Annotated in this window: 52 protein-coding genes (1 of these 52 only partly in view); 37 read left to right on the forward strand and 15 right to left on the reverse strand. The window is 64.8% G+C overall.

What is annotated here, in order from left to right:
- Positions 1 to 554: 554 nt before the first annotated feature.
- The 7 genes from deoC (at position 555) to ACE191_RS17450 (ending at position 6,630) form a co-directional block, all read left to right on the forward strand.
- Positions 555 to 1,256, forward strand: a complete 702-nt coding sequence (gene deoC / locus ACE191_RS17420; RefSeq protein WP_400193511.1) for a deoxyribose-phosphate aldolase — start codon at positions 555 to 557, stop codon at positions 1,254 to 1,256.
- On the forward strand, positions 1,237 to 1,785 hold the full coding sequence (locus ACE191_RS17425; protein WP_400193512.1) for a sporulation protein: 549 nt from the start codon (positions 1,237 to 1,239) through the stop codon (positions 1,783 to 1,785). The genes deoC and ACE191_RS17425 overlap by 20 nt, the downstream gene beginning before the upstream one ends.
- 2 nt (positions 1,786 to 1,787) lie before the next feature.
- Positions 1,788 to 2,183, forward strand: coding sequence for a hypothetical protein (locus ACE191_RS17430; RefSeq protein ID WP_400193513.1), 396 nt, complete (start codon positions 1,788 to 1,790; stop codon positions 2,181 to 2,183).
- Between the two features lie 27 nt (positions 2,184 to 2,210).
- Positions 2,211 to 3,401 (forward strand): M20 family metallopeptidase, encoded by a 1,191-nt coding sequence (locus tag ACE191_RS17435; RefSeq protein WP_400193514.1) that lies wholly within the window; start codon positions 2,211 to 2,213, stop codon positions 3,399 to 3,401.
- A gap of 32 nt (positions 3,402 to 3,433) precedes the next feature.
- Positions 3,434 to 4,249 carry a hypothetical protein gene (locus ACE191_RS17440; protein WP_400193515.1) on the forward strand — a complete coding sequence of 272 codons (816 nt, stop codon included), beginning with the start codon at positions 3,434 to 3,436 and terminating at the stop codon, positions 4,247 to 4,249.
- 231 nt (positions 4,250 to 4,480) lie between these two features.
- The gene (locus ACE191_RS17445) at positions 4,481 to 4,927 is read left to right on the forward strand and encodes an Hsp20/alpha crystallin family protein (protein ID WP_400193516.1); all 447 of its coding nucleotides are present in this window, start codon (positions 4,481 to 4,483) and stop codon (positions 4,925 to 4,927) included.
- 203 nt (positions 4,928 to 5,130) lie between these two features.
- Positions 5,131 to 6,630 carry a Do family serine endopeptidase gene (locus ACE191_RS17450; protein WP_400193517.1) on the forward strand — a complete coding sequence of 500 codons (1,500 nt, stop codon included), beginning with the start codon at positions 5,131 to 5,133 and terminating at the stop codon, positions 6,628 to 6,630.
- Between the two features lie 109 nt (positions 6,631 to 6,739).
- On the opposite strand, the gene ACE191_RS17455 is transcribed toward ACE191_RS17450, so the two are convergent.
- Entirely contained in the window at positions 6,740 to 7,165 is a 426-nt protein-coding gene (locus ACE191_RS17455) for a hypothetical protein (RefSeq protein WP_400193518.1), read from the reverse strand.
- Positions 7,166 to 7,318: 153 nt separating this feature from the next.
- Between ACE191_RS17455 and ACE191_RS17460 the strand changes: the two genes are divergently transcribed.
- The 10 genes from ACE191_RS17460 (at position 7,319) to ACE191_RS17505 (ending at position 21,309) form a co-directional block, all read left to right on the forward strand.
- On the forward strand, positions 7,319 to 8,917 hold the full coding sequence (locus ACE191_RS17460; RefSeq protein ID WP_400193519.1) for an aldehyde dehydrogenase family protein: 1,599 nt from the start codon (positions 7,319 to 7,321) through the stop codon (positions 8,915 to 8,917).
- A 212-nt stretch (positions 8,918 to 9,129) separates the two neighbouring features.
- Complete coding sequence (locus ACE191_RS17465; protein ID WP_400193520.1) at positions 9,130 to 9,693, forward strand: RNA polymerase sigma factor; 564 nt, start codon at positions 9,130 to 9,132, stop codon at positions 9,691 to 9,693.
- 100 nt (positions 9,694 to 9,793) lie between these two features.
- A complete protein-coding gene (locus ACE191_RS17470; protein ID WP_400193521.1) occupies positions 9,794 to 10,519 on the forward strand; it encodes a hypothetical protein in 726 nt (241 codons plus the stop codon).
- A gap of 13 nt (positions 10,520 to 10,532) precedes the next feature.
- Positions 10,533 to 11,792 carry a hypothetical protein gene (locus ACE191_RS17475; protein WP_400193522.1) on the forward strand — a complete coding sequence of 420 codons (1,260 nt, stop codon included), beginning with the start codon at positions 10,533 to 10,535 and terminating at the stop codon, positions 11,790 to 11,792.
- 195 nt (positions 11,793 to 11,987) lie between these two features.
- Positions 11,988 to 12,461: a PPC domain-containing DNA-binding protein gene (locus ACE191_RS17480; RefSeq protein WP_400193523.1), complete on the forward strand. Its 474-nt coding sequence runs from the start codon at positions 11,988 to 11,990 to the stop codon at positions 12,459 to 12,461.
- A gap of 113 nt (positions 12,462 to 12,574) precedes the next feature.
- Entirely contained in the window at positions 12,575 to 15,922 is a 3,348-nt protein-coding gene (locus ACE191_RS17485; RefSeq protein WP_400193524.1) for a tetratricopeptide repeat protein, read from the forward strand.
- Positions 15,909 to 17,858, forward strand: a complete 1,950-nt coding sequence (locus ACE191_RS17490; RefSeq protein WP_400193525.1) for a DUF3857 domain-containing protein — start codon at positions 15,909 to 15,911, stop codon at positions 17,856 to 17,858. Before ACE191_RS17485 ends, ACE191_RS17490 begins: the two co-directional genes overlap by 14 nt.
- A gap of 40 nt (positions 17,859 to 17,898) precedes the next feature.
- The gene (locus ACE191_RS17495; RefSeq protein ID WP_400193526.1) at positions 17,899 to 19,893 is read left to right on the forward strand and encodes a DUF3857 domain-containing protein; all 1,995 of its coding nucleotides are present in this window, start codon (positions 17,899 to 17,901) and stop codon (positions 19,891 to 19,893) included.
- Positions 19,894 to 19,960: 67 nt separating this feature from the next.
- Entirely contained in the window at positions 19,961 to 20,482 is a 522-nt protein-coding gene (locus ACE191_RS17500; RefSeq protein ID WP_400193527.1) for a PaaI family thioesterase, read from the forward strand.
- Positions 20,483 to 20,694: 212 nt separating this feature from the next.
- On the forward strand, positions 20,695 to 21,309 hold the full coding sequence (locus tag ACE191_RS17505; RefSeq protein ID WP_400193528.1) for a trimeric intracellular cation channel family protein: 615 nt from the start codon (positions 20,695 to 20,697) through the stop codon (positions 21,307 to 21,309).
- A gap of 66 nt (positions 21,310 to 21,375) precedes the next feature.
- Here ACE191_RS17505 and ACE191_RS17510 read toward each other — a convergent pair whose 3' ends face one another.
- Together ACE191_RS17510 and ACE191_RS17515 are read right to left on the reverse strand one after the other, a co-directional pair.
- Positions 21,376 to 22,899 carry a diadenylate cyclase gene (locus ACE191_RS17510; protein WP_400193529.1) on the reverse strand — a complete coding sequence of 508 codons (1,524 nt, stop codon included), beginning with the start codon at positions 22,897 to 22,899 and terminating at the stop codon, positions 21,376 to 21,378.
- Positions 22,900 to 22,992: 93 nt separating this feature from the next.
- A complete protein-coding gene (locus tag ACE191_RS17515; protein ID WP_400193530.1) occupies positions 22,993 to 23,805 on the reverse strand; it encodes an energy transducer TonB in 813 nt (270 codons plus the stop codon).
- Positions 23,806 to 23,917: 112 nt separating this feature from the next.
- On the opposite strand from ACE191_RS17515, the gene ACE191_RS17520 reads away from it, so the two are divergent.
- A complete protein-coding gene (locus ACE191_RS17520; protein ID WP_400193531.1) occupies positions 23,918 to 24,361 on the forward strand; it encodes a RidA family protein in 444 nt (147 codons plus the stop codon).
- Between the two features lie 39 nt (positions 24,362 to 24,400).
- On the opposite strand, the gene ACE191_RS17525 is transcribed toward ACE191_RS17520, so the two are convergent.
- On the reverse strand, positions 24,401 to 24,805 hold the full coding sequence (locus ACE191_RS17525) for a hypothetical protein (protein WP_400193532.1): 405 nt from the start codon (positions 24,803 to 24,805) through the stop codon (positions 24,401 to 24,403).
- A 324-nt stretch (positions 24,806 to 25,129) separates the two neighbouring features.
- Between ACE191_RS17525 and ACE191_RS17530 the strand changes: the two genes are divergently transcribed.
- A complete protein-coding gene (locus tag ACE191_RS17530; protein ID WP_400193533.1) occupies positions 25,130 to 26,005 on the forward strand; it encodes a cyanophycinase in 876 nt (291 codons plus the stop codon).
- Positions 26,006 to 26,089: 84 nt separating this feature from the next.
- Here the strand turns inward: ACE191_RS17530 and ACE191_RS17535 are convergent, their stop codons facing one another.
- Positions 26,090 to 26,416, reverse strand: coding sequence for a KGG domain-containing protein (locus tag ACE191_RS17535; RefSeq protein WP_400193534.1), 327 nt, complete (start codon positions 26,414 to 26,416; stop codon positions 26,090 to 26,092).
- Positions 26,417 to 26,574: 158 nt separating this feature from the next.
- The gene (locus tag ACE191_RS17540; protein WP_400193535.1) at positions 26,575 to 26,931 is read right to left on the reverse strand and encodes a hypothetical protein; all 357 of its coding nucleotides are present in this window, start codon (positions 26,929 to 26,931) and stop codon (positions 26,575 to 26,577) included.
- 280 nt (positions 26,932 to 27,211) lie between these two features.
- On the opposite strand from ACE191_RS17540, the gene ACE191_RS17545 reads away from it, so the two are divergent.
- From ACE191_RS17545 to ACE191_RS17570, 6 genes are all read left to right on the forward strand, one after another.
- Positions 27,212 to 27,865, forward strand: a complete 654-nt coding sequence (locus tag ACE191_RS17545) for a response regulator (RefSeq protein ID WP_400193536.1) — start codon at positions 27,212 to 27,214, stop codon at positions 27,863 to 27,865.
- Between the two features lie 184 nt (positions 27,866 to 28,049).
- The gene (locus ACE191_RS17550) at positions 28,050 to 31,130 is read left to right on the forward strand and encodes a PAS domain S-box protein (RefSeq protein WP_400193537.1); all 3,081 of its coding nucleotides are present in this window, start codon (positions 28,050 to 28,052) and stop codon (positions 31,128 to 31,130) included.
- Between the two features lie 234 nt (positions 31,131 to 31,364).
- A complete protein-coding gene (locus ACE191_RS17555; RefSeq protein ID WP_400193538.1) occupies positions 31,365 to 32,924 on the forward strand; it encodes an FAD-dependent oxidoreductase in 1,560 nt (519 codons plus the stop codon).
- Between the two features lie 385 nt (positions 32,925 to 33,309).
- Positions 33,310 to 35,136 carry a DNA mismatch repair protein MutS gene (locus tag ACE191_RS17560; RefSeq protein WP_400193539.1) on the forward strand — a complete coding sequence of 609 codons (1,827 nt, stop codon included), beginning with the start codon at positions 33,310 to 33,312 and terminating at the stop codon, positions 35,134 to 35,136.
- A 342-nt stretch (positions 35,137 to 35,478) separates the two neighbouring features.
- A complete protein-coding gene (locus ACE191_RS17565; protein WP_400193540.1) occupies positions 35,479 to 36,453 on the forward strand; it encodes a bestrophin family protein in 975 nt (324 codons plus the stop codon).
- 369 nt (positions 36,454 to 36,822) lie between these two features.
- Positions 36,823 to 37,188, forward strand: coding sequence for an STAS domain-containing protein (locus ACE191_RS17570; RefSeq protein ID WP_400193541.1), 366 nt, complete (start codon positions 36,823 to 36,825; stop codon positions 37,186 to 37,188).
- 86 nt (positions 37,189 to 37,274) lie between these two features.
- On the opposite strand, the gene ACE191_RS17575 is transcribed toward ACE191_RS17570, so the two are convergent.
- The gene (locus ACE191_RS17575) at positions 37,275 to 39,413 is read right to left on the reverse strand and encodes an alpha/beta fold hydrolase (RefSeq protein ID WP_400193542.1); all 2,139 of its coding nucleotides are present in this window, start codon (positions 39,411 to 39,413) and stop codon (positions 37,275 to 37,277) included.
- A 112-nt stretch (positions 39,414 to 39,525) separates the two neighbouring features.
- On the opposite strand from ACE191_RS17575, the gene ACE191_RS17580 reads away from it, so the two are divergent.
- The 10 genes from ACE191_RS17580 (at position 39,526) to ACE191_RS17625 (ending at position 47,236) form a co-directional block, all read left to right on the forward strand.
- Positions 39,526 to 40,431, forward strand: coding sequence for a LysR substrate-binding domain-containing protein (locus tag ACE191_RS17580; protein ID WP_400193543.1), 906 nt, complete (start codon positions 39,526 to 39,528; stop codon positions 40,429 to 40,431).
- 88 nt (positions 40,432 to 40,519) lie between these two features.
- Entirely contained in the window at positions 40,520 to 41,548 is a 1,029-nt protein-coding gene (locus tag ACE191_RS17585) for a YeiH family protein (protein WP_400193544.1), read from the forward strand.
- A 51-nt stretch (positions 41,549 to 41,599) separates the two neighbouring features.
- On the forward strand, positions 41,600 to 42,313 hold the full coding sequence (locus tag ACE191_RS17590; protein ID WP_400193545.1) for an RluA family pseudouridine synthase: 714 nt from the start codon (positions 41,600 to 41,602) through the stop codon (positions 42,311 to 42,313).
- 198 nt (positions 42,314 to 42,511) lie between these two features.
- Positions 42,512 to 42,964, forward strand: coding sequence for a 50S ribosomal protein L13 (gene rplM / locus ACE191_RS17595; RefSeq protein ID WP_400193546.1), 453 nt, complete (start codon positions 42,512 to 42,514; stop codon positions 42,962 to 42,964).
- A 48-nt stretch (positions 42,965 to 43,012) separates the two neighbouring features.
- On the forward strand, positions 43,013 to 43,399 hold the full coding sequence (rpsI, locus tag ACE191_RS17600) for a 30S ribosomal protein S9 (RefSeq protein ID WP_400193547.1): 387 nt from the start codon (positions 43,013 to 43,015) through the stop codon (positions 43,397 to 43,399).
- Positions 43,400 to 43,417: 18 nt separating this feature from the next.
- Complete coding sequence (rpsB, locus tag ACE191_RS17605) at positions 43,418 to 44,185, forward strand: 30S ribosomal protein S2 (RefSeq protein WP_400193548.1); 768 nt, start codon at positions 43,418 to 43,420, stop codon at positions 44,183 to 44,185.
- Between the two features lie 151 nt (positions 44,186 to 44,336).
- A complete protein-coding gene (gene tsf, locus ACE191_RS17610) occupies positions 44,337 to 45,176 on the forward strand; it encodes a translation elongation factor Ts (protein ID WP_400193549.1) in 840 nt (279 codons plus the stop codon).
- Between the two features lie 368 nt (positions 45,177 to 45,544).
- A complete protein-coding gene (locus tag ACE191_RS17615; protein WP_400193550.1) occupies positions 45,545 to 46,234 on the forward strand; it encodes a carboxypeptidase-like regulatory domain-containing protein in 690 nt (229 codons plus the stop codon).
- Between the two features lie 196 nt (positions 46,235 to 46,430).
- A complete protein-coding gene (locus ACE191_RS17620) occupies positions 46,431 to 46,823 on the forward strand; it encodes a hypothetical protein (RefSeq protein WP_400193551.1) in 393 nt (130 codons plus the stop codon).
- A 44-nt stretch (positions 46,824 to 46,867) separates the two neighbouring features.
- The gene (locus ACE191_RS17625) at positions 46,868 to 47,236 is read left to right on the forward strand and encodes a hypothetical protein (RefSeq protein WP_400193552.1); all 369 of its coding nucleotides are present in this window, start codon (positions 46,868 to 46,870) and stop codon (positions 47,234 to 47,236) included.
- A gap of 598 nt (positions 47,237 to 47,834) precedes the next feature.
- On the opposite strand, the gene ACE191_RS17630 is transcribed toward ACE191_RS17625, so the two are convergent.
- From ACE191_RS17630 to ACE191_RS17645, 4 genes are read right to left on the reverse strand one after another with little or no spacing between them, the layout of a single operon-like run.
- Positions 47,835 to 48,887: a DUF3089 domain-containing protein gene (locus ACE191_RS17630; protein ID WP_400193553.1), complete on the reverse strand. Its 1,053-nt coding sequence runs from the start codon at positions 48,885 to 48,887 to the stop codon at positions 47,835 to 47,837.
- 9 nt (positions 48,888 to 48,896) lie between these two features.
- On the reverse strand, positions 48,897 to 49,982 hold the full coding sequence (locus tag ACE191_RS17635) for a hypothetical protein (RefSeq protein ID WP_400193554.1): 1,086 nt from the start codon (positions 49,980 to 49,982) through the stop codon (positions 48,897 to 48,899).
- A gap of 38 nt (positions 49,983 to 50,020) precedes the next feature.
- A complete protein-coding gene (locus ACE191_RS17640) occupies positions 50,021 to 50,761 on the reverse strand; it encodes a hypothetical protein (RefSeq protein ID WP_400193555.1) in 741 nt (246 codons plus the stop codon).
- Positions 50,762 to 50,795: 34 nt separating this feature from the next.
- Positions 50,796 to 51,047, reverse strand: coding sequence for a hypothetical protein (locus ACE191_RS17645; RefSeq protein ID WP_400193556.1), 252 nt, complete (start codon positions 51,045 to 51,047; stop codon positions 50,796 to 50,798).
- 135 nt (positions 51,048 to 51,182) lie between these two features.
- Between ACE191_RS17645 and ACE191_RS17650 the strand changes: the two genes are divergently transcribed.
- A complete protein-coding gene (locus ACE191_RS17650; RefSeq protein ID WP_400193557.1) occupies positions 51,183 to 51,365 on the forward strand; it encodes a hypothetical protein in 183 nt (60 codons plus the stop codon).
- Between the two features lie 83 nt (positions 51,366 to 51,448).
- On the opposite strand, the gene ACE191_RS17655 is transcribed toward ACE191_RS17650, so the two are convergent.
- The 4 genes from ACE191_RS17655 to recA form a co-directional block, all read right to left on the reverse strand.
- Positions 51,449 to 52,513: a sensor histidine kinase gene (locus ACE191_RS17655; RefSeq protein ID WP_400193558.1), complete on the reverse strand. Its 1,065-nt coding sequence runs from the start codon at positions 52,511 to 52,513 to the stop codon at positions 51,449 to 51,451.
- A 112-nt stretch (positions 52,514 to 52,625) separates the two neighbouring features.
- Positions 52,626 to 53,330 (reverse strand): response regulator transcription factor, encoded by a 705-nt coding sequence (locus tag ACE191_RS17660; RefSeq protein ID WP_400193559.1) that lies wholly within the window; start codon positions 53,328 to 53,330, stop codon positions 52,626 to 52,628.
- Positions 53,331 to 53,615: 285 nt separating this feature from the next.
- Positions 53,616 to 54,455, reverse strand: coding sequence for a DUF3108 domain-containing protein (locus ACE191_RS17665; protein ID WP_400193560.1), 840 nt, complete (start codon positions 54,453 to 54,455; stop codon positions 53,616 to 53,618).
- Positions 54,456 to 54,692: 237 nt separating this feature from the next.
- Entirely contained in the window at positions 54,693 to 55,781 is a 1,089-nt protein-coding gene (gene recA / locus ACE191_RS17670; RefSeq protein WP_400193561.1) for a recombinase RecA, read from the reverse strand.
- Positions 55,782 to 55,984: 203 nt separating this feature from the next.
- On the opposite strand from recA, the gene ACE191_RS17675 reads away from it, so the two are divergent.
- A protein-coding gene (locus ACE191_RS17675) for a hypothetical protein (RefSeq protein ID WP_400193562.1) crosses the window boundary here: on the forward strand, positions 55,985 to 56,934 show its 5' portion. The gene runs 154 nt beyond the window's last position; only the first 950 of its 1,104 coding nucleotides appear in the window; it begins with the start codon at positions 55,985 to 55,987; its stop codon lies beyond the right edge, outside the window.

The following is a 56,934-nucleotide window of genomic DNA, read 5'->3' on the forward strand; positions in this document are numbered from 1 at the left end:
AAGTGGTGCCACGGCTTTGAGCCGTGGCACCACTTTTTTTACGCCGCGCCGCCGCTTCTGCCGCGCCCGGAAATATTGGTAGCAAGACTCGGCAACTCCTGCCGGAGTTTCCTACAATGGTTTTCGGGCCCGGCAGTTTCTCCGGAGGGCAGCAACCATTGTAGGAAGAGGCTGGAACTTCCCCAGAAGGCAGCAACCATTGTAGGAAACCTCTGGAACTTCTCCAGAAGCCGGAAACCATTGTAGGAAGACACTGGAACTTTCCCAGAAGGCAAAAACCATTGTAGGAAGCCTCGGGGGCTTCCCCAGAGGCCGGAAATTTTGCGCGGAGGCTTCGGGGGCTTCCCCCGGGCACGAAAACCATTGTAGGAAGACCCGGGGGAAGCCCCCGGGGGCAGAAACAATCGTGGGAAGCCCCGGGGGAAGCCCCCGGGCACGAAAACCATTGCGGGAGTGCCCGGAGGAATTCCCTTTGGGGCCGGGAGAGTGGTCGGGAGCCGGGACGTGCGCGGCCCCGCGAAAGTGCGCGTACCTTTGCCGTTCTTCCCCCCGTTATGTTTGACCCGCAGAACCTGGCCCCGCGCATCGATCATACCCTGCTTAAGCCCGAGGCCACCCAGCCGCACATTGAGCAGCTCTGCGCCGAGGCCCGCGCGGCCGGCTTTGCCAGCGTGTGCGTGCCGCCCTGCTACGTGACCTCGGCGGTCAACGCCCTGTATGATTCGGGCGTGGCGGTGTGCACGGTGGTGGGCTTTCCGCTGGGCTACCAGCTCACCAAGGTGAAGTTTTTCGAGGCCCACCAGGCCCTGGCCGACGGCGCCACCGAAATCGACGTGGTGATGAACGTGGCCGCGTTTAAGTCGGGGCGGCTGGCCGAGGTGGAAGACGAGCTGAGCCAGCTGGCCGAGCTCTGCCACTTCCGCGGCGGCCTGCTGAAAGTCATCATCGAAACCGCCCTGCTCGCGCCCGAGGAAATCGTATTGGCCTGCGAGCTGTGCGCCGAGGCCGGCGCCGACTTCGTGAAAACCTCCACCGGCTTTGCCAGCCGCGGCGCCTCGGTGGAAGATGTGCAGCTGATGCGCCGCCACCTGCCGGCCCACATCCGTATCAAGGCCGCCGGCGGCATTCGCACCCACGCCCAGGCCCTGGCCCTGGTGCAGGCCGGGGCCGACCGCCTCGGGGCCTCTGCCGGCCTGGCCCTGCTCACTCCCCCCGACGCTGACCAAGCCGCTGCCCATGAACCGTCTGCTTACTAAGGTGCTCGCGCTGCCCGCCCTGCTCACCCTGGCCGCCTGCGCCGCCTCGGCCCCGGCCGCTTCCCCGGCGGCTTCCACGCCCGACACCACGCGCCCGGCCGCGGCCGCCCGCCCCGCCGTGACCGACGACCTGAGCAAGTACCGCCCGGTGTTCAGCCCGCCCGCCGCGCCGCGCCCGGCCGCCGCCAAGCCCAGCGTAACGCCCACGGCCCACGTCAACGCCCAGGTGGAGCAGCGCCTGCGCGATTTGGCCTACACCAACCAGAACGTGAAGTACACCAACGGCTACCGCATCCTGGTGTACATCGGGCTGGAGCGGCAGGATGCCATGAACGTGCGCCGGGCCGTCATCAGCCGCTACCCCCAGGAAACCGACTACCTCACCTTCAAGCAGCCGGTGTACCGCCTCTTCATTGGCGACTACGTGAGCCGCCTCGAAGCCGAGCAGGCCTTGCTGCGCCTGCGGCCCCTGGCCCCCAAGGCCGAGTTGCAGGCCACCCAGGTGCTCATCAACAAAACCCGGTTCTAGCCATGCCCCTCATCCGTGAGCTGCAGTGGGATGAGCTGGACTTGCTGCAGGGCCTCGACGGCGTGCCCACTGAAGGCGCCGACGGCAGCTGGCACTACCGCGTGCGCCGCGACGGGCTGCTGCTGCTCGTGGCCCTGTGGCCCCGCCACGGTTTGGTCGACGTGACTTTGCAGCAGCAGACCACCGGGGCCGTGCTGCTCGACGTGCGCGTGGCCGTGCGCGGGCGCATTCGCTACAACAACGACAAGCGCGGCGAGTACCTGGCCTTTGCCGACTGCGTGCTGGTGCAGCGGGTGTTTTGCAGCGACGAAGACCACGACGCGGCCTTCAGCCCCAACGTGCGCGGCCGCACCCTGCTGGTGGCTTCCCAGCCCCACGTCAGCATCCTGTTTGAGTAAGCCGCGGCCACCTAACCCGAGAAACCCGTGATTGAGAAAGTAAAGCAACTGGCCGCGGCCCAGGCCGCCGATGTGGTGGCCCTGCGCCGCCACCTGCACGCCCACCCCGAGCTGTCGTTTGAAGAGTACCAGACCTCGGCTTTCGTACGCCGGCAGCTCGAAGCCCTGGGTTTGCAGCCCCAGGCCATTGCCGGCACCGGGCTGGTGGCCCTCATCGAAGGCCGCAACCCCGGCCGCCGCACCGTGGCCCTGCGCGCCGACATGGACGCGCTGCCCATTCAGGAGCAGAACGAGGTAGAATACCGCTCGCAGAACCCCGGGGTGATGCACGCCTGCGGCCACGATGTGCACACCTCCTCCTTGCTGGGAGCGGCCCGCATTCTGGTGCAGCTGCGCGACGAGTTCGAGGGCACCGTGAAGCTGATGTTTCAGCCGGGCGAGGAAAAGATTCCCGGCGGCGCTTCCATCATGATCCGGGAAGGCGTGCTCGAAAACCCCGCGCCGCAGAGCGTGCTGGGCCAGCACGTATTTCCCATGCTGCCGGCCGGCACCATCGGCATCCGCCCGGGCCGCTACATGGCCAGCACCGACGAGCTGTACCTGACCGTGCGCGGCAAGGGCGGCCACGGCGCCATGCCCGAGCAGAACCTCGACCCGGTGCTGGTGGCCGCTCACATCATCGTAGCGGCCCAGCAGATCGTGAGCCGGCGCGCCAATCCCAAGCTTCCCTCGGTGCTGTCGTTTGGCAAGGTGGTGGCCAACGGCGCCACCAACGTCATTCCCAACGAGGTGTATATCGAGGGCACCTTCCGCACCATGAACGAGGAGTGGCGGCAGCAGGCGCACCGCCACCTGCGCCAGCTCTGCGAGGGGCTGGCCGAGGCTATGGGGGCGAACTGCGAGCTGGAAATCCGCGGCGGCTACCCCTGCCTGGAAAACGACCCCGCCACCACCGAGCGGGTGCGCGCCGCGGCCGAGGCCTACCTGGGCGCCGAAAACGTGATTGAAATCGACCAGTGGATGGCCGCCGAGGACTTTGCCTACTTCTCGCAGGCCGCGCCCTCGTGTTTCTACCGCCTGGGCACCCGCGCCGCCGACGGCCGCTTTGCCGCCTCGGTGCACACGCCCACCTTCGACGTGGACGACCACGCCCTGCAAACCGGCCCCGGCCTAATGGCCTGGCTGGCCTTGCAAGAACTGGCCGCCCCCGCGCGTTGAGACTCGTTATTCGCCCGCTTTCCCGTATTCCGATGACCTCTACCGCTGTACTCCGCTGCCTGCTGACTGGGCTGGTGCTCACCCTGGCCGCCGGCTCGGCCTCGGCCCAGCGCCGCCTGCGCAGCGGCCTGGAAACCCTGACCGACCTGCAGGTAGACTACGCCCTGCGCAGCGGCGACTACGTGTGGGGCCGCTTTGCCTCGCAGCACGCCATCGGCCGCAGCTACGGCAGCTCCTACTTCGTGTACAACCAGGCTTTGGTGGGTTACGAGCATTTCTGGTCGGACAGCTGGAGTGGGGGCCTCAACGCGGCAGCCTTCGTTTACGAGGAAGTCTTTAACAACCGCCTGCGCGCTACGCTAGCGCCCGAAGTGCTGCTGCGCCACCGCAGCCAGGCCCTGGGTTTAACCTGGGGCCAGCGCCTGGGCCTGTCGTATTCGCTGCTGCCCGAGCCCCAGCGCAATACCGGCGTAGCCAGCCTGCGCCTCGACGTGGAGCGCCTGCTGCCGGTGGGGCCGCGCCTGAAGCTGCGCCCGCGCCTGGCGTTCGAGGCCGGCACCGCCCTGCGCATTCAGCCGCCCGACGACGCGCCCGACGAGCGCACCATCGACTACACCCAGCTGCGCGCCGAAGTGGGTATCCGCCTGTCCGACCGCCTGGACCTGACGCCCTACTTCGCCCGGCAAACGCAGTACATCCTGGCCCTTGAGCAGTTCAGTCCCACCGGCGAGCCGCTACCCGCCGGCCGCACCAACATCGTGACGCCCGCCGTGGGCCTCGACCTGCGCCTGACCTTGTTCCAGGGCGGCCAGCCGTTCGAGCGGCGGCAGCTGCCGACCCAGCACTAATCGAGTGTATTGACAAAAAGGCAGTTTGAATATGGTCGATAAAGTGGCTTTGGTTGGTTGAAAGGGTGATTTGTCCGGAGCGGCGCAGCAAGCCTGGCAGCGGTAGCAGGAGGTTTTAAGACATTGTGGCAGTAAAAATTGGTTGGTACAGAATTTAAAGTGAGGTGTGCGTGTCGCAGTCAGCGGCACCTTGGTTCTGACTTCTACTCCAACCCACTTTTTCCTACCACAATGGCAACGCTGATGTATAACTCGCTTCCGGCCCTGGGTCCGTCGCGGGCCCTCGACGCCATGTTCAACCAACTGCTGGGCGACACCCTGCCCGGCACCCACCGCCCCGCCGCAGGCTTCGTGCCGGCCGCCGACGTGCTGGAAACCGCCGCCGGCTACGAGCTGCAGCTCACCCTGCCCGGCGTACCCAAGGATGCCTTGACCATCGACGTGCAGCAAGGCACGCTCACGGTGAGCGGCGAGCGGAAAGCTCCGGCCACCGAGGGCGAAGACGCGCCCAAGGTGCGCCGTCGCGAGTCTTCCTACGGCACGTTCTCGCGCCAGTTCCGCCTGCCCGACAACGTCAATGCCCAGGCCATTGAAGCCGAGCTCACCGACGGCGTGCTGCGTCTGACTCTGCCTTACGACACCGATAAGACGACCAAGCGCCTGATTGAGGTGCGCTAAACCGCTCGGGCTACCCAAAAAAGGCACCACGCAATGGTGCCTTTTTTGGGCCGTTCGCGGTTATACCTGTGCAACCCTATACCGAAGCCGGGGTATCTGGCGTTAGGGTCGCACTACGGCCGGTTCCGGACTCTTGACCACAAGGGCGGGCTTGTCGTATTTTCGGTTCCGAACTACTCAACCACATTACCGTTCTCCTACCCATGCAAGCTAAACAGATGATGCTCGGCCTGATGGCCTCGGCCGTTCTCGGTGGCAGCGTCGCCGTTGGGGGGTACAAGCTGCTGGAGCCCGAGCGTAGCACCGAGCCCCAGGCCGTGGCCGCCGACCCAAACGTGCGCTATACCAGCGCGCTGCGCAGCTCCACCTACGCGGTGCCCGAAGGCCTGAACTTCGTAGCGGCCGCCTCGGCCGTAACGCCGGCCGTGGTGCACGTCATGACCGAGTACGCGCCCAAGATGTCGCAGAATGACGCCATCCGGATGGACCCGTTCCTGCGCCAGTTTTTCGGCGACGACATGGACCGCTACCACTCGCAGCGCGGCCCGCAGCAAGGGTCGGGTTCGGGCGTTATCATCGCGGCCAACGGCTACATCGTCACCAACAACCACGTCATCGACAAGGCCGACAAAATTGAGGTGGTGCTCGACGACAAGCGCAAGTACAGCGCGACCCTGGTGGGTGCCGACCCCAACACCGACCTGGCTTTGCTGAAGGTGGAGGCCGATAACCTGCCCTATGTGCGTTACGGCAACTCCGACCAGGTGAAAGTAGGGGAGTGGGTGCTGGCCGTGGGCAACCCCTTCAACCTGAACTCAACCGTGACGGCCGGCATTATCTCGGCCAAGGGGCGCAACATCAATATCCTGCGCGACCGGGAAGGCATGGGCATCGAGTCGTTCCTGCAGACTGATGCCGTGGTGAACCCCGGCAACTCGGGCGGGGCGCTGGTGAACCTGAATGGTGACTTGGTGGGCATCAACTCGGCCATTGCCTCGCGCTCGGGGGCCTTCGAGGGCTACTCGTTTGCCGTGCCCAGTTCCATCGTGAGCAAGGTCATCGACGATTTGCTGAAGTACAAAGTGGTGCAGCGCGCCCTGCTGGGCGTGAGCATCCGCGAAGTCGACGCCACCCTGGCTTCGGAGAAAAAGCTCAAGTCGCTGAACGGCGTGTACGTGATGGGCCTGGGTAAAACCAGCGCCGCCGCCGACGCCGGCCTGAAGGAGGGCGACGTCATCACCGAAATCAACGGCGTGAAGGTGAACACCTCCTCGCAGCTGCAGGAGCAGGTGGCCCGCTTCCGCCCCGGCGACAAAATCAAGGTGAGCTACCTGCGCGACGGCAACGAGCGGACGGCTACGGCCACCCTGCGCAACTCCACGGGCACTACCGAAATCGTGCGCGAGGAAACCGGGGCCACGGTGGAGTACGAGGGCGCCAAGTTCTCGCCCCTGAGCCGCCAGGAGCTCAACAAGCTTGACCTGGAAGGCGGCGCCAAAATCAGCGGCGTGCGCAGCTCCAACTTCCGCGAAACCGGCATCGGCGACGGGTTCATCATCACCCGCATCGACAAAAACAAAGTGACCAAACCCCAGGACGTGAAGCGCTACCTCGAAGCCGCCAAGCAGGGGCAGGGTGCCCTGGTTGAGGGCGTGTACCCCGATGGTCGCAAAGCCTACTACCCCATTGGGCAGGTAGATTAAGCGCCTGGCTCAACTCGTGAAAAAGCCCCTGAACTCGCGTTCAGGGGCTTTTTTATGCTGTAGGGGAATCAATTGGTGAAAGCCGGGCGGCTCAGAGCACTTCGGGCAATTACACGATTTCCTGGGTTAGCCAGTTTACGGCCTCGGCTTCCTGGTCGAATAACGCCAGCTGAAAGGGCTGCTCGGGGTCGGTGAGCGTGCGGGCGTTGGCGGTGCTGACGGGGTCGTACCACACGGCGGCCAGCTGCTCGGGACTCATCAGGCAGGCCAGGCGCAGGGGCTCGGCAAAAAAGCGGTACGACTCGGGCAGAAACAGCTCGTGGAGCCAGTGGCCCTGCTCCACCGGTCGCGGCAGACCAGGACTGCGCAGGTCGACCAGCCAGAGCGGGGCCCGAAAGCGCACCGCCGCCGCCCGTACCTGCTCGTAGCCCTGCTGCAACTCCGCCAGGGACACGGGGCGCCGCCACATGATGCGCAGCATGTCGGCGCTGGGGCCGTGGGAAAGCAGCAGGTACTCGGTGCTAAGAATAGGCATGGTTTAACCAACGGCGCGGCGGCCACGGAACGGCAAGTTACACCGCGGCCGCCAAGTACGCCGGCCACCGGGTTGCTTCGGGAGCAAGTATGTCACCCTACGCCGCTAATCTTACCTTTGCAGGACTCGACACTACTCACTTTTCGCTTCCCCATGAAACTAGCCATCGAAGAAGCCACCGCCACCGGGACCGACGTTCAGGAACACGACCACCACGGCATTCGCCAGGTGCTGCGCCAGCTGGGCATTCAGGATATCAACGCTGCCTACAGCACCGGCCTGCAGTGGGGCGGCGAAAGCAACGAGCAGGTGCGCAGCATCGCCTCGCCCGCCGACGGCAAGCTGATTGCCCAGGTGCGCATGGCCACCGTCGCCGACTACGAGCAGGTGGTGCTGAAGGCCGAAGAGGCCTTTAAGACCTGGCGCCTGGTGCCGGCCCCCAAGCGCGGCGAAATCGTGCGCCAGATCGGTAACAAGCTGCGGGAGCACAAGGAAGACCTGGGCAAGCTGGTGAGCTACGAGATGGGCAAGATCCTGCAGGAAGGCTTGGGCGAAGTGCAGGAAATGATTGACATCTGCGACTTCGCGGTGGGCCTCTCGCGCCAGCTGCACGGCCTGACCATGCACTCGGAGCGCCCGGCGCACCGCATGTACGAGCAGTACCACCCGCTGGGCCTAGTGGGCATCATCTCGGCCTTCAACTTCCCGGTGGCCGTGTGGAGCTGGAACGCCATGCTGGCCGCCGTGTGCGGCGACGTGAGCATCTGGAAACCCTCGGAGAAAACCCCGCTGGTAGCCGTGGCCGTGCAGCATATCATCCGCGACGTGCTGGCCGAAAACGAGCTGCCCGAGGGCATTTTCAACGTCATCATCGGCGACGCCGAAATCGGGGCGGCCATGTCGGCCGATACCCGCGTGCCGCTTGTGTCGGCTACCGGCTCGACGCGCATGGGCAAGAAAGTAGGCGAAGTGGTAGGCGCCCGCCTGGGCAAGGCCCTGCTGGAGCTGGGCGGCAACAACGCCATCATCCTCACCGAGCACGCCGACCTCGACATTGCCATTCGCGCCGTGCTGTTTGGCGCCGTGGGCACTGCCGGCCAGCGCTGCACCACCACCCGCCGCCTCATCATCCACGACTCGATCTACGACGACGTGAAGCAGCGCCTGCTCAACGCCTACCCCAAGCTGCCCATCGGCCACCCGCTGCAGGAAGGCACGCTGGTGGGCCCGCTCATCGACCAGGACGCGGTACAGATGTTCACCAAGGCCCTGGAGGCCGTGCAGGCCGAAGGCGGTAAGCTGCTCACCGGCGGCGCGGTGCTCAGCGGCGCCGGCTACGAAACCGGTACCTACGTGCAGCCTGCGTTGGTGGAAGCCCGCAACGAGTACCACACCGTGCAGGAAGAAACCTTCGCGCCCATCCTGTACCTGATCAACTACTCGGGCGCGGTGGAAAACGCCATCGACCTGCAGAACGGCGTGAAGCAGGGCCTGTCCTCGTCCATCTTCACCCTGAACATGCGCGAGGCCGAAGCCTTCCTGGCCGCTACCGGCTCCGACTGCGGCATTGCCAACGTGAACATCGGTACCTCGGGCGCTGAAATCGGCGGCGCCTTCGGGGGCGAGAAGGAAACCGGCGGCGGCCGCGAGTCGGGCTCCGACGCGTGGAAGATTTACATGCGCCGCCAAACCAATACCATCAACTACTCCACCCAGCTGCCGCTGGCGCAGGGCATCAAGTTCGATATCTAAGCCTGCAGCGCGAGCTTGATATGTTTCCGAAAAGGGCCCGCTACGCAGCGGGCCCTTTTCCGTGCTACTTTAGAGGCAGGTGCAACCCCGCGCCGGGCACTGGGGTCTTTCTCGCGCTGATGACCAGGAACGTGGCAAATGTGCAGCCGATGTCCGAACTTTATCCACCACCTGCTCTTAGTACTGACAGCCAGACCCAACCCGCTGCGCCTATGGAAGCCGTTGCCTACGTTGATATAAATGCTCCCTTGGTTGAGCGCTGCCGCCTGGGCGACCGGCGGGCGCAGGCCGAGATTTACAAGCGCTACGCCAAGGCCATGTTCAACGCGTCGTTGCGCATCACCGGCGACTACGCCGAGGCCGAGGATGTACTGCAGGAGTCGTTTCTGAGTGCCTTCCGCGAGCTGCATACCTACAAGGGCGACTCGTCCTTCGGCTCCTGGCTGAAGCGCATCGTCATCAACAAAAGCATCAACTGCCTGCGCAACCGCCGTCTGCAGCTGGTGCCCCTGGCCGAGCAGCACGACGGCGCCGGGGCCGACGAGCCGGTAACCCCCGGCGAGGCCGACGACGTACAGTGGCGGGCCGACGTGCTGCGCCGCTGCATTCAGGACCTGCCCGACGGCTACCGCGTGGTGCTCACGCTCTACCTGCTCGAGGGCTACGACCACGGCGAAATTGCCACCATCATGAATATCACCGAGTCCACCTCCAAGTCGCAATACAGCCGCGCCCGCAAGAAATTGCTGGAGCTGGCTCGCCAGCACGGACTCTAAGCACGTAAAATCAAGTTTCACTGACGAGGACCGATCGGCGCTAGCCACCCAACCCGCGCCCCGGTCCTGGGGAGCCTTTGTGCGAAAGATTATGACTGCCATGAAACCCAATTCCGGACTTGAGGCCTTCGTCGAGCGGCACAGCGCCGACCTCGACGCCTTCGAGCCGCGCCCCGATCTGTGGGACGCCATCGAAGCGCGGCTCGATGAGCCGGCCGCGGATGATGAGACGCCCACCCACGTCCTGCCGCTGAACCCGGCCGCTCCGGCCCTGCCGGCCGGCACCTCGCCCGCCAAGCGCATCATCAACTGGTACCAATACAGCGCCGCCGCCGCCGTGGCCTTACTGCTGCTGGCCGGTGGCTACGGCCTGCAGCGCGCCGACCAGCCCGCTACCTCCGCCGTGGCAGCTACCACGCTCACCTCGGCCCAACCCGAGGCCGTGACCCAGGTTATCGGTTCGCCCGAGCCGATGGCCGTGGCCGCCAGCAGCCCGGCCCAGCGCCTGGCCTCGTCGGTGCGCAGCATGGAAGCCTACTACGCCACCCAGATTCTGGAAAAGCAGCACGAGTTGCGTCAGCTCGACGCCGAGGCCAAACCCGGCGCCACGCCCGCCGCCAACGACTGGCAGCAGGAACTGGTAGCGCTGGATTCGACTTACCGCCAGCTGCGCACCGAACTCTACCGCAACCCCGACCCGGAAGTGGTGCTCGAGGCCATGAGCCGCAACCTGCAGATCCGACTCGACATTCTGAACCAGCAGCTGCGCACCCGCGAGCAGATTCAGCAGTACCACGACGATGCCTACCTCGTCGTCAACAAGTAACCCAGCTACCGGCATGACCACGCTCCTGCTTCGCTACGCACCCGCCCGGCTGCTGTCGTGGGCCACGGCGCTGGTGCTGGTTGCTGCCCCGGTGCTGGCGCAGAACGCGGCTCCCAATCGGGCGGTGCCCAGCCAGCCCGCCGGTCTGCTGCTGCCCACCGCTCTCGCCGACCAGTACTGGAACAGCCCCGAATCGGCCCTGCAAAATGGGCAGAACGGCGGGCAGCCCAGCCCCGGCGTGGCCCCCGAGCCCGGCGCGGCCCCGGCCGTGGAGAAAAGTCGCAAGCTTAGCCGCACCTTCAAGGCCACTGGTGGCCGGCCGCTGACGGTGGACACCCGCTACGGCCGCGTACAGATCAACACCTGGTCGCGCTCCGAAGTGAAAGCCGAGGTAGACGTCATCTCGCGGGCGGATACCGAGGAAAAAGCCCAGCAGCTGCTCGACATGATTCAGGTGCTGATGCAGGAGCACGGCACCGCCGACGGAGGCATTGCACTGCGCACGAGCTTCGGCGAGATGCCGCGGGAGTGCTGGAGCCGGCAGCGCCTCTACGAAGTCAACTACACGATCTGGCTGCCCAAGAGCACGCCGCTGAAAGTGCGCAACAGCTTCGGCGACGTGAGCATTAGCGGCGACCTGAGCGCTCCTGCTGAACTCACGGTGTCGTACGGCAGTCTGCGCACCGCCCGCCTCGACGGGCCGCGCAGCGTGGTACGCGTGAGCAACAGCGCCGCCACCGTGCTCTATGCCCGGCAGGCGACGGTAGACGCCGCCTACTCCCGCCTGCGGCTCGATGCCGGTCACACCGTGGATTTGCGCAACAACGGCTCCGACATCGACATGGGTACCGTCCAGGAGCTGGTGGTGCACAGCAAGTACGGCGACGTGAACCTGGGCACGGTCCGCTCCCTGCAGGGCTCTACGGGCTACTCGCGCTTCAGCGTGGACAAGGTTTCGGAGCAGCTCGACATGAAAGTGCAGCACTGCCCCGCGTTTGAGGTGCGCACCACCGGCCGCAACTTCCGTAGCATCAACGTCGACGGCGGCTACAGCACCATCCTGCTGAACTTTCCCGACGATGCGGGCTTCCTGTTCGATGTGAATGCCGAGAACGGCAAGCTGCTCATCGACAAGCGCCTGGTGAAAGTGCGGGCCGAAGAAAGCAGCCCGTCGTCGAGCGAGATGCAGGGGCAGTACGGCGGACCCCAGGCCAAACCGGCCGGCAACGTGAACATCAAAACCCGCTACAGCAGCGTGAGCTTCAACCGCTGAGCCACTCCGCCCGATGCTGCCACTCAGCTGCCGGGCAAATCGGGAGCAAAAAAACGAAAAAGCCGGCCGCCGCCGGCTTTTTCGTTTTCGGGGTCAGGCCGCGCCTATCTTTAGGCCATGAGCCGCTTTGTTCTGGGCGCCGCGCTGGTTGCCGCGCTGACCCCCGCCGGGCTGCGGGCTCAGCCCTCTTCGCCTATGTCCGCATCTGTACCCCCGGCGGCCCAGTCCGCCACCATGCGCACGCTCGCTCTGCGCCTGCGCCCCGGCGACGACCTGCGCCAGCAGCTGACCAGCCTGGCGCGTACCCAGCAAATCAAGGCCGGCACCCTGGTGACCTGCGTGGGCAGCCTCACCCAGGTAACGCTGCGCCTGGCCAACCAGCCGGGCCCGACCGTGTACCGGGGGCACTTTGAAATCGTGTCGTTGGTGGGTACGCTGGCCGAAAGCGGCAGTCACCTGCACTTGGCCGTCGCCGACTCGACCGGCCGCACCCTGGGCGGGCACCTGCTCGACGGCAATCTGGTATACACCACGGCCGAGTTGGTGGTGGGCGTGCTGGAAGGGGTAGAATTCCGCCGCGAGCCCGACCCTGCTTTTGGCTATAATGAGCTGAGTATTTACCCCGCGCCAACCGCCAAGCCCGGGCGGAAGCCGCGCAGTCAGCGCTAGTTTCCCGGCGCAAAATGATGCCGGACGCGCAGTAAATCTGTATTATTGTAAGAATATACCCGCGGCTACGGAGGCCGCAGCCGGGTATCTTGACGTGTATTTCCGCCTATTTTATGTTGCACCGCTACTGCAGCGCGACGCTTGCCCTGGGCCTGCTGGCCACGCTGGCGCAGGCCCAACCCTCGGCCCCGGCCCCTTCGAAGTCCACCACCGCGGCTACCCGCCCGGAGGCCCCGCTGCTGGGCCGCGAGGCGCTGCGCTCGGCTGTGGAGCTTCATGACCAGGGCAACTACTCAGCCGCCATTGCCCAGTACCTGCGCGTGCCCGCCAGCGACTCGGCCTACGCCCAGATTCAGGCCGAACTGGCACTGTCCTACTGGAGCAACAAGCAGCACGCCGAAGCCGTGGCAGCCGCCCAGCGCGCCATCGACCTGGGCATGGCCAGCCCCATGCCCTACGTGGCCCTGGCCAACGCCCAGGAAGATCTGGGCCAGATCGACCAGTCGCTGCTCACGTTTCAGGCCGGCCTGAAGCGCTACCCGCGCTACCCCATGCTGTGGTTCAACCAGGGCATTACCCAAAGCAACCAGAAGGGCCAGACCGTGGCCGCCGTCAACAGCTTTCAGCGGAGCCTGGAGCTGTATCCCGGCCACCCCGGCAGCCAGTTTCAGCTGGCGCGGGTAGAGCTGCACCAGGGCCACCTGAGTCACGCCCTGCTGGGCATGCTCATGTACCTGCTGATTTCGCCCGATGAGCCGGGCAGCCAGGAAGTGCTGGTGGTAGCCGAGCAGACCGCCGCCAACTCGCTGCGGCTCGACGCCGACACCAAGCGGCCTGCTACCTCGCCCAACGAGCCTTTCGCCGAGCTGGACCAACTGCTGGGCGCGGGCGTGGCCCTGCGGGCCGACTACCGCAGCAAGGTGAAGTTTCCGGCCGCCATCGTGAAGCAGACCCAGCTGCTGGTGGAGAAATTTCCGGTCGACGCCAAGTCCACCGACTTCTGGCAGCGCGCCTACGGGCCGGTCATCGAGGAGCTGCGCCGCAACGACCACCTGACGGCCTTCACCTACCTCATCCTGAGCTCGGCCGACGACAAGCAGGCGGCCAAGTGGGTGAAAAGCAACGCTGCCAAGGTGAAGCAGATGCAGGACGCGGTGTACCCCAAGCTGATGGCCCTGCGCGATTTTCAGACCGTGGTGCGCAACGGCAAACCCGAGCGCGTAGAAGCCTGGTTCTACGACTCCGGCCGCATCAGCGGGCTGGGCGACGCCCGCCGCGATGCCACCGGCCGCGCCTTCTACGAGGGTCCCTGGCAGCTGTTTGACGAGGACGGCAACCTGACCGCCGAGGGCCGCCACCAGAACAACGAGCCCGTGGGGCCATGGCGCTACTACCATTCCGCGGGTGGCCTGCTGCGCGAGGTCAGCTACAACGAGCAGGGCAAGCGCGAGGGCGCCTTCCGCGAGTACCACGCCAACGGCCAGCTGTCCATTGAAGCCACCTACCGCAACGGCGAGCCGGTGGGCAAGGCCCGGCTGTTTCACCCCTGCGGCAGTCTGCGCGAGGAGCGCACCTACTCCGAAGCCGGGGAAATGGAAGGCGCCTTTGTGAAGTACTACCCCAACGGGCAGGTGGAAAGCCGCGGCAGCTACCAGCGCAGCCAGAACCACGGTCCGCAGACGGATTTCTACTCCGACGGTACTCCCGAGGCCGAAGCCAATATGCTGGCCGGCGAAGGGCAGGGGCCGCTGGTGACTTACTTCCCCGGCCCCGGCAAGCGCGTGGCCCTGCGCGGCGCCCTCGACAAGGGCCTGCGCCACGGAGCCTTCACCAGCTACTTTATCAGCGGCAAGGAGCAGGAAACCGGCACCTACACCCGCGGCAAGCGCACCGGGCCCTGGCGCGAGTACCACGCCAACGGCAAGCCGCACATCGAGCAATCCTTCGACGAGGCCGGCCTGCTGCACGGCACCTACCGCGAGTTCGACGCAGACGGCGTGCTGTTCAATGAGGTCAGCTACGACCACAACCGGGTGCGCAAGTACCAGTACTTCGACAAGAGCGGCAAGGTGCGCGAGCAGGGTACCGCCGGCAAGGGCGACACTCCCGTGCGCGGGCTACGCGCCGACGGCACTCCCAACTTCAGCGGCCGCTACCGCAACGGGCTAATGACGGGCGAGTGGACCTACGTGTACCGCCACGGCACGCCCTCGGCCACCCGCCGCTTCAGCGACGACCAGCTCGACGGGGTACAGGAGACATTTCACCCGAACGGGGCCGTGTTCAAGCGCACTACCTACGTGCAGGGCGAGCGGCACGGACGCCACGAGCAGTACGCGGCCGACGGCGTCCTGCGCCAGGAAGGCTGGTACGACCACGGCCAGCAAACCGGCCCGTGGCGCGACTACTACGCCGACGGCCGCCTGAGCGAGGAATACGGCTTCTACGGCGGCGCCGAAAACGGCCTGCACCGCAGCTACACACCCACCGGCAAGCTGTGGTCGGAGATGGTGCTGGCAGCCGGCGTGCGCCAGCGCATCACCGAGTACGACTCCACCGGCCGCGTCATCACCAGCGTGAAGCTGACGCCCGATGCCACCGGCTACGTGCTGAACTTCCCCTCGGGCAAGCCGCGGGTGCGCTTCAGCCAAACCTGCCAGCAGCTCTCGGGTAGTGAGTGGTTCTGGCCCAACGGCAAGGTGGCCGCCACGGCCGCCATGCGCGACGACCAGCGCGACGGCGCCTACCGCAGCTACCACCTCAACGGTCAGCTGGCCGTGGAGGGGCGCTACGAGCGCGGGCAGCCGGTGGGCGAGTGGAAGTACTATACCGAAGTCGGGAAGCTGCGCCGCGCGGGCCGCTTCGAGGAAGGACAGAAGGAAGGCGACTGGACCGACTACCACGCCAACGGGCAGGTGGCCAGCGTGGACGCCTACCACGAAAACCAGCAGGAGGGCCTGAGCCGCCGCTTCGACCCCGCGGGCCAGCTGATTTACGAGAAGCGCTACGCCGCCGACGACATCATGGCCTGGCGCCACGTGCAGCCCAACGGCCAGCCCGGCGCCTGGCAGGACCTGAGCAGCCAGCAGGGCACCTTGCGCAGCTACTACGCCAACGGCAAGCCGGCCGCCGAGGAAGCCTACCGCAACGGCCTGCTCGACGGCAAAAACCGCCTCTACCACAGCAACGGCCAGCTGTACCGCGAAACCGAGCAGCGCGAGGGCCTCACCACCGGTCCGCAGCGCACTTACTCGGCCGAGGGCAAGCTGCTGGAGGAAGTGCACTACCTGCACGGCGAGCAGCACGGCCGCAGCCGCTACTTCCGCCCCGATGGTACCCTGGAGCGCGAAGAGTCCTGGCGCAGCGGCGAGCAGGCCGGCCCCACCGTGTACTACGACGCCAAAGGCCGCCCCACCCGCACCGATACGTACTGGAACAACTACGTTTATGACAGCCATTAACCGTTGCCTGGCGGTGCTGCTGGCCTGGGCCGCGCTGGCCGCACCGGCCCGCGCCCAGCAGCCGGCCCAATTGCTGGCCCAAATGCAGCAGCAGTTTCCCGGCCAGCCCGCCGTGGTGCTCGACTACCGCCAGGACGTAACCCTGGAGCCCCGCGGCGACTCGCTGGTGGTGCTGGCCCGGCACCACCACGATTTGCTGCACGTGGCCGAGCAGTCGGCGCCCTACGCCCTCGACCGGGTGTACAGCTCGCACTTTTCCCGCCTGCAGAAGATCGAAGCCAAGACCCTGGTGCCCAACGGCGGCAGCTACCGCACCCTCAAGGTCCAGCAGTTCAAGGACCAGTTTGAGGTGCGCCCGGGAATTTTCTTCGACGACGCGCGCATGGTGACCTACACCTTCCCGGCCATTGGCCCCGGCGCCCGCACCGTGAGCGACTACACCGTGCGCTACCCCGACGCGCGCTTTCTGCTGCCGTTTTACTTCGCCAGCGGCGTGCCCGTGCGCCACACCGAGCTGACGGTGACGGCCCCGCGCAACGTACGCCTCAACTACCGCCTGTTCGGCGGCGAGCAGGCGCGGGTGCAGTTCAGCAAAACCGAAAAGGGCAACACCGTGGTGTACCGCTGGAGCGCCGACAACCTGCCGGCCGCGCCCCGGGAAGACGACGCCCCCGAAGACGCCTGGTACCTGCCCCACATCGTGTTTTACGTGGAGGAGGCTACCCTGAACGGCAAGCCGCAGAAGCTGCTGGCCGGCGTGCCCGAGCTATACGCGCTCTACAGCACCTTCGTGCGCGATTTGAAGAGCCAGCCACCAGCCCCGGCTTTGCGCCACCTCGTCGACTCGCTCACGGCGGCGGCCCCCAGCCCCGACGAAAAGGCCCGCCGCATTTACCACTGGGTGCAGAACCACGTGCGCTACGTGGCCTTCGAGCAGGGCATGCGCGGCTTCGTGCCCCTGCCGGCCAGCGCCGTGTACGCCCGCCGCTACGGCGACTGTAAGGACATGGCCAGCCTCACCCACGGCATGCTGCAGCTGGCTGGGCTGCCCTCGTACCTGGCCTGGATTGGCACCCGTGATTTGCCCTACCGCTACTCCGAGCTGGCCACGCCCGGCGTCGACAACCACATGATTGCGGTGTATGAGCGGCCCGACGGCGAGCTGGTGTACCTCGACGCCACCGACTCCTACAACCCCTTTGGTCTGCCCACGGCCATGATTCAGGGCAAGGAAGTGCTCATTGGCCTCGATGCCCAACGCAGTCGCGTGGCCACCGTGCCCGTGGTAGCCCGCGAGCAGAACGCCCGCACCGACGTGTCGCGCCTGCGCCTCGACGGCACCACCCTGCACGGCAGCGGCCGCCTCGATTTGGCCGGCTACTCCCGCGGCCGCGCCGCCATGGCCCTGAGCAGCGCCGACAAGCTCAGCCAGGACCGCACGGTGCGGGGCCTGCTGGAGCGCGGCAACAACAAGTTTTTCGTGGACCGCTACGCCGTGGCGGGCCTGGCCACGCCCGAGGAAGCCTTGAGCGTGGACTACAGCTTCCACCTCGAAGACTACGTGCAGCGCGCCGGCGACGAGGTGTACGTGAACCTGAACCTCGACCGGGAGCTGTTCAACGACCAGGTGGACGTGGCCAAGCGCCAGCTGCCGCGAATCAACAACTACTGCCGCCGCACCCGCCAGCAAACCGAGTTTGAAATTCCGGCCGACTACGAGCTGACCCACCTGCCCGCCAACGTGCGGGCCGACGACGCCGTGGCCGGCTTTAGCATCAGCTACCGCCGCGAGGGCAACAAGGTGGTGCAGGAAAAGGAGGTGCACGTGAACTACCTGCTGCTCGAGCCCAAGCAGTTCGCCGCCTACAACGCCGTGGTCGACAAGCTCAGCGACGCCTACCGCGACGCCCTCATTTTAAAGCGCAAAACCCGCTAGCGGCCGTTGCCGCTGCCATTCCCGCCCTCATTCGCTTACTATGACTCCCGCCATTCCACGCCGGGCGCTGCTGACCTGGCTGCTCGGCGCGCTGCCGCTGCTGCCGCTGCTGGCCCAGAAACAGCCGGCCCCGGCCCCCAGCCTCGTGTACGCCGACTATAAGTGGCAGGACCGCCGCGCCCGCCTGCCCCTGAAAGCCGCCGAGGAAGCCCAGCCCGCGGTGGTGCTGCGCGACTTCACGGCCCACGAGTACGCCTTCGACCCGCAGTCCCGCCAGCCGGTGGTGTACTCGGTAGAGCACCGCATCGTGCGCGTGAACTCCGACGAGGGCATTGAGCGCTACAACAAGATTTACCTGCCCTTGAGCGAGGCCGGGCGGGTAGTGCAGCTGCGCGCCCGCACCATCAGCGCCCGCGGGCAGGTGGTGGAAGTCGACCAAAGCAGCATGAAGGAGCTGCGCGACGGCGAGGGCGGCAACCGCAGCTACAAGATCTTCGCCCTCGAAGGCGTGGAGAAAGGCAGCGAAATCGAGTACGTGTACGCCCGCATCCGCGACATGGAGTACTTCGGCCGCGAGCGGCTGCAAAGCGAGATTCCCGCCCATGACGTGAGCCTGGAGCTGATTTCGCCCCGCAACATCACCTTGGAAGCGCGCACCTACGGCGGCCCGGCCGTGACGACCGATACCACTGCCGAGGGCAAAAACCGCCTGCACCTGCGCCTGGCCGACGTGGCGGCCCTGCGCGACGAGGAGTTTGCCCATCCCAAGGCCCGGCAGATGCGCGTGGAGTACAAGGTGGCCTACGCCGGCGAAGGCAAGCGCCTCTTCACCTGGGCCGACGCCGGCCAGTTCGTGTACGAGCGGGTGTGGCAGCCGCTGAAAACCGACGCCAAGGCCGTGCAGAAGCTCGACAAGCAGTTCAACGTGCCCACCAGCCTGCCCCAGGAAGAGCAGATTCGCGCCCTGGAACTGGCCCTCAAAACGCAGATCAACGTGGACCCGGGCGCCGGCGCCGACCTGGCCCAGATTGCCACCACCCGCACGGCCTCCGACCTGGGCATGGTGCGCCTGATGGCGGCTCTGCTCAAGGCCCGCAAGATTCCCCACGAAGTGGTGGTGGTGGCCGACCGCAGCGAGGCCCCGCTCGACGCCGACTTCGACTCCTGGAACTTCCTCGACCACTTCGTGCTGTATTTCCCCGCCACCAAGCAGTTTGCCGCGCCCAGCCGCCCCGACTACCGCTACGGCGTGATTCCACCCGAGTGGACCGCGGCCAAGGGCCTGTTTGTGCGCCTGGTGCAGCTGGGCCAGGCCGAGTCGGCCGTGGGCACGGTGCGCGAGGTGCCCACCCTGAGCGCCGACCAGAGCCCCTACGATATGACCGTGGGCGTGCAGTTTGCCCCGGCCCTCGACAAGGTGACAGTGAATCTGCAGCAGGTGCTGGGGGGCTACCAGGCCGAGCCCCTGCAGGCCATCTACCCGCAGATTCCGGCCGACAAGCGCACCGAAGCCATGCAGGGCATGGTGAAGGGTGTGCTGGCCGATGCCGTATTCAAGTCGCTGAAGGTGACCAACGCCGAGCCGGCCAGCAACCCGCTGCTGCACCCCTTCACCATCGACGCCACCGTGGAGTCGGCCGCCGTACTCGACCGCGCCGGGCCCCGGTACCTGTTCAAGATAGGGGAGCTGATCGGCTCCCAGTCGCAGCTCTACCAGGAGCAGGAGCGCCAGCTCGACGTGGAAAACGACTACAACCGCCGCTACAACCGCACCATCACCTTCGATATTCCGGCCGGCTACGTGGTACGCAACCTGGCCGACCTGAACATCAACGCCGAAACCGGCCCCGCGGGCAGCCCGGCGTTTTGGTTCCGCTCCAGCTTTCAGCAGCAGGGCCAGCAGGTGACGGTGCGCATTCTGGAGTCGTACACCCAGATTCACTGGCCCAAGCAGGACTTCGAGGCCTTCCGCAAAGTGGTGAATGCCGCTGCCAACTTCAACAAGGTGGTGCTGGTGCTCGAGAAGAAGTCGTAGCCGCCGCGCCCCGGCGCTCGGGCCGCGGGAAACCCTTACCTTGGGGTTTCCCGCGGCTTTTTGCGTTATGTCAGCACCTTCCTCGTTCACCGTCGCCGATACGCCCCGCCTCGCGGCATTCCGGCGCAACCTGCTCAACCCCGTCAAGCTGCGCCTGTTTGCCCTGCAGCGGCTGCCCATGGCGGCGCTGGCCGGGCTGCGCGTCACGGAGCTGACCAACGAGCACGCCACCGTTACGGTACCGTTCAAGTACCTGACCAAAAACCCGTTCCGCAGCATCTACTTTGCCTGCCTGAGCATGGCCGCCGAAATGGCCTCGGGCACTCTGGCCTTGATGTACACCAGCACCAGCGAGCAGGCCGTGTCGATGCTGGTAGTGGGCATGCAGGCCGAATTCACCAAGAAAGCCACTTCGCGCATCGCCTTCACCAGCCCCGATGGCGCGGCCATTGCCCAGGCCATTGCCGAAAGCTGCGCCACCGGCGAAGGCCGCACCGTGGTGTGCACCAGCACCGGCCGCGACGAAGCCGGCGAAGTGGTGGCCGTTTTCCGCATCACCTGGTCGTTTCGGGCCAAGCAAAAACGCTAGCCGAAAGTTCGGAAATGCGCTTGGCTGTGGCCATACCCGGCCCGGTTTGCCTAGTCAGTTGAGCTCTGCTTTCCCGCGGGGAGAATACTTCTACCGCACCACTTGGGTGGCGCCAGGCGCGGGCCGGGCCAGCAAACGACTAGCAGCCAGCCGTGAGGTAACGGTGCAGTGAATAGCTGGCCGGGTGGGCCAGACGTTTAGCAAGGTAACCAATGAGCGTAATCTACCTGACGGATTTAATCGGCACCGGCGTATTCGCCATATCGGGTTCCTTGGCGGCTTTGCACAAGAAGAAGGACCACGACGTTCTGGCGCTCTTCATCTTCGCCTTCGTTACCGCGGTAGGGGGCGGCACGCTGCGCGACGTGGTCATCCAGGCCTACCCCGTGGCCTGGATCAGCGACGTCAATTACCTGATGGTCGTCACCGCCGGCGTGCTCATTGCCATTGGCTGCCGCCGCTGGTGGCTGGGCATTCTGCGGCGCCCCCTGCTGGTGTTCGACACGCTGGGTATCGGCATCTTTACCATTCTGGGGCTGGAAAAAGCGCTGAACGCGGGCGTAAACGCCTGGGCCGCCGTTCTGCTGGGCATTGTTTCGGCGCTGTTCGGGGGCGTTATCCGCGATACCCTGGCCAACGAGGTACCCCTGGTGTTCGAGCGGCAGCTGTACGCTACCCCCTGCCTGACCGGCGCGGTCTGCTATGTGCTGGCCCTGGCCCTGGGGCTGCACCCCACGGTCAATTTCCTGCTGGCGGTGGGAGTAATCACCGTCTTCCGGCTGCTGGCCGTGAAAAAAGGCTGGGCTTTGCCGCCCATTCGGGTGTAAGGTTTTTCCCGGGAAGGGAGGGTAGTACAACTGAGCGCGCCGGCTACCGACCAGCAGCCCGAAAGCTCAGTCGCGCTCGGGCAGGTTGTCCTTGGTGAGAATGTCGACCAGGCCGTCTTCGCTCACCACAATGGCCACGCAGGGGTGGGGGCTGCTTTCGACGTAGCGCAGGGCCGAGTTGTAGCGCGCCCCGCGGGTGCTGGAGCCCCGGCCGGTAGCTTTGCCATCGAGGATGACGCCAATGGAGTAGCAGTAAGCCTCGGGGTCGATAAGCACCGCGCCGTCGATGGCCGTGACAAGGCGGGTGATGAGCGGGGTAAGCTGCACCGGGTCGATGAGGGTGCACTGCAGCTTGAGGCGGTCAGCCTCGGCCAGCGCCTCGGGCGTGATGACCACCAGTGTGCCCCGGGACTGGCGGCTGGCTTCGAGCAGCACTTCCCACAGGCGCTCCACCTTGGCCGGCTTGACGATGCCGAAGGTCTGGCGCAGGCTGCGGCTGAACTGGCTCCGGTTCAGGCGGGTGTGCGGCAGGCTGGGCAGGCCATAGGCGGCGCGCATCAGCACCCGGCCCGCGTGGCGGAACTCCCACACGTAGTGGTTCACGAAGCCGATGGTGAACAGGTCCTCGCGCGCCGGATCGTACTCGCCCGTCAGGCGGCCCAGGGCATACACGTTTTCGCCGTCGGAAAGCAGGCACACGTCGCTCGAAGTCATCTGCAGCAGCTTGCGCACGGCCCGGTAGTCGGTGAGGGGTGCGGGGCAGGTGAGGGCAAACAGCTCCTCGATGTTGGGGTGGTAGCGGCGGGCCAGCAGCAGTTGGCCCACGCCGGCCGTGCCCTCGTAACGCAAGGAAGAAATGGTGTTGAGGGTGGCAAACAGCTTAGCGTTCGAGGGGTCGGTGCTCAGGGCCTGGGCGGGCGTGTCCATCAGCAGCTTGCCGGCGGCGCGCAGTACCTCGTCGGCGTCGCGGGGGCGCAGCACCATGCTCAGGCCCGGCGTGGGCTCAACCAGCGACTTGACGCACTCCTCGTTGAAGCGCAACATGGCCGCCTGCACCAGCGAGTTGGCCAGGGGCTTGCCGTCGGTGTAGTAGCGGCCGGGCTGCAGGGCCGGCTGGGTGCGCAGGGCCTTACGGGCTACCCGCAGCACCGTCACCACGAAGAACGAGTCGATGCGCACCGGCATGCTGGCAAACGACTGCTGGCCGCCGTCCTTATCCACCGCGTCGAGCACTTCCTGCACGGCCAGGCGCAAACTGAACTGCTCCCGGCGGCGGCGGGCGGCCTCACGCCCGTACAGCGCGTGCTCCTGGGGCGTGTGGGGTTGGTGCACCTGGGTGGCCCGGGCCAGTACGCCCTGAAAGGCGGCGGCGGGCAGCCCGCACTCGGCCGGCTCCAGGCACACCGGCTCCCCCCCGTCGCAGGGGATGCCCAGCAGGACTACCCCGGCCTGCAGGTCCTCATCCAGATCCTCAAAAATGTGGGTGGCGCTGGCCTGGGCCGCCTGGCGAAACTGCGCCTGGTAAGGCCAGATAGTGAATTCGTCGGCGGGCGCGAGGGGGGAAGGAATGACCGGCAGGTAGGAGAGCATGGAGCGGCAGAAGGATAAATGTAGTACCCCGAAGCAGACGATTTGTTCGGCCCGATATTTTACCTGCGGGATAAAATAACTGTTACCAACGCCTCAGAGCTGGAACAGAATGGGCAGCACCATCTTCTGGCGCACCGGCTGGCCCTGGTAGCGAGCGGGCTCCCACTTCGGGCTGGCCTTGATCAGGCGGATAGCTTCCTCGTCGAGGCCCGAGCCCAGGCGCTTGACGGGCTTGATGTTAGTGAGCGAGCCGTCTTTTTCGATCATGAACTCCATCATCACCTTGCCCTGAATCTTGCGCTGCCGGGCCAGGGCGGGGTAATGCTGGTTTTGCTGCACCCACTCGAAGAACTTCTCGACGCCGCCCACCGGTCGGGCCGGCTGCTCGGGCGTGACCACCTGCGGTCCGCCGGCCGCGGGAGCCGGGGTGCTGGCGGTAGCCTGGACCCCCGCCACGGGGGCGCTGCCGGCGGCTTCGTCGCCGCCCGCGGGGCGGCGGAAGGAGATGGGCACGGTCACGCGCTGGCGCACCACGCCGCCGCGGTGCTGGGCCGGCTGCCAGCGCGGCCCGACCTTGATGAGGCGCAGTGCCTCGGCGTCGCACTCGGGCGAAAGCGGCTTAGCCACCGCCCAGTTGGAGGTAGCGCCGGTTTTTTCCACCACGAAGCTGACTTCCACGGTACCCTCCACGCCGGCCTGCAGGGCCGCGGTGGGGTAGTTGAGCTTGTCGGCCAGGTAATTACTGTAGGCTTCCACGCCCCCCAGCGGCTGGGCGGGTTGCTCCACCGCGTCGTAGATGTCGGCGGCGGTGGTTTTGGGGTACTTGAGCTTTTGCTGGGCCTGGGCAGTGGGGGCGCCGAGCAGCAGCAGGCCACTCAGTACGCACGCGGAAAAGAGTCGGATCATAGCTCGGGAAATACGGGAAGAGCGGGGCCAAGGGCCAGCTTGCAGGCAACAACCGCACCAGCCGCGGCCGGGCTGCTACTTAAGCTACCGAAAACCGCCTTATTTTCGGGCCATGAGTTACCCTGCCCCCGCCCCCGATTCGTCGGCCCTGAACTCTTCGCGCGCCCCCGAGCCGGTGGGCCTCTACCCGCACGCCCGGCGGGTGGGCAACCTGCTGTTTCTCTCGGGCGTGGGCCCGCGCCAGCGCGGCGAAAAGCAGGTGCCCGGCGTGGAGCTTGACGAAGCCGGCAACATCCGGAGCTACGACTTCGAGCGGCAGTGCCACGCCGTGTTTCAGAACGTGCGCTATATCGTGGAGGAAGCCGGGGCGCGCTGGGAAGATCTGGTTGACGTGACTGTGTTCCTGACCAACATGCGCGACGACTTTGCCACCTACAACCGCCTCTACGCCGAGTATTTCGCCGGGGCCCAGCCCTGCCGCACTACCGTCGAAATCAACTGCCTGCCCACGCCCATTGCCATCGAGCTGAAGTGCATTGCCTGGGTGGGCGGGTAGAGCATCGGCCCCGGCAAATAAGGTAAGCCTGGTCCCGGGTTACTGCGCGGCCGCCGACGGCACCAGGTGCGCGGCCTTGTTCAGCAGCCAGCTCTGGCCCTCGGGGCGCAGCCGTACCAGCGAATACGGCCCGCGCAGCAGCAGGCCATAGTATTCCAGGCACAGCCGGCCCTGGCGTAGCGCGGCGGAAACGGCCTCGACATCGGCCAGCGCCTGCGGGGCCGGCAAACATACCATGCCCTCGTCGAGAGCCAGCGAATCCGACGGCACCTGCTCCATCGTTTCGACCACCAACGACTGCGTTTGCAGGTGCAGCGGCACGTGGTCGTTGCCGGCAAATATCCAATGCATGAGCACCCGCTCGCCGGCCGACAGCACCAGGTGGTGGTAGGAAGCGGAGTGGGGACTGCGGTAAAGGGCGAATCGGGGAGTAGGAGCTGGCATCAAATCGGGGGCGGTAAGCTGGGCGAACGGGAATAAAGTCCCGGCCGGGCGCGGGGCCCGGCTTCGGCCCCACAACACCAGAGCGGCCCCGCGGCATTGCAGAATTTCTACGGAAACTACCGGGGGTAAACACCTAATTTTTATATTGATGATGTAGTTGAACGGCATTAAAGCGCCGTGAGCGGATGGGTTAAATAGCTGAGTGCAAAATAGCAAAAGACGCGGGCGTGGGCCGCAGACCCCGGCCGTGCGGGCAGCAGCAGCTACATCCCGGACGGGGTAGGGTGCGTACTAAGGCTGCCGCGTAATCTTGCTCTGCTCCCTATGCCAACCCGGAAGAAAACTGCTGCACGCCCCTCAACTCCCAGCAACTGCCCGCACCCTAAGGGCACGCTCATCGCCATTGGCGGCCACGAGCAAAAAGACCTCAAGGCCAAGGACAACGAAATGGCCGACGACAGCATTCTGCAGCACTTCGTGGCGGCCTTGCACGGCGATGGGCCGGTGGTAATCCTGCCCACCGCTTCGGAAGAGCCCGAAAACGCCGCCAAGGACTACGTGCGCGCCTTCGGTGAGCTGGGCGTGAAGCGGGTGGAAGTGCTCAACATCGTCAGTCGCGAAGAGGCCGACAACCCCGACTGCCTGCAGCTGCTCGACGAAGCGGCCGGCGTGATGTTTACCGGCGGCGACCAGCTGCGGCTCACGGCTATTCTGGGGGGCACCGAGATGCTACGCCGCCTCAAGGAACGCTACGCCTACTCGCACTTCGTCATTGCCGGTACCTCGGCCGGCGCCGCGGCCATGTCGACGCCCATGATTTACCAGGGCCGCAACGACGCCGGCTTCGTCAAGGACGAGATTCACGTCACCACCGGCCTGCAGTTCATGCACGACGTGGCCATCGACACCCACTTCGTAGCCCGGGGGCGCATCGTGCGCATGGCCCAGATCATTGCCACCAACCCGGGCTGCATCGGCCTGGGGCTAGAGGAAGACACCGCCGTAATCGTCACCGAGGGCTGCGAGATGCAGGTCATCGGCAACGGCCTGGTGGTGATTGTGGACGGTCGCGACTGCGCCGGCAACACCATCCACGAGGTTCGCCCCGGCGAGGTATTCTCCATTCGCGACCTGCGGGTGCATTTGCTGGCCAAGGGGCAGCGCTACAGCATTCCGGTGCAGCAGCAGCTCTACGTGTAGCCAAAGACCACCACTGTACCCCACGAAAAAGCCCCCGGATACGCTCCGGGGGCTTTCTGCATAGCTCAGAAGGGCAGCGGCGGGTTATTGCTGGGAACTGCGGCCCGCGCTGCTCTGCCGGCCCGGGGCCGACTTCTGCTGGGCGCTGGCCTGGGCGTTGCTGCGGCTGGCTTGCCCACCCTTGCGGCCCGCTTCGCGGGCTTCCTGGGAGGTCCACTCGTGGCCGCGGCCGCTGGCGTGCGAGGCCCGGCCGCCCTCGGAAGCAATGCGCCGCTGGGCTTCGGGGTCCATGGAGGCAAAGCCGCGGTTGCTGGTGCGCGAGGTGCCTGCCACGCTGCTGCGCGAATCGGTGCCCGTTTTGCCGGTGCCGGCCTGGGCGCTGCCGCGCGGAGTTTGATTGTTGGTTGCCATGATGTTGGTTGTGGTAAGTGGGATGGGACTGAAAACTGGGCTTTTAACGGTTTTGCAGTTGCAATGGGCATGAGAGCCCGCCGAAAAAAGCCTGCGGAAGTTGGTTTTACTGGTTTCTACGGAGGAGCTGCTACGCGTTTACCGCAGACTCGCCAGATCTAGGCTGCCGGGGGCAGGGGCTGGGAGCGTAGCGACGCCTGCGAAGGCCACGTGACTTCAAACAGCGACTCCAGGCGCAGCACCCGCAGCAGGCGCCGCAGTAGGGGACTCACGTTGTGAAGCACAATGCGCACGCCGGCCTGGCGAATGAGCAGCAGCTGGTTGAGGAAATGACACACGCCGTAGTCGCGCACGCTGCGCAGCTGCTGGCAGTCGACGAGCACGTGCACGGCTTTGCGGCGGATGTCGGGGTCCTGGGCCAGGGTTTGGGCCAGCAGGCCGGCATCGAGCACGTCGAGGTTGATGGGCACGAGGCGGGCTTCGGGGTGGGGCTGGGAAAGTGAAAGGGCGGTCATCGGGGGGCGGGATGAAACAGCGGGACGAATACGCTGCCAGGGGCAGTACTACTCAGTAAGGAGCACGACCGGATGGCTGATGGTAGATGGGATTTGGTGGATTATCAGCAAGTTAACTTGTCTGAGTAAACCCGGGCAGCGTGTTTACCCTCAATTTAGCCCTCCGTAAAAATTCGGCCGCGACCCGGATAAGTGCTGAATCTTGGCCGGCCGCTACCCGCCCGCCGGTATTTGGCGTTTACCTTGTACCCGCAGGTTGGCTTACTCTTTTCCTACTGCTATGCCTACTACCATTCGCCTTATCCTGGTCGACGACCACACCATCATTCGCGACGGTATTCAGGCCCTGCTGGCCGACGTGCCCGACCTGGAGGTAGTGGGCCAGGCCCGCAACGGCCGCGAGCTGCTGGAGCTGCTGGCCGATACCCCCGCCGACGTGGTGCTGATGGATCTGAACATGCCCGAGCTGAACGGCTTCGAGACGGTGCCGCTGCTGCGCCAGCAGTTTCCCGAGGTGCGCGTGCTCATCCTGAGTATGCTCGACCACGAGAAGTACGTGCACCAGGTACTCACGGCCGGCGCCCTGGGCTACGTGCTCAAGAATGCCGGCAAGGAGGAAATCACCTTCGCCATTCGTACCGTAGCCGCGGGCCGCCCCTTTCTGTGTACCGAGCTCGGCCTGGCCCTGCTCCACAAAGCCATTGAAGGGCCGGTAGCGACCAGCGGTGGCAAAAAAGTCAACGACCTCTCCAACCGTGAAACCGAGGTGCTGCGCCTGATTGCCGAGGGCCTGACCAACGCTGAAATTGCCGACAAGCTCTTCACCAGCAAGCGTACCATCGAAACCCACCGCCAGAACATCATCGAGAAAACCCAGGCCAAGAACACCGCCGCCCTCATCAAGTACGCCATGGAAACCGGCCTGCTCACCTAGCGCCTCCTAATGTTCGAGTATCGGCTCAAACATTAGGAGGCGCTAAGCCGCCCCGCCCCCAAACGCAAGCCGCCGTGCCGCGCCCCCAGGCGTAGCTCGGCGGCTTGCGTTTGGGGCTGGGGGCATCGAAGCCCTGTTTTTGTGCGTATTTTGCTTGTGCCGCCTACTTCTGCTTCCCCGAGCTATGAACGATACCCCTGATGACCAGGCGGCGCGTGCCCACCAACACCCGGACGAGCCGCCCCGCCGCTCGGAAACCGAAACCCTGGGCCAGAAAACCCCGGCGGAGATTGAGCGCCTGATGGAAGAGTTGCAGGTGCACCAGATCAGGCTGGAAATGCAGCACGAGGAACTGCGCCTGGCCCAGGCCGAGGCCCTGGCCGCCAAGGCACGCTACGTGGACCTCTACGACTTTGCCCCCCTGGGCTACTGCACCATCGACGCGCTGGGGCAGATTGAGCAGCTCAACCTGCGCGCCAGCCAGCTGCTGGGTTCCGGGCGTAACGACTTGCTGGGGCGCCGCTTGGGGTTGTTTGTGAGTCCCGAGTGCCGCGACGAGTTCTACCGCTTTCTGCACCGGGTGCTGGGCAGCGAGGAGCGCCAGCTGCAGGAGCTGACTATGCTGCGCGGCGAAAACATACCCTTTTACGTGCAGCTCGAGGGCGTGCGCGAAGCGGGCCAGCCCCCCCGGGCGCGCCTGACCCTCACCGACGTCACCAAGTCGCGCAAGGAAACCCTGGCCCTGGCCGCCAGCGAGGCCCGCTTCCGCACCCTGTTCGAAGAGTCGAAAGACGCGGTGGTGCTGGTGCAGAACCAACGCTACATCGACTGCAACCAGGCCGCGCTGGACCTCATTGGGGCCCGCCACAAAAGCCAGTTAGTAGGCCAGCCCATTCACTGGCTGGTGCCCGAGCGCCAGCCCGACGGCCGCCCCTCCCTGGCCGTCATCCGCGAAGTCATCGAGCAGCTGCGCCGGCACAAGGCCCACCGCTTGGAGTGGTACCGCCAGCGCTGCACCGGCGAGTTTATCTGGCTGGAAGTGGTGCTCACCACCATCGAGGTAGAAGGCGAGATGCTGGTGCACGCGGTATGGCGCGACATCACCGAGGCCAAGCGCGCCGCCGAGGGCCTGGCCGAAAGCGAAGCCCGCTTCCGCACCATCTTCGAGGAAAGCAACGACGGCATGCTGCTGCTGCAGCAGGGGCGCTACACGGCCTGCAACGCCGCGGCCCTGCGCATCATCGGGGCCGAACGGCCCGAGCAGATCGTGGGCCAGCCGGTGGCCGTGTGCACCCCCGAGTACCAGCCCGACGGCAACCACTCGGCTCAGTGGCTGGCGGCCAACGTGGAGAAGGCCATCGAGCACGGCTCTTTGCGCTGCGAGGTGCTCATGCAGCGCTTCAGCGGCGAGGAAATCTGGCTGGAAGCCGTGCTGACTCCCGTGGAGCTGCCCGGTCACCCCACCCTGGTGCACATTGTGTGGCGCGAAACCACCGACCGCCGCCGCGCCGAGCAGCAGCTGCTGGAAAACGAGCAGCGCCTGCGCATGGCCCTGCAGGTCAGCCGCAGCGGGTTGTGGGAGTGGAGCTTCGCCGACAACGCCCTGTTTTGGGACGAGCGCGCCCAGCACATCTTCGGCCGACCACCGGGGGAGGCGCCCGCTACCTTCGACGACCTGCTGGCTGCCATTCACCCCGACGACCAGGCCAGCCTGGACGAGGCCATTCGCCAAGCCGTGCACCAGCAGGCCCCCCTGCGCCTGGAGCACCGCGTGCGCCACCCCGACGGCTCCGACCACTACGTGGCCCTGCTGGCCCAGGCCAGCTACGACGAGCAGGGCCAGCCCCAGCGCCTGACCGGGCTGGTGCGCGACATTACCCAGCGCCGCCAGGTGCAGGACGAGCTGCGGCTCAAAAACCGCCTGCTCGACCACATCATGCGCAACGTGCCCGTGGTGCTCACCCGGCTGCGCCCCGATGGCGAGCTGCTGGAAGTCAGCGGCGCCGGGCTGCGCCGCCTCGGCGTGGCCGACAATCAGCTGGTGGGCCTGAACGCCTTCGAAGCCTATCCCATGCTCCACGAGCACCTGCACAAGCTGCTCGCGGGCCAGGAAGTGAGTTTTCTGGGCTTGCCGCCCCGCCGCCCCGGGCAGGTGTACTTTCAGAACTACGGCTTTTTCGACCACGAGCAGCAGGTGGGCATCCTGTTCGCCGTCGACGTGACCGAAACCGAGCAGGCCAAGCAGCGCCTGCAGGCCGAGAAGGACTTTTCGCGCAGCCTGCTCGACACCAGCCCCGACGCCATCGTGGCCCTCGACGCCGAGCTGCGCCTGAGCGTGCTCAACCGCGCCGCCAGCGAAGCCTTTGGCCTGCGCGAAGCCGACGTGCTGGGCCGCCCGCTGTTCGAGTTGCTGCCCGACCTGAACCTGGCCAAGTACCACGCCGTGCTCAACCAGGTGCTGGCCGGGGCCTCGGCCCAGCACTACGACCTGCCCTTTCAGCAGCGCTACTTCGATATGTACCTGGGCCCGCTGCGCAACGCCGCGGGCGACAACCAGGAAGGCCTGCTGGCCGTGCTGCGCGACGTGACCGAGCGCAAGCACCTGGCCAGTGAAGCCACCCACCTGCAGCTGCAGCGCCAGAAGGAAGTGCTCAGCGCCATTCTGCACACCCAGGAAGACGAGCGCAAGCGCATTGCCGAGGCCCTGCACAACGGCGTGGGCCAGCTGCTTTACGCCACCAAGCTCCACCTCGAGCCCCGCCCCGTCGACGAAAGCCACCGCACGGCGGCCCTCAACATCATCAACGAGGCCATCAAGGCCACCCGCAACATTTCCTTCGAGCTCACGCCCAACATCCTCGAAGACTTCGGGCTGAAAACTGCCCTGGAGGAAATCTGCAAGCGCATTCCGCACGTCCTGCGCGTGCACCTGAGCGTAGGCGAGCTGCCCGAGCCACTGTCGCCCGTGCTCAGCACCGCCGTCTACCGCATCGTGCAGGAACTACTCAACAACGTGATGAAGCACGCCCAGGCCCGCGAAACCTTCGTGTACGTGGAGCCGGCCGGGGCCCAGCTGCACGTGAGCGTGGAAGACGATGGCGTGGGCTTCGACGTGGGAGAGGCCACCAGCCACCGCAGCGGCATCGGCCTGAGCGGGATTCGCAACCGCGTGAGCCTGCTCGGCGGCCAGCTCACCATTCGCTCGCAGCCCGGCCGGGGCACCGCCATCAGCATCGAGCTGCCCCTCACCCTCATTGATCATTGATCAATGATCAACAAGCCATAAGTTGTGAGGGGCGCCCGAAGCAGCCGGAACAGGGCCGCCTGCCGGTTGATAAATGATGATTGATAAATGATGAATGATCAATGATAAATGAGAGCTGGCCGAGCCGTGCAACCGATTGATCAATGATAAATGATCAATGATAAATGAACAGGGGCCAACCCGGCGCGGTCGGGCGGCGTAGCCTCAGGGTTCACTGCTCACTGCTCATTGTCTATGCATCAGCCCGACCAAACCTCCGGCGCCACTACTCCCATGTGGCTGGCCACTGCCGACCGTCCCACCTTTGAGCCCCTGCGCCAGTCGGCCACCGTCGACGTGGTGGTCATCGGGGGCGGCATTGCGGGCCTCACCACGGCCTACCTGCTGGCCGCCGAGGGGCGCCTGGTGGCCGTAGTCGAAGACGGCGAAATCGGCTCGGGGGAAACCGGGCGCACCACCGCCCACCTCTCCAACGCCCTCGACGACCGGTTCTACCACCTCGAAAAGCTGTTCGGCGAGGAAGGCGCCCGCCTGGCGGCCGACAGCCACGGCCAGGCCATCAACCGCATCGAGAGCATCGTGCGCGAGGAAAACATCGACTGCGGCTTCCGCCGCCTCGACGGCTTCCTGTTTCTGCCCAAGGGCGGCCGCGAACAGGAGCTTGACGACGAGCTGGCCGCTGCCCACCGCGCCGGGCTTACGGGCGTGGAGCGCCGCCCCGACTCGGGCACCCGCGGCTTCAGCACCGGGCCCTGCCTGCGCTTTCCCAACCAGGGTCAGTTCCACATTCTGCAGTATCTCCACGGCCTGGCCCGCGCCATCGGGCAGCGCGGCAGCCGCATCTACACCCACACCCGCGCCACCGAAATTCACGTCATCGACCAGGAGGCCCGCGTGGTAACTCAGGGCGGCGCCGAGCTGCGCGCCCGCCACGTGGTGGTGGCCACCAACACGCCCTTCAACGACCGCGTGGTGATGCACACCAAGCAGGCGCCCTACCGCACCTACGTAGTGGCCGCCCGCGTGCCCCACGGCGCCATTGCCCCGGCCCTGTACTGGGACACCGCCGACCCCTACCACTACGTGCGCCTGCAGGAAATTCCCCAGACCGCGGCCGGCGGCGCGGCCTACGACCTGCTCATCGTGGGCGGCGAGGACCACAAAACCGGCCAGGAGGAAAACCCCGAGGAGCGCCTGCGCTGCCTGGAAGAGTGGACCCGGGAGCGGTTTCCCCAGGTCGAGCAAATCAACTTCCGCTGGTCGGGCCAGGTGATGGAGCCCGTCGACGCGCTGGGCTTCGCCGGCCGCAATCCGCTCGACGCCGACAACGTGTACATCATCACCGGCGACTCGGGCCACGGCATGACGCACGCCACCCTCGGGGCCATGATCGTGACCGACCTCATTCAGGACCGCTCCAACCCCTGGGCCCAGCTTTACGACCCCGGCCGCATCACGCCCAGCCTCGACACGGCCAAGGAGTTCCTGAAGGAAAACCTGAACGTGGCCGCCGAATACACCGACCTGCTCACCGGCGGCGACGTGAGCAAAGCCGAAGAAATTGCCCCCGGCAGCGGGGCCGTGCTGCGCCGCGGCCTGAGCAAAGTAGCCGTGTACCGCGACCCGCAGGGCCAGACCCACGAGTGCTCGGCCATCTGCCCCCACCTGGGCTGCGTGGTGCACTGGAACAACCTCGAGAAAAGCTGGGACTGCCCCTGCCACGGTTCCCGCTTCTCGGCCCTGGGCGAGCTGATGAACGGCCCCGCCGACCGCGGCCTCGCCCCGGCCGAGTAGGGCAGGGGAGCGGCAAGGCCAGCGGCCCGCTGCAACCCGTCTGCCGGCGCAGCCGGTCCGAGCATCAACCCCAAACCGCCCCTTCTCATCTGAGGAGGGGCGGTTTGGGGTTGGTCGGCGCAGGTAACTCGAAGATCAGCCGCATTACCAACCCGCACCTGCGGCAAAGCAAACGGCAAACCAGCGAAAGGACCGGGCAATCGGGCAGAAGTGGCGTGCGAGTACGCGAAAGGCCCCGAGGCACTCATCAAAGTGGCCAACGAGCACGCGGAAGCCGCCAATGAGTAGGCCCCGGTGTCCGACGCGTTCAGCATAGTTAGCCACGAGCACGTGAAAGTGCCCAACGAGCCGGCCCGTACCTTCGCGGACCCCTACCGAAGTTGCCGTGCCCGTTTCGTCTGCCATCCGCCCCCTGGTCGTGCCGCCCCACGACCTGTTTACCGATAACCTGGCTTCCCACGCCGCCGAGGCCCGGCGCATTGCCGGCCGCCACAGCGCCGTGGGCTGGCTGCGCATTGCCGTGTTTCTGGTGGGGGCGGGCGGCGCCTGGTGGCTGTTCCGGCACCAGCCCCCGCTGGCCGGCTGGGCCTGGCTGCTCGTTTTCTACGTGGCCTTCCTCGTCATCATGCGCTGGCACGGGCGCATCGGCTACCGCCTGCTGCACCAGCAGCTGCTGGGCCGCATCAACCAGGAAGAGCTGACCCGCCTGGGCGGCACCATCAACGGCTTCGATGCCGGCCTGCGCTATCAGGACCCCCAGCACCCCTACACCGCCGACCTCGACGTATTCGGCCCCCATTCCCTGTTTCAGCTGCTGAGCCGCACCACCTCGCGCCTGGGTCAGGACAAGCTGGCGTCCTGGCTGCAGGCCCCCGCCGCCCCGGCCGAGCTGCGCCCGCGCCAGCAAGCCGTGGCCGAGCTGGCCCCCGATGTGAGCTGGTGTCAGCAGTGGCAGGCCAGCGCCCGGCACTTTCCCAAGCAGTCGGATGACCCACGACCCTTCCTGCAGTGGATGCACGCCCCCGACTTCTACGCCCGCCGCCGCTGGCTGCTGGCGCTGTTGCCCGTGCTGCCCCCGCTGGCTTTGCTCGGCATGGGGCTGTGGCTAGCGGCCGGTTACTCGGGTTGGCTGGCCCTGGCGCCCATCCTGGTCATGTACGGCCTCAACCACCGCTTCCGCCTGGAGCGCGACGCCGTGTTCGAGCGCAGCATGGACATGTACGACGTGCTGCGCGCTTACCGCGACCAGCTGCTGCTGCTCGAAGCCCGGGAGTGCGAGGCCCCGCAGCTGGCCGCCCTGCGCGCCCGCCTGCTCGAGCACGGTCAGCCCGCCTCGGCCTACGTGGCCCGGCTGGCGCGCATAGCCCAGAACTTCTCGCTGCGCTGGAGCACCCTGGCGGGCTTTTTCGCCAACAACCTGCTCATGTGGGACTTCTTCTGGATGTGGCGCCTCGAAAGCTGGAAGCGGCAGCTGGGCGGCTCCCTCGAGCCCTGGCTCGACGTGGTGGCCGAGGTGGAAGCCCTGGTGAGCCTCGCCGCCACCCGCTACGCCCACCCGCACTGGGCCGAGCCCGAGCTAAGCGACGAGCCGCTCACCTACGAGGCCGTGGCGCTGGCGCACCCGCTCATCTTCAGCACGAGCCGCGTGGCCAACGACTTTGCCAGCGTGGGGGCGGGGCGCACGGCCCTCATTACCGGTTCCAACATGTCGGGCAAAACCACCTTCCTGCGCACCGTGGGGCTGAACGCGGTGCTGGCTTTGGCTGGCGGCCCGGTCTGCGCCCAGCGCCTGCGGCTGGGGCCGGCTCAGCTGTTCACCGCCATGCGCACCCAGGACAACCTGGCCGAAAGCACCTCCTCGTTCTACGCCGAGCTCAAGCGCCTGCGCCAGCTGCTCGACCTCACTGCCACCGGCCAGCCCGTCTTCTTTCTGCTCGATGAAATTCTGAAGGGCACCAACTCCCGCGACCGGCACGCCGGGGCCCGGGGCCTCATCCGCCAGCTGCACCGCCGTCCCGCCAGCGGCCTGGTGAGCACCCACGACCTGGAGCTGGGCGACCTGGCCACCGTGCTGCCGGGCTTCGTGAACAATTACAGCTTCAACAGCACCGTAGCGGGCGACGACATTCGCTTCGATTACCGCCTCACGCCCGGCCTCTGCCGCGAGTTCAACGCCAGCAAGCTCATGCAGCTGATGGGAATTGAGGTGTAATGTGGGGAAGTGTGGGGAATGAGGTTGAATGTGGGGAATGTGGAGAATAAGAGAAATGATGGGGAAACGGGTCTAATGGGGGTAAGGTGCTGGTTGGAAAGGAAGGTTTAATGCAGGCCATTCAACGCCGGGAGGCTGCCACGGCAGCCGTTTAATTTCCCCCGGCCGCAACCTTTCCTGCCGTTTCCTCATAAGCACCTCAACCTCATCAGTGCGCGGCCCTGACCCGCGCCTTATCACCATCGGCAACTTCGCTCATTCTCCACATTCCCCACATTCAACCTCATTCCCCACATTTCTCACATTTCCCACATTCAGCCCATTCAAACCCATTAACCCAGCATGTACATCCGGCAGAACCTTCGGTGGAGTATCATATGGCGCAGCTCCCGGGCTTCGGTGCTGTTTCTGTTGCTCTACAACACGGTGATTTGCGCCCTGTACGTGGGGGGCATGCGGTTTCTGGCCATACCCTGGCAGCCGGTAGCCACCCTGGGCACGGCCGTGGCCTTCTACATCGGCTTCAAGAACAACGGCTCCTACGACCGATTCTGGGAAGGCCGGCAGATCTGGGGCGGCATCGTCAACGCCAGCCGCACCTGGGCCATTCAGGTGCTCGAGCACATCACCTCCCGCGTCGATGCCCTCGACCTGCCCCGGGAAATGCCCGCCGCTACTGCCGCCGAGCTTACCGTGCGCCACCGCCGCCTGCTTTACCGCCACATTGCCTGGTGCAACGCCCTGCGCCTGGAGCTGCGCCGTCAGCGCGGGGAGTTGTGGGAAAGCGACGTGGCCCCGTTCCTGTCGGCCGAAGAGTCGGAGTTTATGCGTCACCGGGCCAACCCGCCGGTGCACCTGCTGCGCCGGCAGGCCGCCGAGCTGCGGGTGCTGCGCGAGGAGCGCGGCCTGCTCAACGACTTCCAGCACATCACCTCCATGCAGACGCTGGACCAGCTCTTCACCCTGCAGGGCGGCTGCGAGCGAATCAAGAACACCCCGTTTCCGCGGCAGTTCGCGTTCTACAGCTTTGTGTTCGTGAGCCTGTTTGCCGTGATGCTGCCCCTGGGCCTGCTGCACGAGTTCGAGCTGCAGGGGCCCCGAGCCATCTGGCTGTCGGTGCCCATCTCCACGCTCATTGCCTGGGTGTTCAACACCATTGAGGCGGTGGGGCACACCAGCGAGAATCCCTTCGAAAACCAGATGAACGACGTGCCGATGACGGCCCTGTGCCGCACCATCGAAATCGACCTGCGCGAGATGCTGGGCGAAACCGAGCTGCCCCCGAAGATTTTGCCTATCGCCGAGGTGCTGTACTAGCCCATTCCATTTTGCTTGCCTGCCCCGCCGCCCGGCCGCCAGTAGCGACCGGGCGGCGCTGCGTTTTCCCGTAGGCAGCCCGATTAGATGCCGGTTCGGGCGGGCAGTAAGTTGAAGTTTATATATAAACGGAACTATGTGAGTTAATTATCAGTATGATGCGAGGAAAGAATGGCACTGAGCCTTTGGGCTGATGCCGCCTCTGGCCGGGGCGGGCATCTGGAGAAATTGTGACGTTGCGTGCTGAAATGATTCCCTAAGGTGAAATAGCTCAACTGGTCCGGCCCGCCCGTCGGCGGCCGGTGTTTTCTCGTTTCCTTCTGCCTGCGTAGTTGCCGCGCCCACGACCACTCACCTCGAATTTTTCAAATGGAGGTCTACCGAGAGATTTTGCCCAATAGCTACCTGCTCATCCTGGCCGACGACCTGCCCGAACACACCGAGCAGGACGATGCCCTGGATTGGGCCTTGCGCCGGGCCGTGCGCAGCGGCAAGTCCAGCGTGTGGGTCGACTGCACCCACCTGCACCATTTGCCGCCCGATGCCGGGCAGGTGCTCACCTACTACTACGCCAAGCTGCGCAAGCACGGCATGGATCTGGTGCTGTGCCACCTCAACCCCGAGGTGCTGCAGGAGCTGGAAAAACTGTCGGCGGTGCACCCGCCCGTGGTGCCCACCCTGCTCGACGCCGAGCAGTACTGCCAGCAGCAGCTGCTGCTGCGCCAGTCGGCCTGAGCGGCGGGCTACCCCGATACCAGCAGTGGCCGCCTTCCGGGTTCGGAAGGCGGCCACTGCGTTGGTGACCAGGCCCATGCTGCCGCTTACTTGGCCGGCGGGTTGGTGCCCGGCTTGAGGGTGCGCCCCAGCCAGTCGAAGAACACGCGGTTCCAGAGCACCGAGTTCTGGGGTTTCTGAATCCAGTGGCCCTCGTTGGGGAAGTACAGGAAACGGCTGGCAATGCCGCGCAGCTGGGCCGAGCCGAAGGCCTGCATGCCCTGGCTTTCGGGCACGCGGAAGTCCTTGCCCCCGTGGATGACCAGGATGGGCGTGTCCCAGGTGCCCACGAAGCGCTGGGGGTTGAACTGGGTGTAGGTGCGGTAGATGCTGGTGTTGGTGGTGGCTTTCCGGTCGCCGTTCACCATTTTTTCCACGTCGGCGGCCTGCTGCAGCTCGTTGGGCGAGGTAATCTGCTCCCAGGGGGCGCCGCCCAGGTCGTGGTGGGCAAAGAAGGTTTCCTCGGTGGTGGGGTACCAGCTGGCCAGGTCATAGAGGCCGGCGTGGGCAATGAAGGTCTTGAAACGGCCCTTGTGGTGACCGGCGAGGTAGTACACCGAGTAGCCCCCGTAGCTGGCGCCTACGCAGCCGCGGCGGTCCTTGTCTACGTAGGGCTCCTCGCTCACCGCGTCGATGGCCGAGAGGTAGTCCTGAATGGGCTGGCCACCCCAGTCACCGCTGATCTGGTCGTTCCACTGGCGGCCGAAGCCGGGCAGCCCGCGGCGGTTGGGCGCCACCACGATGTAGCCCTGCGCGGCCATCAGCCCGAAGTTCCAGCGGTAGGAAAAGGCCTGGGTGATGGGGCTCTGCGGCCCGCCCTGGCAGTACAGCAGCGTGGGATACTTCTGCTTGGGGTCGAAGTCGGGCGGGTAAATGACGTACACCTGCATCTGCTTGCCGTCGGTGGTGGCCACGCGGCGGTTTTCCACCTTGCCTACCTTCACTTTGCTCATCACCTCGGCGTTGAGCTGGGTGAGCGGGACTTCCTTGCCGTTTTTCAGGTTCACGCGCACCAGCTCGGCCGGGCTTTGCATGGTGGTGCGGTTGCAGACGGCCGCGTCGGGGCCGGCCAGCTCGAAGGCGTTGTAGTTCTGTAGGCCTTCCGTGAGCTGCCTGATCTTGCCGCCCTTGCTGGGCACCGCAAACAGCTGCTCGGTGCCCGCCACCACGGCCAGGAAGTAAATCGTTTTGCCATCGGCCGACCAGCGCACGTTGGCCGCCGACAGCTCCGAACCCTTGGTCACGTCCTGGCGCTGGCCGGTTTTGAAGTCGTGCACCACAATGGCGTTGCGGTCGGCCTCGAAGCCGGGCGTGGCCATGCTCAGCCAGGCCACCTGCCCGCCGTCGGGCGAAAACACCGGCTCGACGTCGTAGCCACCCAGGCCCTCCGAGAGGTTTTTGGTGCTGCCCTCGCGCACCGAGTACAGGTAGATGTCGGAGTTGGTGCTCAGGGCTTCGGCCCGGCCCGAGAGCTTGCGCGAGGTGTAGGCCAGCAGGTAGCCGTCGGGCGAAAAAGCTAGCTGCTCGGCGCCGGCCAGGGGCCGCACCGGTGCGTCGAACACTTCGCCCGCCTGCACGTCCTTGCCGTAGCCCACGGGGCGGCCGTCGTCGCCCACGGGCTGGAAGAACACGTGCGAGGCTTGGTCGTCTTCCCACTGCGTCCAGTGGCGGTAAAACAACTCGTCGTAGAGCTTGGCGTCGGCCTTGGGCAGGTCGGGGTACAGGTCCTGTAGGTTCTTGCGCACCTTCACGTCCTGGGTGTAGAGGATGAAGCGGCCGTTGGGGGCGTACCGAAGGTTGCCGAGGCTTTCGTCCTTGAAGTCGCTGAGCTGCTGCTTGCCCGAGCCGTCGGCGTTCATCACGAACAGCTGGGTGCTGCCGCCCGCGTTGGAGAGGTAGGTGAGCTTGCCGTCGGGGCGCCAGTTCAGGGTGTTCTCGCTCTGGGGCGTACTGGTGAGCTGCTGCACCTTGCCGCCGCCCACCGGCACCGAGTAAATGTCGGCGCTGCCGCGGTTGGCGCCCAGGTCGTAGCGCGTGACGGTGAAGGCCACGGTTTTGCGGTCGGGCGACACCTGCAGCTCGCCCAGGCGGCCCAGCTGCCAGAGCAGTTCGGGCGTCAGGGTTTGCTGTTGGGCCGCGAGCGGGAGGGAGGCCGAAGTGAGCAGGGCCAGCAGGGCTTTCTTCATGAAAAAGGCAGGGAGGTACGTTTCAGCAAGGTAGCCACGAAAGCAGAACCGCCCGGCACCGCCTGAGGGAGCCGCCAGCCAATGACGCGGGGCGGCCGGTTACCTTGCGCGCATGTCCGATTTTCGTTTGCGCGTCTTCGCGTCCGTGGCCCGGCACCTGAGCTTCACCAAGGCCGCCCAGGAGCTGTTCATCACCCAGCCGGCCGTCACCAAGCACGTGCGCGAGCTGGAGCGCAGCTACGACCAGCGCCTGTTTGAGCGCCGGGCGGGCCGTGTGAGCCTGACCGAGGCCGGCCGCGTGCTGCTGAGCTACGCCGAGCAAATAACCGAACTGCACCGCCGGCTCGACAGCCAGCTGCACGGCCTGCACGATGCCGCCGCTGGCCGCCTGCGCCTGGGCGCCAGCACCACCCTGGCCCAGTACCTGATTCCGCCCATCCTGCCCGGCTTCCAGGCCCAGTACCCGCGCGTGGAGCTGACTTTGCTCAACGGCAATACCGAGCAGATTGCCGAGGCGCTGCTGCACGGGCAGATCGATCTGGGCTTCGTGGAGGGGCAGGTGAAAAACCGCGACCTGCACTACGAATTGCTGCTCCACGACGAGCTACTGGCCGTGCGCCGGGCCGGGCCGGGCGGCCCACCGGCTGCGGCGCTGCCCCTGGCCGAGGTGCTGCGCCACCCGCTGGTGCTGCGCGAGCGGGGTTCGGGTACCCTCGAAGTGCTGGAGTTTGCTTTGCGCGAGCATAAAATCAAGCTTAGCCAGCTCACCGTGGCCATGTACCTCGACAACACCGAGGGCATCAAGTCCTACCTCGAAGCGTCCGGGGCGCTGGGCTTCGTCTCGAAGCGGGCTATTGAGAAGGAAGTGGCGGCCGGGCGGCTGGAAATCGTGCCGGTGCGCGAGCTGCACCTCACTCGCCGCTTCGACGCCGTGTGGGTGCAGGGCCAGCCGCTGCCGCCGGCCGCGCAGCGCTTTCTCGGCTATGCCCACCAGCGGCTGTCTGATGCGGCTTTATAACTAATGGTTATCGGCTATAAATATTTTTGATAAGGGAAGGCCTGACAGGAAGCGTACTTTTGGCGCCCTTGTTGCCCTGCTTCCCCTCGTGAAAACCCTGCGCCCCATAACCTACCGGCCTTCCCCCGCCGAACACGTTCACAACAGCCTGCACGCCCTGCTGCACCGGCAGTATTCTCTGTTCGGGCGAAACTTCACCCCGCAGATGCTGGTCTTCGGCCTGGCCTTGCTGCTGTGCTTGTCGCCCTGGGGTTCCCCGCCGCTGGCACTGGCGCTGGGGCTGGTGGTAGCCCTGGTTATCGGCAACCCGTTTGCCGCGCAGAGCAAGCAGCTCACCGGCAAGCTGTTGCAGTGGTCGGTAGTGGGGCTGGGCTTTGGCATGAACGCGCACACGGCCCTGCAGGCCAGCCGCGAAGGGCTGCTGTTTACGGTGGCTTCCATTGCGGGCACGCTCACAGTGGGCTACCTGCTGGGGCGCTGGCTGGGCATCTCGCGCCGGGCCTCCCACCTGATTGCCAGCGGCACCGCTATCTGCGGGGGCAGCGCCATTGCGGCGGTAGGACCGGTAGTGAAGGCCACCGAAGAGGAAATGTCGGTGGCGCTGGGCACCGTGTTCGTACTCAACGCCCTGGCCTTGTTTCTGTTTCCGCTCATTGGCGAGGCGCTGAGCATGAGCCAGAACCAGTTCGGTCTGTGGGCCGCCATTGCCATTCACGACACCAGTTCGGTAGTGGGCGCCGCCAGCCACTACGGCGACCAGGCCCTGCAGGTGGCTACCACCGTGAAGCTGGCCCGGGCGCTGTGGATTATTCCCGTGGCTTTGCTCACGGCCGTGCTGTTCAAGACGCCCGGCACCAAGGTCAAGCTGCCCTACTTCATTCTGGGCTTTATCGGGGCCATGCTGCTGGTGAGCTACCTGCCCGCCCTGCAGCCGGTGGCGCCCTGGCTGGTGCGCCTGGCCAAGCTGGGCCTCACGCTCACCCTGTTTCTGATCGGAGCGGGGCTGTCGAGCCGGGTGCTCAAGGCCGTGGGGCCGCGGCCGCTGGTGCAGGGCGTGGTGCTGTGGGTGCTGATATCGGCCGTGTCGCTGTGGGTGATTCTGCACACGGTAGCCTAGCGGCCCTCTGACCGGGCTCCGCCTCATTCTGCGTACCTTCGTGGGCCTGATATGAAGCTACCCGCGTTCCACGACCTCATCATTTTTGAAAACGAGGACTACCTCGTCATCAACAAGCCCCCGTTTCTGGCCACGCTCGACGAGCGCGTGGGCGGCGCGCCCAACATCCTGCGCCTGGCCCGCCAGCACTACGACGACATTCAGGCGGCCCACCGCCTCGACAAGGAAACCAGCGGCGCGCTGGCCCTGGCCAAGCACCCGGCGGCCTACCGCCACCTGGCCATGCAGTTTGAGGCCCGCACGGTGAAGAAGGTCTACCACGCCGTGGGCTGGGGCGTGCACCACTACGACGGCCTGCGGGTGGAGCGCAACATCGAAACCACCACCAAGGGCAAGGCCCGGCTGGCCTTCAACGGCAAGCCCGCCGAAACCCTGGTGCGCACCCTTGAAACCTTTGCCCGCCACACCTTATTTGAGTGCCTGCCCGTAACCGGCCGCATGCACCAGATTCGCCTGCACCTGATGTACCTGCAGGCCCCCATCGTGGGCGACACCATGTACGGCGGCGACGACTTTTACCTGTCTTCGCTCAAGCGCAAGTTCAACGTGAAGCAGGGCGACGAGGAGCAGCCCTTCATCAAGCGCTTTGCCCTGCACGCCCGGCAGCTCACCTTTCAGGGCCTCGACGGGGAGCCCATCAGCGTGGAGGCCGAATACCCCAAGGACTTCCGCGTGCTGGTGGAAACCCTGCGGCAGTACAGCTAGGACCGAAGTGGCCCCAAGCCGAGGAGCGGAGCGGGCCACTAGGCGCGCGCGGGCGCTCCGACGCATCTTTATTGGCTACTGCTTTGCTTCTCAAGCAAAAAGCGCTAATTTTGTGTCCGTTTTTCCCGAACCTTGTGCCTTCTTCTCAGGGTTTGCGGCTGAATCGTAAACACTTACCCAACCATCAACCCCTGATCCATGGATCATCTGAGCTTCAAGACGCGCTCGGTAAACAAAGCCTCGGCCGATAAGGCCTGGGTTGTTGTGGACGCCAGCGACAACACGCTCGGACGAGTGGCCAGCCAGATTGCCAACATGCTGCGTGGCAAGCACAAGCCCTCGTTCACCCCCAACGCCGACTGCGGCGACAACGTCATCGTCATCAACGCCGACAAACTGCGCGTGACCGGCAAAAAGATGACCGACAAAATCTACCTGCGCCACACGGGCTACCCCGGCGGTCAGCGGAGCATCAACCTGCGCGACAAGAAAGCCAAGAACTCGGCTTCGGTTATCGAGCACGCCGTGAAAGGCATGCTGCAGGGCAACCGGCTGGGCCGCGAGCAGTTCCGCAACCTGTTCGTGTACGCCGGTGCCGAGCACCCGCATCAGGCTCAGCAGCCCACCACGGTTTCGCTGACCAACCTCTAAAAACAGCGTTGCCCTTCGCGGGGCTGCGTGTCATTGATTCGTCAACTCATGGAAATCATCAACACCTCTGGTAGAAGAAAAACCTCGGTGGCCCGCATCTACGTGCAGGCCGGGCAAGGGATTATCACTATCAACGACCGGGACATGAAGTCGTACTTCAGCAACGAGCTCCTGGAAACCATCGTCAACCAGCCCTTCACCACGCTCGATGCCGTGGGTAAGTACGACGTGCGCGTAAACGTGCGCGGCGGAGGCATCAGCGCCCAGGCCGAAGCAATTCGCCTGGCCATTTCGAAGGCCTTGGTTGAAGAAAACGCCGACGCCCGTCCGGCCCTGAAGAAGGAAGGCTTCCTGACCCGCGACCCCCGCATGGTGGAGCGCAAGAAGCCGGGCCGCCGCAAGGCTCGTCGTTCGTTCCAGTTCTCGAAACGCTAATCCAGAGGAATTTTCATTATGGCTCAGTCCATCACCTATAAAGACTTGCTGGATGCCGGTGCCCACTTTGGTCACCTTACCCGCAAGTGGGACCCGAAAATGGCGCCGTACATCTTCATGGAGAAGAACGGCATCCACATCATCGACCTGAACAAAACCTTGGTGTCGCTGGATCAGGCCTCGTCGGCCATCCGCAACATCGCTAAGTCGGGTCGCAAGATCATGTTCGTGGCCACCAAGAAGCAGGCGCAGGAAATCGTAACGGAAGAGGCCAAGCGCCTCAAAATGCCGTACGTGACCGACCGTTGGCTGGGCGGCATGCTCACCAACTTCGCCACCGTGCGCAAGTCGCTGAAGAAAATGAGCACCATCGACAAGATGGTGAAGGAAAACACCGCCTACGCCGCCATTGCCAAGCGCGAGCGGCTGATGCTGTCGCGTGAGCGGGAGAAACTGGAGCGCGTACTGGGCGGCATTGCCGACCTGAGCCGCCTGCCCGCCGCCCTGTTCATCGTGGACGTGAAGCGCGAGCACATCGCCGTGAAGGAAGCCCACAAGCTGGGTATCCCGGTGTTTGCCATCTGCGACACGAACTCCAACCCCGAACTCGTGGACTTCGCCATCCCCGCCAACGACGACGCCTCGAAGTCGGTAGCCCTGATCGTGGGTGCTATCAGCAAGGCCATCGAAGAAGGTTTGTCGGAGCGCAAGGTGGACAAAGAGGACGCCGACCGCAAGCAGGCTGACGAAGAAGCCATCCAGGAAAAGCAGAACGCCGACGAATAGGCGCTTCGCAGAAGCGAGACCTTAGAAGTTAGGAGTTAGAGACCTGGAGAGTGAACTTCTTTTCAGCCTCGGCTTCTAACTTCTTCTTGCTTTTACTGCCCGCTTTCCTCTTCATTCTAACATCTAAGTTCTCAACTCTCAGATCTACACAATGGCAGCAATTACCGCCGCAGACGTGAACAAGCTGCGCACCATGACCGGTGCGGGTATGATGGATTGCAAAAAAGCGCTGGTAGAAGCCGATGGCGACTTCGAAGCCGCTCGCGACATTCTGCGCAAGCAGGGCCAGAAAATTGCCGACAAGCGCTCGGACAACGCCACCTCGGAAGGGCTGGTACTGGCCAACGTGAGCGAAGACGGCACCAACGGCAAGCTCATTGCCCTGGCCTGCGAAACCGAGCCGGTATCGAAAGTGGCCGACTTCAAAGCCCTGGCCCAGCAAATCCTGGACGCCGCGGTGAAAAGCAACGCCGGTAGCAAGGAAGACCTGCTGGCCACGGCGCAGGCCGACGGCCGCTCGCTGCAGGACCACATCACCGACCTGATGGGCAAAATCGGCGAGAAGCTGGACGTGGTAGCCTACGAGAACATGACCGCTGAGAAAGTGGCCTCGTACATCCACTCCGACAACAAGAAGGGCGTACTGGTGGGCCTCAAGAACGTGGGCGGCGCCGACGTAGCCGCCTTAGGCCGCGACGTAGCCATGCAAATCGTAGCCATGCGTCCCGTAGCCGTCGACAAAGACGGGGTGGACTCGGCTACGGTAGAGCGCGAAATCGAAATCGGCAAAGAGCAGGCGCGCGCCGAAGGCAAGCCCGAAGCTATGCTGGAAAAGATTGCCCAGGGCAAGCTCAACAAGTTTTACAAGGAGAACACCCTGCTCAACCAGGAGTTCGTGAAGGACGGTTCGGTAACCATCGCCCAACTGCTCGACAAGACGCAGAAAGGCATGACGGTGTCGGATTTCAAGCGTGTGGCTATCGGTGCTTAAGCATCATTAACCACAATTCGGAAGCCCGCTGGCATTGCGCCAGCGGGCTTTTTTTATGAGCTTGATTTCAAAGTCAATAATCCAAATAGCGGGAAACCAGAGGTTCATTATATATAGTCGTTGTTTTATGTTTTGTGTGAATACTTTGGTCGAGATTATGATTAGGACTACCGGCAGTTTCATAATCCGAATTAGTAATTGACTGATTAATCCCGCCCAATGGGCATTTGGTCTGCTATCTGACGTAGTTGGGCGAAAAGGTGCCCTAAAGGAACTCTTTCGGCGAAACCGAAAGCCTGTTTTCGGGTAGATAACGCACGAATCCACCCCGGTTTCTTGCCTTTGCATCACCCTAACAAAAGCGTAAGATGAAACTAAGTGCTACTCCTTTTCACCCCGTCACGGGTGAGCTTTTGCCCGCGTATCGGGATGCCTATTTACGCGGCGATTTATCGAGCCAGAATACCCAACTGGTTGACGCCTACCTGCAAGCCAACAAAACGCTGGCCGATGACACGCTACGGCGCTTCTACGAGATGAAAAAGACCGGTCACCAGGTTCGGCCGGTAGGTTGGGTACAGCGGCAGTTCGAGCTGCTGCGCACCGAGCCGCAGCGGTTTCGCCGCCGCGCCGCTACGCTGGTAGCCGGTGGCGCCCTGCTGGGCAGCGCCGTGTTTGCCGGCACCAACCTGCCCACCGACAACACCCGCTACGAGCTGCCCGCTACGCCCACCGAAACGGCTGAGGCCGCCTCGTCGGCTTCGGCGGCCGGTGCCATGCGCATGGTATCGGTGCGTGGCCGCATTCTCGACGAGAACGGCCGGCCGCTAATTGGCGCCACGGTGCTCCACAAAGGCACCCGCACGGGTGTTTCGACCGATGCCGAGGGCAATTACCTGCTGCGCATTCCGGCCAACCAGAAACCCACGTTGCAGTACGCCTACGCCGGCTACGCCGAAGAGGAACTGCACGTGAAGGCCGGCGCTACCGAAAACGTGACGCTGGTGCCCCGCACCACCGAGCGCGCTTCGGCCAAGAAGCGCTGGCTGTTCTTTTAAGCATCATTGACTGCCGTAGGGTGATAAGCGAGGTACAATCGTCCGCAAGAAGCCGTTACGCTGCTGCGTCACCCTAGCCCAGGTCCCTCTGCCCGTGCGGAGGGACCTTTGTCAGGCCTTGCTCCAAGGCTCCTTATTCTCCCGCTGCCCAGCCCCGACAGACTACATGAGACTGCCGTTTCTGAACAAACCCGTTGTGCGCAGAATTACCGGCGATGCGGTCGGCTTGGATCGGTACAAGGCAGATTCCTTCATCAACAACCTGCTCAAGGAGCTACCCGAGTTGGTAGCTGCCGCCGTGGTGGAGGTGAAGACCAGCAAAACCATGGCTGCCTATACCTCCCTGGCTAGCTTCGACCCTTACAAGATCAGTTCGCGCAACGCCGAGTTGCTGCGCCAAACCCAGAAAGCCCTCAACGCACCCTGGCTGGCGGGCCAGCGCCTCAACGACCTGGTAGTAGTGCTCGACGAGCAGCTGCACTGCCTGCGCACCACTGCCGACGGGCTGCGCCTGTGTTACGTAGCCGTGCGCCTGGCCGACACCAACATGGCCCTGGTGCGCGACGTGATGCGGCGCTGCAGCAATTAGCCCGCCTTTTCAACGCATTTCTTCCTTTTCCTTTTCCCTCCCTCATGTCCATCATTACCCCTGCCCAGTGCGTTCAGAACATTCTGAAAGAGCTGCCCTCGCTCGTGGCCGTTGCCGTAGTTGAAACCGAAACCGGCATGCCGCTGGCGCACCACTCCAACATGGCGTCGTTTGATGCCGAAACGGCTGCCGCTTACAATACGGAAGTCATCAAGCAAAAGCTCAAGGCCATTCAGGCCCTGAAGCTGGACCAGACCGTGCAGGACATCCTGCTGACTTTGACCGACCAGCTGCACCTGCTCAAGTTGTCGCCCGATGGTGGCAAGTTCATTTACCTGGCCGTGAAGTCGGCCGACACCAATCTTGCCATGGCGCGCCAGGTGCTGAAAAGCCAGACCGCGGTGCTTAACTAAGTCCCGGTTCCGATTTGCAACGCCCGCCGACGCCCGCGTCGGCGGGCGTTTGTGTTTAGGCAAATCCCCGCCGGTCCAGCCGGGGCTTAGCCACCGTTTCAAGCCTGCGTTGCCCGCCGCCCCAGTGGTTTAGTCCGTCGCTCACTGGCCGTTGCCGGTTTTCCAGAAGCCTTTTCCGCTTTCGGCAAGCACTTCGGCCTGCAAAACCGACGTAGAAGCGTGCGAAACCTTCTTATATGAGTGCGAAACTGACTTATACGCGCGCAGATGGACTTAGAAGCGTGCGAAACCTTCTTAGATGCGACCTGAGTGGACTTAGAAGCGACCAAACGGACGTAGAAGCACTCTGACTCTTCTTAGAAGCGACCTAAACGTTCTTAGAAGCGACCAAGACGGTCTTAGAAGCACTCAGGACGGACGTAGAAACGCACCGGGCCGGCTGGCAGGCACCCGAAATGGGGCAGGTGGCCGACCCGCCGCCGCTGGGGCGGGTACCAGGGCTAAACAGCCAACGCATGCCGCCGAAAAGGCAGGCGGAGCGGGCGGGGTGCGGGGCCGAACGCGCGCCGGGAAGGGCGCAGCGGATTTGTGGGCGCGACTAAGGCTGCTGGCGCTGCCAGGCCTGCACCCGGGCCACGGCGTTGCGGCGCAGGTTCAGGTAGTACAGGCCGTAGTCGGCAATGTGGAAGGAGTGGCGCAGCAGCGGCTGACCCGGGAGCAGGAAGCGGGGGTAGCCGCCGGTTTTGGGCGGGTGCAGCCACAGCACGCCCTGGTGCACCTTGGCGTCGGTTACCTGCGGCTCGATGCGGTCGAAGCTCATGGGCACGCCGCCCAGGTTCAGGGTGGCCGGCGCGGCGGCCGTGTCGAGCGTCCAGGTCAGCGGATTGGTAACAACGGCCTGGCGAAAGGGCGGAAACTCGTAGCCCCACTCGGCCGCGTTCCAGCTCACGTAGCAGCCCGTCTGCAGTGAGTCGGCGCAGGGCTGCAGCACCTGGTAGGTACTGCGGGGCACGTCGAAGCCGATGAGGTAGGCGGCCACCAACTGGCGCTGGCGGGCGGGGTGCTGGTCGAAAAACTCGCGCAGCAGGCGCCGGGCATGGTGGGTGCCCTGGCTGTGGCCGGCCACGATAATGGGGCGGCCCTGGTTGTGGTGGTCGAGGTAGTACTGAAAAGCGGCGCGCACGTCGCCGTATGCCAGCTCCAACGCCCGCTGGCCGTTGGCGGTGCTGTCGAAAAACGACATGAGCGTGGCCTGGCGGTAGCGTGGGGCGTAGATGCGCCCGGCAGCGTTGAACACCGAAGCCTGCTTGCGGATGGTGGAGTTGTCGGTGAAGCGGTTCAGCTGCTCGTCGGCCAGGTCGGCATTCCAAGCCTGGGGCTTAAACAGGGTGGTGGGATGCACGAAAAACACGTCGGCTGCGGCCTGGGCCTGCCCGTCGCGCAGTGGGGTGTTGGTGGGCACCTGGTCGGCGGCATCGGCGCGCGCGGGCAGGGCCGCCCAGTTTTCGGGCCGGCTGTAGTCGGGCGCCGCGGCTGGCACGTAGGCCTGGAAGTCGCGCCGCGGCTTGATCAGGTTCAGGCAGCCCGTGAGCAGCAGCCAAGGGAGGCTGAACAGCAGCAGGCGAAGCATAATCAGCCGGGAAGCGGGCATGCGTAAGCGTTATTCGGTGGCGGCGGGCGCCGCCGGGGCGGGCTTGGCGGCGTCGGTGAAGTTGTTTTCGAGCAGGCGCTCCTGGCGGAAATAGGTGAGCTTGCCGTTGCGGTCGAGGCGGGCGCGCACCTGGGCCAGGGTCTGCTGGTACTGGTTGCGCGACTTGCGCAGACTGCGGCCGCGCTCCTGGTACTGCACCATCACGGTGCCGTCTTCGGCCACGGGGCTGATTTGCAGGGAGCCGGGCTCGTAGCTGAGCTGGCTTTCGAGGAACTCGGGGAAGTGGGAGCGGTTCAGCTCGTCTTCGATGGCCGCCGGCGTGGTGTTCTGCAGCAGGTAAAACCGCTCAACCTGGGGCGCAAAGTGCTGGCTGGCGTTGAAAGGGGCCGCTTCCATGTCGGCGTACAGGGCCGTGAGCGTGCGCTGCACCCGGCTGCGGATAGCCGCTTCGCTGGTGGCGCTGCTCTCGGCTGCAGCCGGGATGGGAGCTTCGGGGCCGGGCGCGGTAGCGGCGGGCGTGGTGTCGGGGGCCGGCAGCGGAATGGCGGGCTGCACCCGAATGGTTTCGGGCGCGGCGACTGGGGGCAGCTCCAACTGCTCGGCCTGGGGGCCCTCTTCCACCGTCACGGCCGTCGAGTCGGCCGCGGTGAGCGTGTCGCTGGTCAGGCGCTCCGACTCGCGGTTGCCCAGCAGCAGGTAGGCTGCCACGGCCAGCAGCAGCAGCACGCCGGCCACGATGAGTACCGTCGCCAGCGGCTGCTTGGCCGGGCGTTCGGGTTCGTAGGCTTCTTCGGATAGCTCGTCGGCGGGCGCCGGCGACGAGTGGGGCAAGGCCGCTTCGGTGGGCCGGTGCGAAACCGGGTCGAGGATGACGGGCTCGAGCTGGGGTTGGCCGGGCTCGTCGACCACTACCGGCGGCAGCAGCGGGTCGTCGACGGGGGGCGGAATCAGGTGAGCTTCGGGGGCGGTGGCATTTTTCTCGTCAAAGAGCAGCTTGCGCTTCAGCGTTTCAAATTCCTGGGGCGTGATGGTGCCCGCGTCGAGCCATTCCTTGAGCTGGCGCAGCGTGTCGAGGGGCGACGGGTTGTTATCCATAAGAAGGGCAGGGCCCGGGGATGGAAAGGGCCGGCGGGTTATTTACGGTCGAGGGCCGACAGCCGGTCGCGGCGGCGCTGGAGCAGAATCTTGCGGCGTTCGGTAAGGGTAGTGTTTTCCTGCAGCTTGGCGTCGTTTTCCTTCACGCGGGCCGCATTTTTCTCGTTCTGCTCCTGCAGCTGCTGAATGCGGGCCAGGTTGCTGGCCGTGTTTTCCTGGGTGGTCTTGGTGTCCTTTTCCAGGCGCGACTTTTCCTTCTCGGCTTCCTGCAGCTGCTTTTCGGCCTCGGCTACCTGCTGCTTGTAGAAGTAGGGGCGGGCCTCGCGGGCAAAGTTGTTGACGATGGTGCGCAGGGCCGCAAACTCGGAGGGCGTGCGCTCGGGGTCGATCCAGGTGGTGCCGTTGTCGAAGGCGGCAAAGACCTGCACTTCCACGGTGCTGTCGGAGGGCGCCACGATGTTGGCGTACAAATCGAGCAGCTTGCCCGATACGCTCGACACCGGCGTTTGCTTGGCCGTGAGCACGTCCTTGCTGCCCCCAATGCCCAGCACGCCGCCGGTCTTGAAGCGGATGTTGTAGTTATCCTTCATGAACTCCTGGAAGTAGGCGCGCACCAGGCTGGTACTGCCTTCTACCTGCACCTTCAGGGCGGGCCGCTCGCGGCGGTCCACGTTCACGGTGCTGGTGCGCACGTCGTACACCTGGGCCAGGGCGGAGCCGGTGGGCAGGGCAGCCGCCAGCAGCGACCAACCGAGCAGGCGAAATAGGAAGGTTTTCATGGGAAGAGTCGGAGTGAGGGGAGGGCGGAAAAGCTTACAGCAGGTCGTGGCGCTCGAGGGCGGCCTGCAGGTCGTCGCGCATATCGGCGAAGCGGCGCAGGGCGGCGGCCACGAAGGCGTCGTCGACCAGCTGGCGCACTTCGGCGTCGCCGCCGGTCAGGTCCAGCTCGCTCACCTTGTAGGTTTGCTCCAGCATGCCCTTTTCCAGCTTGAGCAGGTACTTGCCGTTCCACGCCAGCAGCGTGATTTTGACGTCGGAGTGCGGAATATCGGCTACGTGGCGCATGGCAGCGGGGCAATTGAACGGGCGAAGATACCACCCCAAACCAACACCAGCCCCGGCCGCGGGCTAACCCGCTGCGACTCATTGCGTACATCAAGCTGTTGCCGCGAATTTTCCCACCTTCAACGCACCGTAATCATGCCACAGGGAGATAAGTCCAAGTACACGGACAAGCAGAAACGCCAGGCCGAGCACATCGAAGACAGCTACGAAAAGCGGGGCTTGTCGGAAGACGAAGCCGAACGCCGGGCCTGGGCCACCGTCAACAAGCACGACGGCGGCGGCAAGAAACCGGGTGGCTCGGGCCGCAAGTCGAGCTAACGGCAAAACCACTCATCAGCAAAACCGCGCCGGCCGGCTTCCACCCAGGAAGCCGGCCGGCGCATTGTCGGGAGCGGCGCAGCTTAGTCGCTGAGCGGCAGACGGGGCTTGGGCAGCTTGAAGTCGAGCGTAGTGCCCTGGCCCGCGGCGCTGCGCACCCGAATGGTGGACTTGTGGGCCTCCACGATGTGCTTGCTGATGGCCAGCCCCAGGCCCGAGCCGCCCGACTCGCGCGAGCGGCTTTTGTCGATGCGGTAAAAACGCTCGAAGATGCGGTGCTGGTGCTCCTCTGGAATGCCTTCGCCGTCGTCGTACACGGCCACGCGCACGCTCTTGCTGGTTTCCTGCAGGGTTACCGTCACGTGGCCGTGCTCGCGCCCGTACTTGAGGGCGTTGTCGATAAGGTTGATGAGCACCTGCCGGATGCGGTTGCGGTCGGCCAGCACGCGCACGCCGCTGGCGGGCAGCACGGCGGGCAGGAGGGCCAGCGTAACGTGGCGCTTGGCGGCCTTCAGCTCCAGCTGCTCAAAAATCTCGCGCACCAGCAGGGCCAAGTCGAACACCTGCCGGCGCATGCGCACCACGCCCTTTTCGAGCTGGGAAATGGTCACCAGGTCCTGCACCAGCGCATCGAGGGCGTCGAGGGCCGTGGCGGCTTTCAGCAGGAACTTCTCGCGGATGAAGGCCTCGTCTTCGCCCGCGTCGAGGACGGTGTGCACAAAGCCCTGAGCGGCGAAAATGGGCGTTTTCAGCTCGTGCGACACGTCGGCCAGGAAGTCGGAGCGCAGCTGCTGCAGGCGGCGCAGCTCGTCGATTTCACGCTGCTTGCGCGTGGCCATGTCGATGATTTCCTCCCGCATGCGCTTGAGCGGCTCGGGACGAAATAGGAACTTGTTGGACAGCCGCCGGAACTCCTTGCGCTTGATGTGCTCCAGGCCCGCGTAGATGTTGTTGATTTCGCGGAACATCAGCGCCTCAAAGGCCAGGTACACCAGCAGAAAGCAGCCCGCAATAGTGACCCCGCCCGCCAGCACGGCCTGCTGAAACGGCAGCGTGGGCGCAGCCCAGGCGTACGCCGTGAGCACCACGCCCACCAGCAGGGCAATGATGATGGCAATGGCCCGGGACGAGAGGTTGAAGCGAAACACGGCGGCGTGGGAGTTGGTCGGGCAAAGGTGCGGCGGACTGACCTAAAAGGCTAACCCGCCGCCCGCGGTTCGGCGGCCGGCGCACCAACCAGCCCGGGGACTTGGCTGCCGGCTACTGGTCGGCGTTGAACTTGTAGCCCACGCCCTTGATGGTCTGGATGTGATGCTCCCCCACCTTTTCGCGCACCTTGCGCACGTGCACGTCCACGGTGCGCGCCAGCACAAATACGTCGTTGCCCCAGATGTTCTGCAGCAGCTCGTCGCGGCCGAACACCTTGTGGGGCGCGGCGGCCAGGAAGGCCAGCAGCTCGAACTCCTTTTTGGGCAGCGAGATTTTGCGGCCGTCCTGGTACACGGCGAAGCCCGTGCGGTCGATGCGCAGGCCGTTGATGTCGATAACGTCGGAAAGCGGGGCGGCGGGTTCCCGGTCGCGGCGCACCACGGCCGCCAGGCGGCTCATCAGCGCCCGGGGCTTGATGGGCTTGCTCAGGTAGTCGTCGGCGCCGGCATCGAAGGCCGCTACTTCCGAAAACTCCTCCGAGCGGGCCGTCAGGAACAGGATGTAGGTGTCCTTGAAGCGGGGCAGGGCCCGCAGCTCGCGGCAGGCGGCAATGCCGTCGAGGTGGGGCATCATCACGTCGAGCAGCACGATGTCGGGCTCAAACTGCGGGGCTATTTCTAGCGCCTTGCGGCCGTCGGCAGCCGTAGCCACCTCGTAGCCTTCCTTGCGCAGGTTGTATTCGAGCAGCTCCACGATGTCGGGGTCGTCGTCGACCACCAGAACCTTGTAGGCAGCGGAAGCGGGAGAATGTTGCACGGCGGTAGCGGCTAAGGTGAACTCGGGGCGAATGCCGCCGCAAAAATACCGCTAAGCCCGCCAGCAGCCGTGTTACCATTTTGTGAACCACGGATTGCGGCGAATTCAGCGGATTTCGCGGGTTCAGTAGACGATTGTGGCCCGCCAGGCCCCGGTGAAGCAATGCTGGATTTGCCACTGCGGTACTTCAGCGGCGGCAGGTAACCTCATAAAAAAACTGCCACGGCTCCGGGCCGTGGCAGGTCATCAGTTCAGGTAGGCTACAAAGTCCGCCGCAATCCGTGATTAGTTTTTGGTTAAAGCCAGCGGGTGCTTCAGGCCGTTGTACTTGTACATGTCCACCTTCACCGAGCCCACGAACATTTCGGCTTCGAAGAGCACCGGAATCTTGTTCTTGTCGTCGGAGAGGTACACCGAAATGGCATCTTCGCCGCGGAACAGCTTGTTTTTGGGCATGCGCGGCGTCAGGCGGATGGCCCGCACAGTGCCGGCCTTGGTTTCCACGTTCTGGCGGCCCTTGTAGGTTACCGTCATGTCGAACACCTCGTCGTCGAAAAACCCCTGCACCTTGATTTGCTCGCCCACCTTGCGGTGGCTGAAGTCGAGGGTGCGCAGAAAGTAGAAGCCGCTGACCAGGTCCTGCACGTTGTCGGGCACCTTGTGGGTGCTGCGCTTGGGGTCCTTATCCTTCTTGCGCGACTCCACTTCCACCACGTCGCGCTGGTGGTCGAAGTCCACGGTTTCCTTTTTGCGGTAGCTGTTTTCCTCGATGTTGCGGAAAAACTTCTGCGGCAGAATGCTGGTCGTGTCGATGTAGGAGCGCCAGGTGTCGCGCACTTTCAAGAATAAATCGAACGAGCCGTTGGTGCGGCCGGTGACCGTGGCCTTGTAGCAGGGACGGTCGTTGATGCGCTGAATTGCGTCGTCGACCTCAATGGTCGCTTCGGCCGCCGTAATCAGGCCGTAGTGCACCTTGTACTTGACCACTTCGCCGCGGCCAAAACTCTCGTTGCGCACCGAGCGGGGCGACTCGTTCGGCGCAAAAGCCGTCAGGCCCAGCGCGGCGCCGCCCAATAGCAGGGGCAGGGCCAACAGGGTGCGGCGGCGGTTAAAAAGCGTGAACACGGGCAAACAGAGTAAGTGACTCGGGACCCTACGCAAAGCAGGTGCCAGTAAAGATAACCATCTGCCTAGTGTACGCACAACGCTCCGACAGGATTGGCGCGGGGGCGCGTAAAAATGGGTAAGCCGGGCCGCTTGCCCGTTTTGCGCCCGAATACGCCGGCGCACCAGGGCGGCTGCTAACAAAAAAAGCCCGCGGCACGGGGCCACGGGCTTTTTGCGTGTGATGAGCCGGGATGCTTACAGCGTGTCTTCGCCGTCCTCGGGGCCGCTCAGGTCCACGGGAATGGCGGCAGCTACGGCCTCGGGCTCACCCTTGGCCTTCTGGCGCACCTTGGCTTCGATTTCGTCGGCCAGTTCGGGGTTGTCCTGCAGGATGGTTTTCACCCCCTCGCGGCCCTGACCCAGGCGGGCGCCGTTGTAGCTGAACCACGAGCCCGACTTCTGGATGATTTCCATGTCGGTGGCCAGGTCGAGGATTTCTCCCACTTTCGAGATGCCCTCCCCGTAGATGATGTCGAACTCGACCACTTTGAAGGGCGGTGCCACTTTGTTCTTCACCACCTTCACCTTGGTGCGGTTACCGGTCACGTTGTCCTTGTCTTCCTTGATCTGCCCGATGCGGCGGATGTCGAGTCGGACGGAAGCGTAGAATTTCAGGGCGTTACCGCCGGTGGTGGTTTCGGGCGAGCCGAACATCACGCCGATTTTCTCGCGCAGCTGGTTGATGAACACGCAGCAGCAGCCGGTTTTGTTGATGGTACCGGTGAGCTTGCGCAGGGCCTGGCTCATGAGGCGGGCGTGCAAACCCACTTTCGAGTCGCCCATATCGCCTTCCAGCTCCCCTTTCGGTACCAGGGCCGCCACGGAGTCGATTACGATGATGTCGATGGCTCCCGAAGAAATCAGCTGGTCGGCAATTTCAAGGGCCTGCTCGCCGTTGTCGGGCTGAGCGATGAGCAGGTTGCTCGTGTCGATGCCCAGCTTCTCGGCGTAGCTTTTGTCGAAGGCGTGCTCGGCGTCGATGAACGCGGCCACGCCGCCCTTTTTCTGGGCTTCGGCAATCATGTGCAGGGTCAGCGTGGTCTTACCGCTGGACTCCGGCCCGTAGATTTCGATGACGCGGCCGCGCGGCACGCCCCCGATGCCCAGGGCAATGTCGAGGCCCAGCGAGCCGGTGCTGATGGCGGGGATGTCCACCACTTTGTTGTCGCTCAGCTTCATGACGGTGCCCTTGCCATAAGCCTTGTCCAGCTTGTCCATGGTCAGCTGGAGAGCCTTCATTTTTTCGGCGTTTTGGTTCACCGTTTTGTCCGTAGTTGCAGCCATTTGTGCGGGCGTTGGGGAGATATGATGTAGGTTTGAAAGTCGCTGTTCAGGCGTCGCCGCCAAGCTACAGACTGTTACGGTAAAACCCCGTCAGCGTCCGTTGCAGGCAGCTTTTTCTAACACAATCGACCCTGCTTTTGTGCCAGTCGAGCAATAAATATATGAGAAAATATTTGCTAAAACTATTAGCTATTGGTCTTCTGTTGCTTACGGCCGCACCCGTTCGCGCCCAGCTCGACAACCGCGCGTTTCAGCACCACTTACCGGTGCGCTCGGAGTACGCTCACTCCCTGCGCCTGGCCGTGCAGGGCTTCCTGTTTTCCAAGGACAACGAGTACTTCAACAAGATTTTTGAGGGCCGCACCTACTACGGCACCCAGCTGATGCCGCGCCTGGTGTACTTCCCCAGCGCCGGGTTGCGGTTGGAGGCGGGCATCTTTCTCTACAAGGATTACGGCACGCCCCGGCTGCGGCAGGTGCGGCCGGTGTTCACGGCCATCTACCAGCACGGGCCGCACCGCATCGTGTTCGGCAACCTCGAGGGCCACCTCAACCACGGCTACGTTGAGCCACTGTTCGATTTCGAGCGGGTGATGCTCAACCGCCTGGAGGAAGGCATGCAGTACCGCCTCAACACCCGCCGCTTCGACGTGGACGCCTGGGTGGACTGGCAGCGGCAGCAGTACCGCTTCAGCAACTTTCAGGAGGAAGTAGCCGGCGGGCTGGTGGCCGAGGCCACCCTGGCCCGCGACTCGACCCGCGGCTGGCTGCTGCGGTTGCCGTTTCAGTTTCTGGCCACCCACCGCGGCGGACAGATCGACACCATCGACAAGCCCCTGCAAACGCTTTTCAACGTGGCCAGCGGCCTGCGCGTGCGCAAGGAATTGCCCTCGTCGTTTTTCCACGCTGTGCACTTCGACGGCTACTTCACGTACTTCAACGACTACTCTTTCACCCGGGAGTTGCCCTTTGCCAGCGGCACCGGCCTGTACCTGAACGCGGGTACCGACACGCGCCTGACCAAGCTGCAATTGTCGTACTGGCAGGGCCAGGGCTTCGTGGCGCCGCTGGGCGGGCCGCTCTACCAGTCGGTTTCCTATACCGTCAACAGTCCGGGCTACACCGAGAAAAACCGCCAGCTGCTCATCGCCCG

Source organism: Hymenobacter sp. B81 (assembly GCF_044628455.1).
Classification (GTDB): Bacteria; Bacteroidota; Bacteroidia; order Cytophagales; family Hymenobacteraceae; genus Solirubrum.

Bases quoted from the DNA above. Each gene is read 5' to 3' on its own strand.
- ACE191_RS17460 (WP_400193519.1), top strand. From the start codon at position 7,319: ATGAAACTAGCCATCGAAGAAGCCACCGCCACCGGGACCGACGTTCAG.
- tsf (WP_400193549.1), top strand. From the start codon at position 44,337: ATGGCAGCAATTACCGCCGCAGACGTGAACAAGCTGCGCACCATGACC.
- ACE191_RS17630 (WP_400193553.1), bottom strand. From the start codon at position 48,887: ATGCCCGCTTCCCGGCTGATTATGCTTCGCCTGCTGCTGTTCAGCCTC.
- ACE191_RS17475 (WP_400193522.1), top strand. From the start codon at position 10,533: ATGACCACGCTCCTGCTTCGCTACGCACCCGCCCGGCTGCTGTCGTGG.
- ACE191_RS17510 (WP_400193529.1), bottom strand. From the start codon at position 22,899: ATGCTCTCCTACCTGCCGGTCATTCCTTCCCCCCTCGCGCCCGCCGAC.
- rplM (WP_400193546.1), top strand. From the start codon at position 42,512: ATGGATCATCTGAGCTTCAAGACGCGCTCGGTAAACAAAGCCTCGGCC.
- rpsI (WP_400193547.1), top strand. From the start codon at position 43,013: ATGGAAATCATCAACACCTCTGGTAGAAGAAAAACCTCGGTGGCCCGC.
- ACE191_RS17495 (WP_400193526.1), top strand. From the start codon at position 17,899: ATGACTCCCGCCATTCCACGCCGGGCGCTGCTGACCTGGCTGCTCGGC.
- ACE191_RS17425 (WP_400193512.1), top strand. From the start codon at position 1,237: ATGAACCGTCTGCTTACTAAGGTGCTCGCGCTGCCCGCCCTGCTCACC.
- ACE191_RS17455 (WP_400193518.1), bottom strand. From the start codon at position 7,165: ATGCCTATTCTTAGCACCGAGTACCTGCTGCTTTCCCACGGCCCCAGC.
- ACE191_RS17545 (WP_400193536.1), top strand. From the start codon at position 27,212: ATGCCTACTACCATTCGCCTTATCCTGGTCGACGACCACACCATCATT.
- ACE191_RS17570 (WP_400193541.1), top strand. From the start codon at position 36,823: ATGGAGGTCTACCGAGAGATTTTGCCCAATAGCTACCTGCTCATCCTG.
- ACE191_RS17480 (WP_400193523.1), top strand. From the start codon at position 11,988: ATGTCCGCATCTGTACCCCCGGCGGCCCAGTCCGCCACCATGCGCACG.
- ACE191_RS17615 (WP_400193550.1), top strand. From the start codon at position 45,545: ATGAAACTAAGTGCTACTCCTTTTCACCCCGTCACGGGTGAGCTTTTG.
- ACE191_RS17555 (WP_400193538.1), top strand. From the start codon at position 31,365: ATGCATCAGCCCGACCAAACCTCCGGCGCCACTACTCCCATGTGGCTG.
- ACE191_RS17505 (WP_400193528.1), top strand. From the start codon at position 20,695: ATGAGCGTAATCTACCTGACGGATTTAATCGGCACCGGCGTATTCGCC.
- ACE191_RS17580 (WP_400193543.1), top strand. From the start codon at position 39,526: ATGTCCGATTTTCGTTTGCGCGTCTTCGCGTCCGTGGCCCGGCACCTG.
- ACE191_RS17485 (WP_400193524.1), top strand. From the start codon at position 12,575: ATGTTGCACCGCTACTGCAGCGCGACGCTTGCCCTGGGCCTGCTGGCC.
- ACE191_RS17490 (WP_400193525.1), top strand. From the start codon at position 15,909: ATGACAGCCATTAACCGTTGCCTGGCGGTGCTGCTGGCCTGGGCCGCG.
- ACE191_RS17550 (WP_400193537.1), top strand. From the start codon at position 28,050: ATGAACGATACCCCTGATGACCAGGCGGCGCGTGCCCACCAACACCCG.
- ACE191_RS17440 (WP_400193515.1), top strand. From the start codon at position 3,434: ATGACCTCTACCGCTGTACTCCGCTGCCTGCTGACTGGGCTGGTGCTC.
- ACE191_RS17445 (WP_400193516.1), top strand. From the start codon at position 4,481: ATGGCAACGCTGATGTATAACTCGCTTCCGGCCCTGGGTCCGTCGCGG.
- recA (WP_400193561.1), bottom strand. From the start codon at position 55,781: ATGGCTGCAACTACGGACAAAACGGTGAACCAAAACGCCGAAAAAATG.
- ACE191_RS17470 (WP_400193521.1), top strand. From the start codon at position 9,794: ATGAAACCCAATTCCGGACTTGAGGCCTTCGTCGAGCGGCACAGCGCC.
- ACE191_RS17520 (WP_400193531.1), top strand. From the start codon at position 23,918: ATGAGTTACCCTGCCCCCGCCCCCGATTCGTCGGCCCTGAACTCTTCG.
- ACE191_RS17465 (WP_400193520.1), top strand. From the start codon at position 9,130: ATGGAAGCCGTTGCCTACGTTGATATAAATGCTCCCTTGGTTGAGCGC.
- ACE191_RS17530 (WP_400193533.1), top strand. From the start codon at position 25,130: ATGCCAACCCGGAAGAAAACTGCTGCACGCCCCTCAACTCCCAGCAAC.
- ACE191_RS17525 (WP_400193532.1), bottom strand. From the start codon at position 24,805: ATGCCAGCTCCTACTCCCCGATTCGCCCTTTACCGCAGTCCCCACTCC.
- ACE191_RS17540 (WP_400193535.1), bottom strand. From the start codon at position 26,931: ATGACCGCCCTTTCACTTTCCCAGCCCCACCCCGAAGCCCGCCTCGTG.
- ACE191_RS17575 (WP_400193542.1), bottom strand. From the start codon at position 39,413: ATGAAGAAAGCCCTGCTGGCCCTGCTCACTTCGGCCTCCCTCCCGCTC.
- ACE191_RS17450 (WP_400193517.1), top strand. From the start codon at position 5,131: ATGCAAGCTAAACAGATGATGCTCGGCCTGATGGCCTCGGCCGTTCTC.
- ACE191_RS17515 (WP_400193530.1), bottom strand. From the start codon at position 23,805: ATGATCCGACTCTTTTCCGCGTGCGTACTGAGTGGCCTGCTGCTGCTC.
- ACE191_RS17625 (WP_400193552.1), top strand. From the start codon at position 46,868: ATGTCCATCATTACCCCTGCCCAGTGCGTTCAGAACATTCTGAAAGAG.
- ACE191_RS17635 (WP_400193554.1), bottom strand. From the start codon at position 49,982: ATGGATAACAACCCGTCGCCCCTCGACACGCTGCGCCAGCTCAAGGAA.
- ACE191_RS17500 (WP_400193527.1), top strand. From the start codon at position 19,961: ATGTCAGCACCTTCCTCGTTCACCGTCGCCGATACGCCCCGCCTCGCG.
- ACE191_RS17535 (WP_400193534.1), bottom strand. From the start codon at position 26,416: ATGGCAACCAACAATCAAACTCCGCGCGGCAGCGCCCAGGCCGGCACC.
- ACE191_RS17430 (WP_400193513.1), top strand. From the start codon at position 1,788: ATGCCCCTCATCCGTGAGCTGCAGTGGGATGAGCTGGACTTGCTGCAG.
- ACE191_RS17650 (WP_400193557.1), top strand. From the start codon at position 51,183: ATGCCACAGGGAGATAAGTCCAAGTACACGGACAAGCAGAAACGCCAG.
- ACE191_RS17645 (WP_400193556.1), bottom strand. From the start codon at position 51,047: ATGCGCCACGTAGCCGATATTCCGCACTCCGACGTCAAAATCACGCTG.
- ACE191_RS17590 (WP_400193545.1), top strand. From the start codon at position 41,600: ATGAAGCTACCCGCGTTCCACGACCTCATCATTTTTGAAAACGAGGAC.
- ACE191_RS17640 (WP_400193555.1), bottom strand. From the start codon at position 50,761: ATGAAAACCTTCCTATTTCGCCTGCTCGGTTGGTCGCTGCTGGCGGCT.
- ACE191_RS17565 (WP_400193540.1), top strand. From the start codon at position 35,479: ATGTACATCCGGCAGAACCTTCGGTGGAGTATCATATGGCGCAGCTCC.
- rpsB (WP_400193548.1), top strand. From the start codon at position 43,418: ATGGCTCAGTCCATCACCTATAAAGACTTGCTGGATGCCGGTGCCCAC.
- deoC (WP_400193511.1), top strand. From the start codon at position 555: ATGTTTGACCCGCAGAACCTGGCCCCGCGCATCGATCATACCCTGCTT.